This window comes from Sphingomonas ginkgonis (genome assembly GCF_003970925.1).
Lineage (GTDB): Bacteria > Pseudomonadota > Alphaproteobacteria > Sphingomonadales > Sphingomonadaceae > Sphingomicrobium > Sphingomicrobium ginkgonis.
Map to the genome: position 1 here is coordinate 3,083,420 of NZ_RWJF01000001.1, position 52,035 is coordinate 3,135,454.

The window sequence follows — 52,035 nt, forward strand, 5'->3', positions numbered from 1 at the left end:
CAGCTGACCATGAACAGGCTGATGCCCTGTTCGACGCACCAGCGGACGAAGCTCTTCTCCGGCGTCAGGTCGAGGATGTAGAAGCGGTTGATCCACGGCGGGAAGATGACGACCGGCGTGGTCAGCACCTTGTCGGTGGTCGGCGTGTACTGGATCAGCTGGTAGAGCGGCGTCTCCTTGACCACCTTGCCCGGGGTGGTCGCCAGGTTGCGGCCGACCTCATACTCGCCTTTGCGGGTCTGGGTCAGCTGCCCCGCCCGGATGTCGTCGAGCATGTGGCGGAGCCCGTTGAGCAGGTTCTCGCCGCGACTGTCGATCGTCTTCTTGAGCACCTGCGGGTTGGTCAGCGCGAAGTTGGACGGGCTCATCGCGTCGATGAAGCTCTTGGTCGCGAAGCGCAGCTTCTGCCGCGCCCCTTCGTCGATGCCCTCGACTTCCTCGACGCCACGCATCAGCTGGTCGGAGACCGCGAGATAGGACTGGCAAATGGTGTCAAACAGCGGGTTATCGCGCCACTCGGGCGCGGCGAAGCGGCGGTCCTTGGCCTCGGCCGCCTTCTCGGTTGCGCCGAGCATCTGCCCCCAAGCCTGCAGCCCCTTGCTCCACGCCTCCGCCCCCGCGCGCATCAGGTCGAAGGCCTCGGGCGGCTGGCTCGGCGACTTCAGCCCGGGAAAGGGTTCGCCCGCCTTCCAGCTCTCCGCCCAGGTCTCCATCATCATCTGCTGGGCCCGGCCCATCACCAGGGTCCAGTGCTGCCAGTCTTCGAGGGTCGGGAAATTCGGAGCGGTGGTGGTTTCGTCCATCTGCCTTCCTTAGCCGTCATTGCGAGCGGAGCGAAGCAATCCAGGCTCCAGTGGATTGCGTCGGCACTTTGTTCCTCGCAAGGACCGGGAACGATGGTCCTTCCCCACCTCCCTCCCGCGCTGGTGCTGCTCGATTATTTCGGGATCGCGGTGTTCGCCGTGTCGGGCGCGATCCTCGCCGCGGAGAAGCGGCAGACGCTGGTCACCTTCATCTTCTTCGCGACCGTCACCGGGGTCGGCGGGGGCACGCTCCGCGACCTGCTGATCGGGGCGCCGGTGTTCTGGGTGCATACCAACGCCACGCTGCTGATCTGCATCGCCGCCGCGCTGCTGGTCTGGGTGCTGAGCCACCGCCGCTTCACCCACCGCTCCTTGCTGTGGTTCGACGCCGCCGGGCTCGCCGCCTACTCGACCTACGGCGCGGCCAAAGCGCTGGCGTTCGGAGTCGCGCCGGTCCCGGCCGCCGCAATGGGCGTGCTCACCGCCTGCTTCGGCGGGATCGTCCGCGATCTGCTCGCCGGCGAGCCGTCGATCCTGATGAGGCCGGAGCTCTACGTCACCGCCGCGGCCCTCTCCTCCGGCCTCTTCGTGCTGCTCGCGCTGGCGGGGGTCGGGCCGGTCGCCGCGCTGGTCGCCGCGCTCGCCGCCTTCATCGTCCGCGGGCTCGCCATCGCGCGCGGCTGGAAGCTCCCCGCCTACCGCAACTGACCCCTTTCGCCCCGTGGCGAAACTCGTCATTGGGATCCCATGAACGAGGATTTCTACCGCATCCAGCGGCTCCCGCCCTACGTCTTCGCCGAGGTGAACGCGATGAAGGCGGCGGCGCGCGCGCGCGGCGAGGACATCATCGATCTTGGCATGGGCAACCCCGACGGCGCGCCGCCCAAGCATGTTCTCGACAAGCTGTGCGAAGTGGCCTCCAAGCCGACGGCGCACGGCTACAGCGCGTCCAAAGGCATCCCCGGGCTCCGCAAGGCGCAGGCGGCCTATTACCAGCGCCGGTTCGGGGTGGAGCTCGATCCCGACAGCGAGGTGATCGTCACGCTCGGGTCCAAGGAGGGGCTCGCCAACCTCGCCCAGGCGATCACCGCGCCGGGCGACGTGGTGCTGGCGCCCAACCCCAGCTACCCGATCCACACCTTCGGCTTCATCATCGCCGGAGCCGCGATCCGCTCGATCCCCGCCGCGCCGGGCGAGGACTTCTTCGAGCGGCTGCGCCTCGCCATGCGCTACACCGTGCCGCGCCCCAAGGTGCTGGTGGTGGGCTATCCGTCCAACCCGACCGCCTATGTCGCGGACATTCCCTTCTACACCCGCCTCGTCGAGTTCGCCCGCGAGCACGACCTCATCGTCATCTCCGACCTGGCCTACTCGGAGATCTACTTCGGCGACGAGCCGACGCCGTCGATCCTCCAGGTGCCGGGGGCCAAGGAAGTGGCGGTCGAGTTTACGTCGATGTCCAAGACCTACTCGATGGCCGGCTGGCGGATCGGCTTCGCGGTCGGCAATCGGACGCTGATCGGCGCCCTGACTCGGGTGAAGTCCTACCTCGACTATGGCGCCTTCACGCCCGTTCAGGCCGCTGCTGTCGCTGCGATCAACGGGCCGCAGGACATCGTCGAGCAGAACCGCCTGCTCTACCGCAAGCGCCGCGACGTGTTGGTCGACAGCTTCAAGCGCGCCGGCTGGGACATCCCCGTTCCGCAGGCCAGCATGTTCGCCTGGGCGCCCATCCCGCCCGCCTTCGCCCACCTTGGAAGCCTGGAGTTCTCCAAACGCCTGATGACCGAGGCCAAGGTGGCGGTCGCGCCCGGTGTCGGCTTCGGCGAGGAGGGCGAGGGCTTCGTCCGGATCGCGCTGGTCGAGAATGAGCAGCGCCTCCGCCAGGCGGCGCGCGGCGTCAAGAAGCTGCTGGCCAGCGGCTGATGCTGCCCTCCGCGCCCGAAGTTGCCCACGTCATCTCGCAGGCGGTCGCGCCGGTCTTCCTCCTCGCCGGCCTCGGCTCCTTCCTTAACGTCTGCACCAGCCGGCTGGCGCGGATCATCGATCGCTCGCGCAGCCTCGAGCCCGACATCCTCGCCAGCCGCGGCGCCAAGCACGACCGGCTGATCGTGGAGCTGCGGGTGCTCGACCGGCGGATGGCACTGGTCAGCCGGGCGATCTTCGCGACCGTCCTGTCGGCGGTCCTGACCTGCGCGGTCGTGGTCCTGCTGTTCGCCTCGGGGCTGACCGGTCTCAATTTCGGCACCGGGATCGCCCTCCTGTTCATCGGCGCGATGATCAGCCTGGCGACTGGGTTTGCGGTGTTCCTCGTCGAGACGCGCATCGGCGCCGCGGCGGTGCGGATCCGCTCCGACCTCCTCGACCATGAGGTCGAGGGCAGCTAGGCGGCGGTCAGCGCCTGCACGTCGGGCGGCGGCGCGAAGTCGCTCGCCGGGGTCTGCCAGCTGCGCCAGCGCCCGTTCTGCCGCATCCCCGCCTTCATTGCATGCTGGTGGTCGTCGATCAGCAGGTAGGCCCCGCTCGCCGGGCTCAGGGCGACCAGCAGCGGCCCTTCGCGCCGGAGCGGCTCGGCGCGCGCCATCGCCTTGCGATAGTCCCCTGCGCTCGGCCCGAGCATGGCGTTCAGGTCGGTGACGATCGGGCTGTTGACCATTAGGCCGCTTTCCGCCGGTTCGCGGCCGGCCATCAGCTGCAGCCCCGACCAGTCGCCCGGCGTCGCGCTCATCACGTTGAGCGGCGGCGCGGCCTTGGCGTCTTGCGCAACCGCGTCCTGGTTGTTGCAGCCGGGGAGCAGGAGGACGGACAGGAGGATCAAACGCTTCATCGCCGCAGCAACGCGCCTCGTCGCGCTTCGGGTGCAAGCGGGCCGGTCGCTTCCCGGTTGGCCTTTGCGAGTCCGGCGCTAGGATCGGCGGCACCATCAGACTTCGGGGGAATTCATGACCATCCTGCTTGCGGCCGCCGCGCTCGCCGCCACCTCGCCTGCCTTGCCGACATTGGTGATGCCCGCGCCGCCCGCGCTCCATGTCGCTCCAGGTCCGGCGGCGCCGGTCGACCCGGCGCGGCTAGCCCTTGCCCGCCAGACCGCGGCTGCCCTCTACCGCGACGGCAGCACCGCCCGCCTGCTGGACCATCTGCTGACCCCTCGCCCCGACGGGACCGCCTCGGCGCTGCTCGACATGACGCTGGGCGAGCTGATGGCGCCGCTGATGCCCAAGCTGCCGGCGAGCGACGCGGCCGCCGGCCAGACCAGCCTGCGCAGCATGATTGCGCAGAAAGATCCCTATTTCGAGCAGCGCCTCGGCGCGATCCATGACGCCGCGGTGGCGGAGGCGGTGCGGCTCGCCCCGCGCTTCGAGCCGCAGGTGCGGGAGGGGCTCGCCCAGTCGCTCGCGCACCGCTTCACTGCGCCCCAGCTGGCCGAGCTCGGCCGGTTTCTCGGCAGCGACACGGGCCAGGCGTTCAGCGACCAGCTCTACCTCATGTGGATGGACCCGGCGGTCATCAAGGCGATGCTCAGCACCTTCCCCGCGCTGTCGGCGGAGCTTCCCGCGGCGATGCAGCGGGTCAAGGCGGCGAGCGACCGCTTCCCCTATCCCGAGAAGCCGAAGCCGGGGCCGCCGAAGCCCGCCCCCAAGGGGAAGAAGTAGCCGCCTCGACAAGCCGGGCACCGCCCCCTATCGACCGCCATGCCGCGGGGAACAGAGGAGATTGCATGCCGTACGCCAGCCCGGAAACCAGCCACGTCCTTGACCGCGTGCTCGTGCTCGAGATGGTCCGGGTCACCGAGGCGGCGGCGGTCGCGGCGGCCAAGCTGATCGGGCGCGGTGACGAGAAGGCGGCCGACGCCGCCGCGGTCGAGGCAATGCGCGCCGCGCTCAACGAACTGCCGATGGACGGCACGGTGGTGATCGGCGAGGGCGAGCGCGACGAGGCGCCGATGCTCTACATTGGCGAAAAGGTCGGCTCGGCGCAGGACGGCGGCCCGGCCATCGACATCGCGCTCGACCCGCTGGAAGGCACCACCATCACCGCCAAGGCCGGCCCCAACGCGCTCGCCGTGCTGGCGATCGCCGAGGGCGGCTGCCTGCTGAACGCGCCCGACGTCTACATGGACAAGCTGGCGATCGGCCCGGGCTACCCCGAGGGCACGGTCAGCCTCGAGAAGAGCCCGGCGGACAATGTCCGCTCGATCGCTGCCGCCAAGGGCGTCGAGCCGCACGACATCATCGCCTGCGTCCTCGACCGGCCGCGCCATGCCAAGATCATCGAGGAGCTGCGCGCGATCGGCTGCGGGGTGCGGCTGATCCCCGACGGCGACGTCGCCGGCGTGATCGCCACCAGCGATCCGGAGACGGGTATCGACATCTACATGGGGTCGGGCGGCGCGCCCGAAGGCGTGCTCGCCGCGGCGGCGCTGCGCTGCGTCGGTGGCCAGATCCAGGGTCGGCTGCTGTTCCGCAACGACGACGAGCGCGGCCGCGCCCGCCGCTGGGGCATCGACGACCTCGACCGCATCTACACGCTCCAGGACATGGCCAAGGGCGACTGCATCTTCGCCGCGACGGGCGTGACCGACGGCTCGCTGCTCAAGGGCGTGCGCAAGCGCAAGGACGGCACCGTCACCACCGAGAGCATCGTCATGCGCGCAAGCTCGGGCACGGTGCGGCGCGTCTACACCGAAAGCCGCAATCGCGGCTGAGGACTCTTGCGGCCCGGTTCCGCGCCGGGCAAAGCGAAGTCCATGAGCCGGGAGGATTACGCCTGCAGCGTCGCGCGCTCAGTCACGGGCAAGCCGTGGCGCTGGCGCCGGCAGGGCGGCGACAGCCTGACTGAGAGCCTGCTCGACCAGCTGCTGCTGGCCCGGGGAATCGCCGCGGGTGACCTCGCCCGCCACCGCCAGCCGACCATTCGCGACTTCCTCCCGGATCCGTCCGCTTTCCGCGACATGGACAAGGCCGCCGCGCGGCTAGCCGACGCCGTCCAGACGCGCGAGACGATCGCCATCTTCGGCGACTATGACGTCGACGGGGCGACCAGCTCGGCGCTGCTGACCCTCCTGCTGCGCCAGCTCGGGGTCGAGCCGATCGTCTACATTCCCGACCGGCTGATGGAAGGCTACGGCCCGAGCGGCCCGGCGCTGGTCGGGCTCAAGGAACGCGGGGCGAGCCTCGTCGTCACCGTCGACTGCGGCGCCCAGGCGTTCGACGCGCTCGCCGCGGCGCGCGAGGCGGGGCTCGAGGTGATCGTCGTCGACCACCACCAGTGCGCCGCCGCGCTCCCGCTCGCCCATGCGGTGGTCAATCCCAACCGGCTCGACGAGGACGAGCTCGGCCGCGCCCATGGCCATGTCGCCGCGGTCGGCATGGCCTTCCTGCTCGGCGTCGCCCTGCTCCGCGAGCTGCGCCGCCGCGGCGCCTTCGCCGCAGCCGCCGAGCCCCGGATCATCGACCTCCTCGATCTCGTCGCGCTCGGCACCGTCGCCGACGTCGCCAAGCTTCAGAGCCTCAACCGGGCGTTCGTCACGCAAGGCCTCAAGATCATGGCGAGCGGCCGCAACATCGGTCTTGCCGCCCTCGCGGAGGCGGCCCGGCTGACCAAGGCGCCGAGCTGCCGCGACCTCGGTTTCGCGCTCGGCCCACGGATCAATGCCGGCGGCCGGGTCGGCAAGTCGGATCTCGGCGTCCGCCTTCTCACCACCGCCGACATGGGCGAGGCACGCGCGCTGGCCGCCGAACTCGACCGCTTGAACGAGGAACGCCGAGCGATCGAGCTGACCGTCTGCGAGGCGGCCGAGGCGCAGGCGGCCGAGCAGGCCGACGCGCCGCTGATCCTCGTCTCCGGCCGCGGCTGGCACCCGGGCGTGGTGGGCATCGTCGCCAGCCGCCTCAAAGAGAAGTTCGACCGTCCCGCGCTTGTCGTCGGCGAGGAGGAGGACGGCACCGGCAAGGGCAGCGGCCGGTCGATCAGCGGGGTCGACCTCGGCGCCGCGGTGCTCGCCGCCAAGGACAGCGGGCTGCTCCGCGCCGGCGGCGGCCACGCCATGGCCGCCGGTCTGACCGTTGCTCCGGGCGGGATCGAGCCGCTCCGCGCCTTCCTCCACGAGCGCATGGCCGCCGGTGTCGAGCGCGCGCGCCAGGGCCGTTCGCTGCTGGTCGATGCGACGCTCGCCCCCGGCGGCGTGGCCGGCGCGCTGTGCGACGAGCTGGAGGCGGGCGGTCCATATGGCGCCGGTTGGCCCAGCCCGCGCCTCGCCGCCGGCCCGGCGCGGCTGCTCCGGCCCGGGATCGTCGGCAACGGCCATGTCCGCGGCATCGCCTGCGGCGAGGACGGGCGCAGCTTCAAGTGGATCGCCTTCCGCGCCGCCGAGAACGCGCTCGGCCAGGCCCTGCTCGCCTCCCCTTCCGATGCCCGCTGGTGGCTCGCCGGCTCGATCAAGCGTGACGAGTGGAACGGCGGCAACGCGGCGGAAATGCACCTCGACGACGCCGCCCGGCTCTGACCGCCTTGACCGCGCAGCGCCCCTCGCCTAGGCGCCTCCCGTCTCCGCGCGGCCCCATCGTCTAGCGGTCTAGGACGTCGCCCTTTCACGGCGAAAACACGGGTTCGAGTCCCGTTGGGGTCACCATCGCGCGCGTTGAGCCTGCATCCAGCCGCGCCCCAACCTTTCGCCCGGCTTACAGCAGCCTGACTTCGTTCGGGTCCGGATCTCCTCGAGGACGTTGGGCTGCCCGACTCACAACCGCCGCGCGGCCTTTCGCGTGGCCGGACCGGGACGAGGCGATCATGGATGTGCTGACGGTGGAACGGGTCGCGGACCATGTCGCGCTGGTGACCATGCGCCGTCCGGAGACGCGCAACGCGGTCGATGTTGCCATGGCCGAGGCGATGGACCGTACGGTCAAGCGGATCGAGGCCGACCCCGACATCTGGATCGTGGTGCTGACCGGCGAGGGTACCCAGGCCTTCTCCGCCGGCGCCGACCTCAAGGAAGTCGCCGCGGGCCGCCTCGACGACCTCTACACCGTCGACGGCCAATTTGCCGGCTTCGTCAAGCATCCGCGCCAGAAGCTGTGGATCGCCGCGGTCGAGGGCTATGCACTGGCCGGCGGCTGCGAGATCGCGCTCGCCTGCGACATGATCGTTGCATCCGACAGCGCGATCTTCTCACTGCCGGAGGTGAAGCGGGGGCTGGTCGCCGGCGCGGGCGGCATCTATCGCCTCGCCCGCACCCTCCCGCGCAACATCGCCATCGAGATGGTCGCAACCGGCGGCCGCCTCCCCGCCGAGCGCGCCTGCCATCTCGGGATGGTGAATCGGTTGGTTCGGGATGGAGAGGCGGTTGCCGAGGCGGTCCTCCTGGCCGGGGAGATCACCGCCAACGCCCCGCTGGCGGTGCGCGAGAGCGTTGCCGTCACCCGCCAGGCGCTCGATCTCGACGACGACACGTTGTTCGAGCTCGGCCTGGAAGCGCAGCGACGGATGATGCGGACCGACGATTTCCAGGAAGGCCCGCGCGCCTTTCTCGAGAAGCGGCCGCCGAACTGGCAGGGCCGCTAGCCCGGCGGGGCGGAGAGCGCCCGGCCCGCCCCGCTTACGAGCCCGCGACCTTCCGCTGCGCCGAACGCTTGCGCTGCCAGCCCGGCTCGAGCCCCGGGAGAGCCTGCTTCCCGGTCGCCGGTCGGGCCGGCGGGTCGAGCTCAAGCGAGTCGCTGTCGGGCAGCCCGAGGAATGCCCCGATCTCGCGCAGCGCGATCCGCTGGCTGGTCAGCGACACCACCGGGTGGTCGAGCCCATGGACCGGGCGGACGATGACGCCCGAGATGTTGCGCACCCGGCGGCCGCCCGGCCCGAACTTGCTGAGGCTCTGCCACGACCGGTCGCCCTCGCCGGCGACGAGCCGAAAGTCGGTTCCCTGCCCCGCCGCGCGCTGCAGCTGGCGGAGCACGCCGCGCACCTCGGGCTCGGGCCAGAACTGCGCGCGCATCCGCGCGAACGCGACCTTGGCCTCGGAGATGAGGCGGTGGCGGATGGTCAGCGCGCGGCGGATCTTGACCGGGGTGCGCAGGTAGATGGAGCGCATCGATTCGGCATGCGCCGAGCGGTCGAGCGGGGTGCCGGGCTTCCAGGTGATCCAGGAATTGAAGGCGAGCACCCGCTTGATCGCGCCGTCGCCCTCGCAGGCGGCCTGGATCGCGTGATAGCCGCCGGTGCAGACGCCGACCGCCGAGATGTCCCCGAACCCCAGCTTCGCGAGCGCCGACGCCGCCTGGTTCACCTCCGCGGTGCGGACCGTGTTGTAGACATGGACCGTGCCCTCGCCGTGCGCGTCGCTCTCCCCCACCCCGAGGAAATCGACGCGGAGCGTGGCGACGCCGCGCCGGGCCAGCGCCCGCGCCGCCTTGACCGGGAAGTTGCCGTCTCCGGTCCGCGGGTTGGCGGAGGTGTTGACGATGATCACCGCTTGGCGGGCCCGGTCCTTGCCCGGTGGCTGGGTCAGCACGCCGCGCAGCCCGCCACCGACGTCGATCCGCTCCTCCATCCAGCCGTCACCCGCGAGAGAAGACGGCAGCCGCTGACCGGCCGCCACAGTCGCGGTCACCGGGAATTGCCGTTTTAGCCATCCCCGCGTCGCTTCGAACGTCTCGAGCGGCGGAGCGCTCAGGTGCGAATCCTTGAACAGCTGGTTGTAGCCGGCGAACGGGATGATCTCGGCCTTTTCGCCGAGGCTGTCGCGCAGCGGCTTGGGAATGGACGGACTGACCACCAGCGTCGGCGGCCACGGCCCGGCGCGCTTGCCGAGGTCGACCATGCGCACCGAGGCGATCGCCGCGGCGGAGAGCCACACGCCGTTGACCTCGAGCGTGCCCGCGACGTCGTTCGACTGGTCGCTCATCGCCAGCGCCCGCTCCAGCTCGCGGAGCCAGCCGGCCCCGGTCGCGATCGGGTCGAGCAGAATCAGTCCGTCCGGGTCGAGCGTCGTCGCCGCCTCGGCCGCCAGCGTGGCGCCGATCCGCAGGCCCGCCAGCACCAGCTTCGAAGCGCCGAACGAGCGGCGGGCGAAGCGACCGGCCGCGGCGACGCCGTCCAGCCAGTGCTGCCACTGGTCCTCGCCCGGGTGGACGTCGAGGGAGTCGCCATGGCCACGATGGTCGAAGCGCAGGACCCGGTAGCCCGCGCGGGCGAGCGCGTCCGCCCACTCGAACATGGCGCGATAGGTCCAGATGAAGTCGCGGCCGACCGGCGGGCAGATCACCACCGTCACGTCAGGGCTGCCACCGGTAGGCACGTGCAGCATGCCGGCGAGCCCGTCGAACGCTACCGGCTGAAGTTCCCGCTGTTGTGCCCCATGGTCATGCATAGCCGAGTTCAACACTCTCCCGGTCGCAACAATCGACCCGCCAACGCAACATTGCGGCAGCAAGAGCGGCCCCTGAGCGAAATTTTATAACTCTTTGATGAGAATTATACAACGAGTTAACGAAACCCGCCTAAGCCGCTATACTCCGCCAAGCCCGGCCTTCAGCAAGGGCCGGCTGCAAAATATAGGGGCGGTGTCCTCAAAGTAACAGTTCGCAGGGCAACCGGCCTGTCATGCCGATCGCCCCTCGCCCAACAGCGTATCCGATGGAAGGAACAAGGTGCAGCAGCAGGTCCGGGTCGCCCGCCAGGAGGACGTGCCGTTCCTCGCCTGGGTGATGTATGAATCGATGGTGCCGAGCACCGGCAAAGGCATCTTCGACGAGGCGCTTGAAGGCACCGGCACGACTCCGCTCGAGTTTCACCAAGCGCTGCTGCGCTCGGGCAGCAACAACTGGAGCTCGCTCGACAGCTTTCTCGTCCTTGACGACGACGAGGGCCGGCCGGCCGGGGCGATGGGAGCGTTCGACGGCACGATCGAAGACCTCCGGCCGCTGACCGCGGCAGGGCTCGAGAGGGTGGCGGCGGAACTGGGCTGGTCGAGCGACGTTACCCGCGCGTTTTGGCGGCGCTACATTTCCTTCTTCGGGCTGTTCGGGAAAAGCCCGCAGCTGCTCCACGCGGCGAGCTATGTGCTCGAATTCTCGGCGATCCGCTCGGACCTGCGCGGGAAGGGCATCTACGGGCGCTTCCTCGAAGGTCATCGCGAGCGCGCCCGGGCGCTCGGGCATGACGCGATGAGCGCGTCCGCCGTTTTCGGCAACGAGGCGGTGATCCGCGCGATCACCCGCTTCGGGTTCAAGGAAGCGCGGCGGATCGGCCCGGAAGCCTATCGTAACCGTTTTCCCGGTATGATCCGCTACCGCTACGAAATCGACTGACGTTCCGCCTTTCACCCCTGCCCAATTTCGAAACATGGAGACTGCCCGTGTCGTTGGACGCGAATTCCCTGAAGGACTTTCTGGCGAGCGAGCTCGGCATTTCCGAGTCCGAGGTCGACAATGACACGCTGCTGTTCAGCACCGGCGTGGTCGACAGCTTCGCGCTGGTCGCGATGATGACCTTCATCGAGAATGAGACCGGCTACCTCATCCCGCCAACCGACATCACGCTCGACAATTTCGACAGCATCGACCGGATCCTGGCCTATCTTCGCAACGCGTCCGCGATCGCCTGACGCCCCGGCACTTCAAGGACCCGCCTCCATGGCCATCAGCAACAGCAAGCTCGTCGAGATCGCGGCCGCGAACGGCACGCCCTTCTACATCTTCGACGCGGCGGCGATCCGCGACCGCTTCGCGCAGCTCGAGCAGACCTTCGGGGCGCTGTTCGGGGTCAGCTACGCGGTAAAGGCGAACCCCAATCTCGAGCTGCTGCGGCTGGTCGACCCGTTCGTCGCGACCTTCGACGTCTCCTCCTACAAGGAGATCGAGCGGGTGCTGGCGATCGGCTGCCCGCCCGAGCGCATCACCTTCTCCGGCCCGGCCAAGCGCGAGGCGGAGGTCCGCGGCGCGGTCGAGCAGCGGATCGGCGAGCTGGTGGTCGAATCGCTTCACGAGGCGGAGGTCGCCAGCGCCCATGCGGTCGAGCTGGGCGTCCGCCAGCCGATCCTACTGCGGATCAATCCGGCCTCGGGCCCGAAGCATTTCGGAGTGAGCTTCTCCGGGCGGGCCAGCCAGTTCGGGATCGACGAGGAAGAGGTCGGGCAGGCGCTGTCGCGGATCGCCCAGCTGCCCGGGCTCGAGCTGGTCGGCTTCCACATCTACTCGGGGACCAACAGCCTCAACCCGGAAGCCATCGCGGACAATATGACGGGCTTCGTCCGCATCTTCCGCGCGGCTTCGGAGCAGGCCGACATCCGCCCGCGCAAGCTGGTGTTCGGGGCCGGGTTCGGCCTGCCCTATGGCGCCGCCGACGAGCCGCTCGACATCCAGGCGGTCGCCGCCGGGGTCGAGGCGACCATCCGCGAGCTCAAGGCCGAGCCGCGCTTCCAGTCGGCCGAGTGCGTGCTCGAGATGGGCCGCTGGCTGGTCGGGCCGCCGGGGCTGCTGGTCACCGCCGTGGTCGGCGAGAAGGAGAGCCGCGGGGCGCACATGCGGCTGTGCGACGCGGGCTTCAACAACCATCTCGCCGCGTTCGGGATGATGGGGACGGTGATCAAGCGCAACTGGCGGATCCGCAACGTTTCCAACCCGAACGCCGCGACCGACAAATACACGCTGGTCGGGCCGCTCTGCACCAGCATCGACGTGCTCGCCACCAACATCGAGCTGCCCGCGGTGCGGCGCGGCGACCTGCTGGCAGTCGAGAATTCGGGCGCCTACGGCCTCACCGCCAGCCCGACTCGCTTCATCAGCCACCCCGAGCCGCGCGAATATCTGCTCGACGGCGAGACGCTGGTCGACGCGACCGAGAGCGAGCTCAACTACTGGGCCGAGATCGACCGCACCGGCCGGCTGAAGCGGAGCGCATGATCCTGACGGCGGCCTCGGGCGAGACGCTGTGGGCGCGGTTCGAGCGCGTCGCCGCCGCCCGTGCCGACCATCCCGCGCTGATCCAGGGCGACACGCGGACCAGCTTCGCCGAGCTCGCCGCCGCGGCGCTCCGCTACGGCCGCGCCTTTCGCGACGCCGGGGTCAGGCCGGGCGACCGCTGCCTCTTCTTCAGCACCAACCGGCCCGAGCTCGCCGCGGCGATGCTCGGGGCGTGGCGGGCGGGCGCGGTGGTCGCGCTGCTCAACGACGAGGCGCCGCTCGCCCACCTCGAGCATGCGATCCGGGTCGTCGCCCCGGCCGCGCTGGTGACCGCGGACAGCGATGCCGGGCGGGTCGCGGGGCTGTTCGACGGCCCGCTCGTGGCGCTCGGCGGCGGCGGTCTGCCCCCGGCCGACAACCGGCCCGCCGCGATCGTCGACCCGGCCGAGCCCGCCTCCATCTTCTTCACCTCGGGCTCGACCGGCATGCCAAAGGGCGTGACCCAGTCGCACCGGACCCTGGTCGAGGCCTGTATCAGCGTCGGCGGCCATCTCGGGCTCGGCGAGGCGGACCGGATCCTCTGCCCGATCCCCTGGTCGTTCGACTATGGCTACGGGCAGCTGCTCTCCACCCTGCTGCTCGGGGTCACCCAGCTGCTCCCGACCGAGCGCAATGCGCTGGCGATCTGCGCCGCGCTCGAGGCGCAGCGGCCGACCGTGTTCGCCGGCCTGCCCTCGATCTTCGCCCTGCTGCTGCGCGGCGTGTCGACGCTGCGGACCACCGACACCGGCTCGGTCCGGCTGGTCACCAATACCGGCGGGCCGATCCCCGACGCCATCTTCGCCGAGCTCCAGACCGCCTTCCCCGCAAGCGCCTTTTCGCTCAACTACGGGATGACCGAGACCTATCGCAGCGCGGGGCTGCCGCCGGCGCTCGCCGCCAGCCACCCCCACTCGGTCGGCCTTGCCTACCCGGGGGTCGACCTTCGCATCCTGCGCGAGGACGGCAGCGAGGCCGGGCCGGACGAGGTCGGCGAGCTGGTCCATCGCGGCACCGGCGTGTTCATGGGCTACTGGGGCGACCCGGAGGCCACCGCGCGCGTGCTCCGGCCCGATCCCTTTGCGCCGGCCGACGGGCAGACGCCGAAGGTCGTCTTCACCGGCGACCTCGCCGTCCGCGACCGCGAGGGGCTGCTCACCATCCGCGGCCGCCGCGACCGGCTGATCAAGTCGATGGGAGTGCGGGTTAGCCCCGACGAGATCGAGGCGCTGCTCCACGGCAGCGGGCTCGTCGCCGGCGCGGTCGTCGCCGGGCTGCCGCACGACATCTACGGGCAGATGGTGGTCGCCGCCGTCGTCGCCCGCCCCGGCATCGACGGGCTCGACCGCCAACTCAAGGCATTCGCCCGGACGGTCATGTCCCGTCACATGCAGCCGCGCCACTATCTGGTGGTCGAGCAGTTCCCCCTCACCCCCAACGGCAAGCCCGACCATGCGGCCATCCGGCGGCTGCTGGACGAGGCGACCGCCAACCCCCGTGCAAGGAGCGCCTGATGGACGACGTCGCGGACCCGGTGACCACCTGCGAATCGCTGCTGGCCAGCATCCGCGAGACCGCCCCGACTCTGTCCGACCGCGAGCTGTCCGACACCATCCTCGCCCGGCTGGCCGAGGCGCGGCTGCTGTGGCCGGCGGCGCCCGTCGCCGGCCAGCCGCTCGCCCCGACGCTGCGCAGCGCGGCTCGGATGACATACCGCATCGCCGAGCTCTCGGGGTCTGCCGCGCTCAGTTATGCCATGCACCTGTCGCAGGCGCTGACGCTCGAACGCCACGCGACCGACACGCCCTATCTCGCCGCCCAGCTCGAGCGGTTCCGCGCCGAGCAGAGCCTGATCGCCAGCGGCACCTCGGAAAAGGGGGTCGGCGGCGACATCTTCGGGACCCGCTGCACCATCGATCGCGGCGATCCTGACCGCTACACGCTGGTCAAGGAAAGCCCCAACATCTCCTACCTCGCGCAGGCGGCGGCGGCGGTGCTGGTCGATGCCGAGGAGCGGCGCTCGCAGGTGCTCATCCTCGCCCGGCAGGACGACGTCGAGGCGACCTCGGGCCGCGTCGCCGAGTTCATGGGCATGAAGGGCATCGACAACCGCCCCTTCGCGCTCCAGCTCCGGTTCCGCCCCGAGGCGATCCTCACCGAGAAATTCCCGGCGATCGCCCGCGCGACCATGACCCCGGTCATCCACATCCTGTGGGCGGCCCTCTGGAGCGGCTTGGCATCGCACGCGCTGTCGCTCTGCAAGCGGGTGGTCGGCGGCATGTCTGCCGACGAGAAGGCGATCCGCGCGGTGGTCAGCTTCCAGCTGAGCGCGCTGATCGACCGGCACTACACGCTCAATGCGCTGATCCGCGACGCCATCCGCGACGTGGACGAGCCGCACGACGCAATGGTCGCGGGGATGAACTGGTCGGCCAACGTCAAGCGGCTGAAGACCGTCGGCTCGGACACCGCCACCGACATCTGCCTCGGTGCGCTCGAGATCGTCGGCATGCCGGGCTATGCAGAGGCCGGGCCGCTGAGCCTGTCGACGGTGATCCGCGACGTGCTCAGCTCCAAGGTGATGATCTCCAACTATCGCCTGATCGACAGCAACGCGGCGACCGAGCGCTACCTCACCCAGGACATCTAGTTGCCCGCCCGGGCGCTCATCTGCTCGGCCATCGCCAGGTGCGACTGGATGAGCGGGACCGCCGATTGCGCCGCCTGCCGCACCGCCGGGGTGTCGCCGCTCGCCGCATATTGCTGCTGGGCAAGCAGCGCGGAGCGGTGGGCGAACGCCTGCTGGCGCCAGTAAGTCTTGTCGAAGTCGGGGCCGCGCGCGCTCTGCAGCGCGGCGAGGAACTGCGACTGCTGGCCGTCGACCTGCATGACCGGCTGCTTCAGCCCGGAGCTGGTCGCCGCCTGCTGCAGCCGCTGGCTGGTCTGGCCATGGTCGCGCAGCATCTGCTCGGCAAAGGACCGCACCTGCGGGTCGCGGCTTTCCGCCAGCGCGGAGTAGGACTCCACCATCTCGAACGTGTCGGACGCCGCCGCGGCCTGGACGAAGTCGCGGGTCTTCTGCGAACCCTTCTCGGGCGCGGCAAGGGCCGCCGAGGCACTCCCGAGCGCCGCCGCGAGCATGGTCGTTCTGGCGATTGCGATGATCATCCTGCTACCTCCAACCTTACGGCTGCCCCTGTCCACCGCCGGCGCCATAGATGTTGCCGGTGGTGTAGCTGCCGTCGTCCTCGGCGAGGCGGACGAAGATGCCCGCCAGCTCGCCCGGCTGCCCAGGCCGGCCGAGCGGCGAAGTCGCGCCGAAGGTCACGAGCTTGCCCTGGCTGGCCCCGCCCGAGACCTGGAGCGGGGTCCAGATCGGTCCCGGCGCGACCCCGTTGACGCGAATCCCGCGCGGCGCGAGCTGCTTCGCCAGCGACTTCACATAGTTCATCGTCGCCGCCTTGGTCTGGGCATAGGCGTAGAGGTCCGGGTCGGGGTTGTAGGCCTGCTCCGAAGTCGTCCCGATGATCGCCGAGCCCGGCTGGAGGTGCGGCACCGCCGCCCGGATGATCCAGAAGGGCGCGTAGATGTTGGTCTTCATCGTCCGGTCGAACTCGTCGTCGGTGAGATCGAGGATCGAGGGGATCGACTGCTGCCGGGCGGCATTGCAGACCAGGATGTCGAGCCCGCCGAGCCCGCTCACCGCGCGATCGACTAGCTGCCGGCAGAAGGCGGCAGAGCGGATGTCACCGGGGAACGCCACCGCGTTGCGGCCGGCCTGGCGGATCAGCGCGACCACCTCGCGGGCGTCGGGCTCCTCCTCGGGAAGATAGTTGATCGCGACGTCGGCGCCCTCGCGGGCGAAGGCGATCGCGGCGCCGCGGCCCATTCCGCTGTCGCCACCGGTGATCAGCGCCTTGCGTCCGGACAGCCGGCCCGATCCGACATAGCTCTGCTCGCCATGGTCGGGGCGCGGGTTCATCCGGCTCGCCAGCCCCGGCCAGGGCTGCGACTGGGAGGGGAAGGGCGGCTTGGGATATTTGTCGCGCGGGTTCTGCTTGCCGCCACGGGCGGTCGGCGCGGCGGCCTGCCCCTGCGCCACGCCCGGCGCCGCCACTGCTGCCACTGCGCCGATGGTGGCCATCGCCATCGCTTCACGTCGCGTCGTGTCACTCATGTCGGTTTCACCCTTGTACTGACCGGAACTCCGGTGTCGGCTCAACCGGCTGCCGCAAGGGAAGTTGCCGCGTCGCGCGGGATAATTTCCAACCCGTCCGCAGCGGCGCGGCGGGGCTCCTGCCCGATCGAACGGCGGCCATTCGGTCGGGGCGGCGGTCCGTAACGGCTCAAATACGCATGCGCGTCGACCGCGGGCATGCATTCGCCGCTGCCCTTTTGCCAACTCCCCGCTATGAGGCTCGCATGGCAGACAAGGCTTCGACCCTGATCCTGTTCGGCGCGACCGGCGATCTCGCCGCTCGAATGCTGCTTCCTTCGCTCTACGGGCTCGACCTCGACAGCCTGCTTCCCGACCGGTTGCGGATCATCGCCACCGCCCGGACCGAGCAGGACGACGCGGCGTTCCGCGAGCATGTGCTGAAGGCGCTCGGCGACCATGTCCCGGCCGACTATCTCGATCAGGACAAGGCGGCCGCCTTCGCCCAGCGGGTCCATTATGTCCCGCTCGACGCCACCCACCCTCAGGGGTTCAAGGCCCTTGCCGACGCGGTCGGGCCGGACGCGGGCGAGATCGCCATCTTCCTTTCGACCGCGCCTTCGCTGTTCAAGCCGACGATCGACGGGCTGGCCTCGGTCGGGCTTGCCGGCGACCATGTCCGGCTCGCGCTGGAGAAGCCGCTCGGCACCGACCTCGCCTCCTCGACCGAGATCAACGACGCGGTCGCCTCCGCCTTCCCGGAGAGCGCGACCTTCCGGATCGATCATTATCTCGGCAAGGAGACGGTCCAGAACCTGCTCGCGCTGCGCTTCGCCAACGTCATCTTCGAGCCGCTGTGGAACGCCCGCGCGATCGACCATGTCCAGATCACCGTTGCCGAGACGATCGGGCTGGAAGGGCGCGGCGGCTACTACGACCCGTCGGGCGCGATCCGCGACATGGTCCAGAACCACATGCTCCAGCTCCTCGCGCTGGTGGCGATGGAGCCGCCGGCGAGCTTCGACGCGACCGCCATCCGCGACGAGAAGGTGAAGGTCCTCCGCTCGCTCCGTCCGATCACCCGCGACAGCGTCGAGCAGAGCCTGGTGCTGGGCCAGTTCGGCTCGGGCGCGGTGGATGGCCAGCCGGTCCCCGCCTACGCCGAGGAGCTCGGCAAGCCGTCCGAGACCGAAACCTTCGTCGCGCTGAAGGCGCATCTCGAGAACTGGCGCTGGGCCGGCGTCCCGTTCTACCTGCGCACGGGCAAGCGGATGCCCGAGCGGCGGACCGAGATCGTCATCCAGTTCAAGGGCGTCCCCCATTCGATGTTCAGCGGCAAGGGCGCGCAGGCGCGGCCCAACCGGCTGCTCATCTCCATCCAGCCGGAGGAGAATATCGAATTGAAGCTGATGGCCAAGGTCCCCGGGCTCGACCGCCACGGCATCCGCCTGCGCGAAGTGGACATGGAGATCGGCCAGAAGGACGTGTTCAGCGACGTCCGCCGCCGGATCGCCTACGAGCGGCTGCTGCTCGATCTGATCGAGGGCGACCCGACCTTGTTCGTCCGCCGCGACGAGGTGGAAGCCCAGTGGGCGTGGGTCGATGGCGTCCGCCAGGCGTGGAAAGAGGCCGGCATGACCCCCAAATCCTATACCGCCGGAACCTGGGGCCCCTCGGCGGCGATTGCGTTGGCGGAGCGCAATGGAGTGAGCTGGAATGATTGAAGCGGAATGGTGGGAGTATGACAGCCCGGCCGAAATGGCCGAGGCGGTCGCCGGCGACGTCGGGTTCATTATCGAGAGCGCCCTCGATGCGCGCGGCGCGGCGCTGCTCGCGCTGCCCGGCGGCGGCACGCCGCGGCCGATCTACGCCAAGCTTTCGAAGGCGAAATTCAACTGGAAGAAGATCGTGGTCGTCCCCACCGACGACCGGCTGGTGCCGATCACCGACGACCTCAGCAACGCCAAGCTGCTCGCCCAGACCTTCCTGCCGCTGGGCGCGCGGGTGGTTCCGATCACCGGCGAGATCCAGGACGCCAAGCTTGCCGGCAACTCGGCTGACGCCCGGCTGCAGGACCTGCCCTGGCCGCCCGACCTCTGCTGGCTCGGCATGGGCGGTGACGGCCATACCGCCTCGATCTTCGCCGGGCCGGACCTCAAGGAAGCGCTCGACGCGCCCAAGGCCCGCCGCGCGATCGGGGTCACCCCCGACCCGCTGCCGCCCGAGGCGCCGGTCGCGCGCGTGACGCTGACCCGCGCCGCCATCCTCTCGGCGCGGACCATCCTCATCACCATCACCGGCCAGGCCAAGCGCGACCTTCTCGAGCAGGCGATCGCCGACGGCCAGTCCTCCAGGCTGCCGATCGGCCGCGTGCTGGCCGAGGCCGAGCAGCCGATCGACATTCACTGGTGCCCCTGATGACCCTCGACCCGCGCGTCGCCTCGATCACCGACCGCATCATCGAGCGGTCCCGTCCGGGCCGGCAGAAATATCTCGCGCTGATGGCCGATGAGGCCGAGCGCGGGATCAGCCGGCCGCGCCTGTCCTGCGGCAATTTCGCGCACGGCTTCGCCGCCTCGGGCGAGGACAAGGACGCGATCCGCACCATCCGCGGTCCCAACATCGGGATCGTCACCAGCTACAACGACATGCTCTCGGCGCATCAGCCTTACGGCCGCTACCCCGAGCAGATGAAGATCTTCGCCCGCGAGGTCGGCGCGACCGCGCAGGTCGCGGGCGGCGTGCCGGCGATGTGCGACGGGGTGACGCAGGGGCAGCCCGGGATGGACCTGTCGCTGTTCAGCCGCGACACAATCGCGCTGTCGACTGCGGTGGGCTTGAGCCACGGCATGTTCGAGGCGACCGCGCTGCTCGGCATTTGCGACAAGATCGTGCCGGGCATGCTGATCGGGGCGCTCCGCTTCGGTCACCTGCCGACCCTGTTCGTGCCCGGCGGACCCATGCCGTCCGGCCTCGCCAACAAGGAAAAGCAGCGGATCCGCCAGCTTTACGCCGAGGGCAAGGCCGGCCGCGACGAGCTGCTCGCCTCCGAATCGCAGAGCTATCACGCTGCCGGGACGTGCACCTTCTACGGCACCGCCAACTCCAACCAGATGATGATGGAGCTGATGGGGCTGCACGTCCCCGGCGCCGCCTTCGTCAACCCGGGCACCCCGCTGCGCCAGGCGCTGACCCGCGCCGCGATCCGCCGCCTCGCCGAGCTGGGCGCCGCGCGAACCCGCCCGCTCGCCCACTGCGTCGACGAGCGCGCGATTGTCAACGCGATGGTCGGCCTGCTCGCCACCGGCGGCTCGACCAACCATGTCATCCACCTCCCCGCGATCGCCCGCGCGGCCGGGATCCTGATCGACTGGCACGACTTCGACGAATTGTCGGCGATCGTCCCGCTGATCGCCCGCGTCTACCCCAACGGCTCGGGCGACGTGAACGACTTCCACTTCGCCGGCGGTATCGGCTACGTCACCAAGGAGTTGCTCGGCGCCGGGCTGATCCACGGCGACATCCTGACCGCCGGGGCAGACTCCTTCGACGACTATGCGCGCACCCCGACGCTCGCCGGCGACGAGCTCGCCTGGACCGAGATCGGCGCGAGCAACAACCCCGACATGCTCCGCCCGGTCGGCGAGGCCTTCCTTCCCGACGGCGGTATGCGGCTCGTCCAGGGCAATCTCGGCCGCGCCACCTTCAAGACCAGCGCGGTCGATCCGGCCCGCTGGACGGTGGAGGCGCCGGCGCGGGTCTTCGCGACGCAGGAAGCCGTGCTCGCCGCCTTCCAGGCCAAGGAACTCGACCGCGACGTCGTCGTCGTCGTCCGCTTCCAGGGTCCGCGTGCCAACGGCATGCCCGAGCTTCACAAGCTGACCCCCGCGCTCGGCGTGCTGCAGGACCGCGGGCACCGGGTCGCGCTGGTCACCGACGGGCGGATGTCGGGCGCCAGCGGCAAGGTTCCTGCCGCGATCCACTGCTCGCCCGAGGCGCTCGGCGGCGGCCCGCTCAGCCGGGTCCAGGACGGCGACCTGGTCCGGATCTGCGCCGAGCGCGGAACGCTCGACGTGATCGGGGTCGACCTCGCGACCCGCGAGCCCGCGCCGCCCACCCCGCCCCCGGTCGGTACCGGGCGCGAGCTGTTCGCCATGTTCCGCCATCGCGCCGACGAGGCGGAGCGTGGCGCCTCGGCGATGCTCGCCGCGATGGAGACCGAACTTTGAGGACGATTGCGACCGCCGACGTCGGGGGCACCCATGCCCGCTACGCGCTGGCCGGGCTCGACGGCGACCGGGTCGTGTCGCTGTCGGAGCCGGTCACGCTCAAGACCAACGAGCATGCCAGCTTCCAGCTCGCCTGGGAGGAGTTCGGCCGCCGCATCGACCAGCCGCTGCCCAAGGAAATGGCAATCGCCTTCGCCGGGCCGATCGGCGGCGAGGTGCTCAAGCTTACCAACAATCCGTGGGTGATCCGGCCCGCGCTGATGCAGGAAAAGCTCGGCGTCGACCGCTTCACCATCGTCAACGACTTCGGTGCGATCGGCCATGCCGTCGCCGCGCTCGACGGCAGCGCCTATCGCCACCTGTGCGGACCCGACCGTCCGCTCCCCGACCATGGCTCGGTCACCATCCTCGGCCCCGGCACCGGGCTCGGCGTCGCCAGCCTGCTCAAACTTGGGCGCGGCTACGAGGTCATCTCGACCGAGGGCGGGCACATCGACTGGGCGCCACTCGACAGCCTCGAGGACCGCATCCTCGGCGAGCTCCGGCGCAGCTTCCGCCGGGTCTCGATCGAGCGGCTGATCTCGGGCCGCGGCCTTATGAACATCTACGAGGCGCTCGCCACCATCGAGAAGCGCCCAACCGCGATCCACGACGAGAAGGAGCTGTGGGCCGCGGCGATGAACGGCAGCGACAGTCTCGCCGCCGCCGCGCTCGACCGCTTCTTCCTGACGCTCGGCGCTATCTCCGGCGACCTCGCGCTGGCGCAGGGCGCCTCGGCGGTGGTCATCGCCGGCGGGCTCGGGCTGCGGCTGGTCGACCATATCGGCCGCTCGGGGTTCCGCGACCGCTTCATCGCCAAGGGCCGGTTCGAGCGGCTGATGGACGACATGCCGGTCAAGCTCATCACTTATCCCCAGCCCGGCCTGTTCGGCGCCGCGGCCGCCTTCGCCAAGGAGCATGCATGACCGCCGACGAGCTGATGCGGGTGTCGCCCGTCATCCCGGTGCTGGTGATCGGCCCCGACGCCGACCCGGTGATGATCGCCGAGGCGCTGGTGGAAGGCGGGATCCGGGTCCTCGAGGTCACGCTCCGAACGCCTCAGGCGCTCGCCGCAATCAGCACGATGCGGCGGGTCAGCGGCGCGATCGTCGGCGCCGGCACGGTGCTCGATCCCAACCAGCTCCAGGCGTCGCGGGACGAGGGCGCCGAGTTCATCGTCTCGCCCGGACTGACCGAGCGGCTTGGCCGCGCCGCGATCGACAGCGGGCTGCCGTTCCTGCCGGGAGTCGCCAGCGCGGGCGACATCATGCGCGGGCTCGACATGGGGCTCGACCGGTTCAAGTTCTTCCCCGCCGAGAGCTCGGGCGGGCGATCGGCGGTCAAGGCGCTCGCCGCGCCCTTCGGTCAGGTGCGCTTCTGTCCGACGGGCGGGATCCGCCCGGACACGGCGGCCGAGTGGCTGGCGCTCGACGCGGTCAGCTGCATCGGCGGCAGCTGGCTGGTCCAGCCGGGCGACGACCATGCGACGATCCTCGGCCGGGCCAGGGCCGCCGCCGCGCTCCGCTAAGCGACCTCAGCCGCGCCGACGTCGGCGGGCCGGCGGAGCGGAACTCCGGACATCGAACTGGATGATGTGTGGCCGCATGTCGACGACGCGCGGCTTCCAGATCTGCCACCAGCGCCGTTCCACGGGAACTAGCAGCTGCATGGCCACGGGCGACGGACCCGTACGCAAATCCTGCATCAAAGCACCCCAACGCTACAGCCTCGCAACAGGCAAGTATGTTCACAGCGGGGATAGTTATATCCGAAATGGGTTAATTATTCCACCGGTTAATTGCTTGTTCCGACGAGCCGTTCGGCGTGCCAGCGCAGATGGTCGGCCATGAAGGTCGAAATGAAGTAGTAGCTGTGATCATATCCGGGCTGCCGCCGCAGCTCGAGCCTGATCCCCGCTTCCGCACAGGCGCGCTCCAGCAGCTCGGGCCGCAGCTCCCGCTCGAGGAACGGGTCCGCCTCGCCGACGTCGACCAGCAGTTCGGGCACCCGCGCGCCGTCCTCGATCAGCGCCACCGCGTCGTGCCGCCGCCAGGCCGAGCGCTCCGGCCCGAGATAGCGGCCGAGCGCCTTCTCGCCCCATGGCACCTGCGAGGGGGCGACGATCGGGGCGAAGGCCGAGACCGAGCGGAACCACTCCGGATGGTTGAGCGCGATCGTCAGCGCGCCGTGCCCGCCCATCGAGTGGCCGGTGATCCCCTGCCGCGCCGGATCGACCGGGAACTCGGCCTCGACCAGCGCCGCCAGCTCCGCGGTGACATAGCTCCACATCCGGTAATTGGCCGCCCACGGCACTTCGGTCGCGTCGACGTAGAAGCCGGCGCCCAGCCCGAAGTCCCACGCGCCCTCCGGATCGTCGGGGACGCCCTCCCCGCGCGGGCTGGTGTCCGGCGCGACGAGGACCAGCCCGTGCTCGGCGCAGGCGGCGCGATACTCGCCCTTCTCGGTGACGTTGGCGTGGGTGCAGGTCAGCCCTGACAGATACCACATCATCGGCAGCCGGCCGCCCTGCTCCGCCTGCGGGGGCAGGAAGACGGAGAAGACCATCTCCGTCTCCGTTGCCGTCGAGCGATGCTTGCAGACGAGCTGCCGCCCGCCGTGCGAGCGCACCTCGCTGACGATGTCCATGCCTATTGCGCCGGCCGGTGCAGCGCGCAGAGCTTGTTGCCGTCGGGGTCGCGCAGATAGGCGAGGTAGAGCTTGCCGAACGCGTTCTCGCGATAGCCGGGCGGATCCTCGATCGCCGTGCCCCCGGCTTCAACGCCTGCCTGGTGCCAGGCGTCGACCTGCTCCGGGCTGTCGCAGGTGAAGCCGATCGTCATCCCGTTGCCGTTGGTGGCCGGCTGGCCGTCGATCGGCGGCGAGACCATGAACACGCTGCCGTTGTGGCGCCACGCGCCGCGCCCCTTGTCGTCGACCCGGCCCGGCTTGCCGCCGATCGAGCCGAGCAGCCGGTCGTAGAACTGCCTCGACCGCTCGACGTCATTGCTGCCCACCATCACATGACTGAACATGCTTGCCCTCCTTTTAATAGACCACCACGCTGCGGATACTCTCGCCCGCATGCATCAGGTCGAAACCCTTGTTGATGTCCTCGAGGCTGAGCACGTGCGTGATCATCGGGTCGATCGCGATCTTGCCGTCCATGTACCAGTCGACGATCTTGGGCACGTCGGTCCGCCCCTTGGCGCCGCCGAACGCCGTCCCGCGCCAGTTGCGCCCTGTGACAAGCTGAAAGGGCCGGGTCGCAATTTCCTTGCCCGCTTCGGCCACCCCGATGATGATGCTCGTTCCCCAGCCGCGGTGGCAGCACTCGAGCGCGGTGCGCATCACCTCGGTGTTGCCGGTCGCGTCGAAGCTGTAGTCGGCGCCGCCGTCGGTCAGCTCGACCACCTTGGCGACCACCTCCTCGCGGCTCATGCCCCTTGTGTTAAGGAAGTGGGTCATGCCGAACTGCCGGCCCCATTCCTCGCGGTCGGGGTTGATGTCGATGCCGACGATCCGGGCGGCACCGGCGAGGCGCGCACCCTGAATCACGTTGAGCCCGATCCCGCCGAGCCCGAACACCACCACCGTCTCGCCGACCTGCACCTTGGCGGTGTTGACCACCGCGCCGACCCCGGTCGTCACCCCGCAGCCGATGTAGCAGCTGGTCTTGAACGGCGCGTCGTCGCGGATCTTCGCCACCGCGATCTCCGGCAGCACGGTGAAGTTGGAGAAGGTCGAGCAGCCCATGTAGTGGTAGATGGTCTGGCCGCGGTAGCTGAAGCGGCTGGTCCCATCGGGCATCAGCCCCTTGCCCTGCGTGGCGCGGATCGCGGTGCAGAGGTTCGTCTTGCCGCTGAGGCACGACTTACACTGGCGGCATTCGGGCGTGTAGAGCGGGATGACATGGTCGCCCGGCGTGACGCTGGTCACCCCGGCGCCCACTTCGCGGACGATCCCCGCGCCCTCGTGGCCAAGCACCGAGGGGAACAGGCCCTCGCTGTCCAGACCGTCGAGCGTATAGGCGTCGGTGTGGCAGATGCCGGTCGCCATGATCTCGACCAGCACCTCGCCGGCCTTCGGACCCTCGAGGTCCAGCTCGACGATCTCGAGCGGCTTCTTCGCCTCGAAGGCGACGGCGGCGCGGGTCTTCATCTCTCTCTCTCCCGGGTCAGCGGCTTGGCCCCGAGCGCATAGCCTCGGCGGGGCGGATGGCAAGCGCCTCAGCGCGGCTCGACCCGAACCTCGGTGCGGACGCTGCTGGCGATGAAGCAGGCTTCGTGCGCGCGATGGTGCAGGTCGGTGATCTGATCGACCGAGGGCTCGTCGCCGCTCCATTCAAGGCGCGGGCGGAGCGTGACGAGGGTCATCGCCATCCGACCCTGATCGTCCTCTGCCAGCGTGCCCTCCGCCTCGTCGACATAGCTTTCGACGACAAATCCGGCGCGGCGGGCGAAGTCGAGGAAGAACAGCATGTGGCAGGAGGAAAGGGCGGCGACGAACGCCTCTTCCGGATCGACGGCGGCCGGGTCGGCAGTGCCCGGCGGGACATTGTCGGCGCTGGCGGACGCGGGCACGACCGCCCCGCCATCGAAGGCCCAGGAATGGCCGCGGGAATAGCGGCCATCGGTGAAAGCGGTGCCGGAGCGGGACCAGCGGATCGTTGCGGTGTAGTGGCCCATCTCTATCCCCTCCGCGTCATGCTGAACTTGTTTCAGCACCCATCTTCCAACATGATCCGCCTGCTCGGCCATGGGTCCCGAAACAAGTTCGGGATGACGTGAGGTTCTATGATCGAGCCCTGCACCTACATCCTTGCCAGCAAGCCCTACGGGACGATCTACATCGGCGTGACCGCCAACCTCGTCGCCCGGGTCTATCAGCACCGCATCAATCAGGTCCGCGGCTTCACGGCGAGGTACCGCGTCCATCATCTCGTCCGTTACGAGCAGTTCGAAACCATGCCCGAGGCGATTGCCCGAGAGAAGCAGCTGAAAAACTGGCACCGGCAATGGAAGATCAACCTGGTCGAGAGCGACAATCCGCAATGGTTGGACCTGGCGACGGGGCTCGGCCTGCCGCCGCTGTGACGGGCAGCGCCGATTCGCCACATCCCGTCATGCTGAACTTGTTTCAGCACCCATTCGGCAACCGCTGCGACCTTTTCGCAAATGGGTCCTTAAACAAGTTCAGGATGACGGCCGTCAGGGTGTCGACGCTCAAGCCGTCACAGCGGAATGTTGTCGTGTTTCTTCCACGGGTTCTCGAGCTGCTTGTCGCGCAGCTTGCGGAGCCCAAGCGCGACGCGGCGGCGGGTCGAGTGGGGCATGATCACCTCGTCGATGAAGCCCTTGCTTGCCGCCACGAACGGGTTGGCGAAGCGCTCCTCATATTCGCGGGTGCGCTCGGCGATCTCTTCCGTCGTTTTGCCGCGGAAGATGATTTCGACCGCGCCCTTGGCGCCCATCACCGCGATCTCGGCGGTCGGCCAGGCATAGTTCAAGTCGCCGCGCAGGTGCTTCGACGCCATGACGTCATAGGCCCCGCCATAGGCCTTGCGGGTGATCACCGTGATCTTGGGCACCGTCGCCTCGGCATAGGCGAACAGCAGCTTGGCGCCGTGCTTGATGATCCCGTTATGCTCTTGGCCGACGCCGGGGAGGAAACCCGGCACGTCGACGAAGGTCAGCAGTGGGATGTCGAAGGCGTCGCAGAAGCGGACGAAGCGGCCGGCCTTCTTCGCGCTGTTGATGTCGAGCACGCCGGCGAGCACCAGCGGCTGATTGGCGACGACTCCGACCGTGTGCCCCTCGATCCGGCAGAAGCCGGTGATGATGTTGGCGGCGTGGGTCGGCTGCACCTCGAAGAACTCGCCCTCGTCGGCGACCTTCCGGATGAGCTCGTGCATGTCGTAGGGCGTGGTCGCCGAGGGCGGGATCAGCGTGTCGAGGCTGTCGTCGCGGCGGTCCCACGGGTCGGTGGTCGGCCGCACCGGCACCGGGTGGCGGTTGGACAGCGGCAGATAGTCGAAGAACTCGCGCGCCATCAGCAGCGCCTCGATGTCGTTCTCGAAGGCGAGGTCGGCGACGCCCGACTTGGTGGTGTGGGTGACCGCGCCGCCCAGCTCTTCCTGGGTCACCACTTCGTTGGTCACCGTCTTCACCACGTCCGGACCGGTGACGAACATGTAGCTCGAGTCCTTCACCATGAAGATGAAGTCGGTCATCGCCAGCGAATAGACCGCGCCGCCCGCGCACGGACCCATGATCAGCGAGAGCTGGGGGACGACGCCGCTGGCGAGCACGTTGCGCTGGAACACCTCGGCATAGCCGGCGAGGCTCGCGACGCCCTCCTGGATGCGCGCGCCGCCGCTGTCGTTGAGGCCGATCACCGGCGCGCCCACCTTCATCGCCGCGTCCATGATCTTGCAGATCTTCTGAGCGTGGCGTTCCGACAGCGAGCCGCCGAACACGGTGAAATCCTGCGCGAAGACGAACACCAGCCGCCCGTTGATCGTGCCCGAACCGGTCACCACCCCGTCACCGGGATATTTCTGGTCCTGCATGCCGAAATCGGCGCAGTTGTGCTCGACGAACATGTCGACCTCCTCGAAGCTGCCCTCGTCGAGCAGCACCGAGAGCCGTTCACGCGCGGTCAGCCGCCCCTTGGCGTGCTGCGCGTCGATCCGCCGCTGGCCGCCCCCGAGCCGAGCGGCCTCGCGCCGGCTGTCGAGCTCTTCGATGGTGGTGGCCATGCGCTTTGTCTCCGTTTTTGAACTGAGCAGCGCTGTTCCATGCACGCAAAGGCGCGTCAACCGCGCTGCATTGCAACGCTCCTCTTGAAAGATGAACCTTGCACAACCACCTAAGACTCTCAGAAGTTTGAATGATTTAGCAGCGCCAGCTTGTTGTGCGCTGCAGCGAAATTCTCACTTATCTAAGTTGCTGCACGGAACCCGAATCGGACATCTGCCGTTCAGCTTCCGACATCGTTTCAGGAGGGTATCGAGCAATGTATAATGGCGTCCCGGTTCCTGCCGGCAGCCTTGGCGGGGATCGAGCCCCGCCGCCCGGCAATCGTCCGTCCCTCATCTGCTTCTCGCATCTGCGCTGGGATTTCGTCTTCCAGCGGCCGCAGCACCTGATGAGCCGCTTCGCCAAGACCCAGCCCGTCTTCTTCTGGGAAGAGCCGCTCCCCGCTTCCGCCGGTGAATCGCCCACGCTGGAGATCCGCCAGGCCAACAACGCGCCCGGTCTCACCATCGTCACCCCGCGCCTTCCCGACGGTCTCGACGAGACCGCGCGCAACACGGTGCTGAAGGGTCTGCTCGACGAGTTCGTCGCCTCGACCGTCAAGAACGAGATCATCCGCTGGTACTACACCCCGATGATGCTGCCCTTCTCGCGGCATCTCGACGCGGTCGCCACCGTCTATGACGCGATGGACGAGCTCAGCGCGTTCCGCTTCGCGCCGAAGGAACTGCTCGACCTCGAGAAGGAGCTGCTGGCCAGCTCCGACGTCGTCTTCACCGGCGGCTACTCGCTCTACGAGAGCAAGAAGCAGCGCCACGGCAATGTCCACCCCTTCCCCTCGTCGGTCGACCGCGCGCATTTCGCGCAGGCTCGCGGCTCGATCGCGGAGCCGGCCGACCAGCAGGCCTTCAAGGGCCCCAAGGCGGGCTTCTACGGCGTGCTTGACGAGCGGTTCGACACCGAGCTGCTCGGCCAGATCGCCGCGATGCGACCGGACCTCCAGTTCATCATGATCGGTCCGGTCGTGAAGATCAGCGACGAAGACCTGCCCAAGGCCGACAACATCCACTATCTCGGCGGCAAGAGCTACGACGAGCTTCCGGCCTATCTGTCGGGCTGGGACGTCGCCCTGATGCCGTTCGCGATCAACGAGGCGACCCGCTTCATCTCGCCGACCAAGACTCCGGAATATCTGGCCGCCGGCCGCCCGGTCGTCTCGACCCCGATCCGCGACGTCAAGCGCCACTATGAGCGCGTCAACGGCGTCCGCATCGCGGGGACTGCCGAGCAGTTCGTCGACGGCATCGACAAGGCGCTCGAGCTGTCGCGCTCGGGCCCCGACTGGCTCGCCGAGGTCGACCTCCACCTCGCCGACATGAGCTGGGACACGACCCAGGCCCGCATGGCGGCGCTGGTCAGCCAGGCCATCGAAAAGGAACCGGCCCCGGAGCGTCCGGCGCTGGTCTCGGTCGCCACTCACATGCCGACCGCGCGCAAGTACGACTATCTGGTCGTCGGCTGCGGCTTCGCCGGCTCGGTCCTCGCCGAGCGGCTGGCCTCGCAGCATGGCGCCCGCGTGCTGATGCTCGACAAGCGCGATCACATCGCCGGCAACGCCTATGACGAGAAGGATGCGGCGGGCATCCTCTACCACAAGTACGGCCCGCACATCTTCCACGCCAACAGCGACGAGATCGTCTCCTACCTGTCGCAGTTCACCGAGTGGCGGCCCTACGAGCACAAGGTGCTCGCCAGCGTCCGCGACCAGTTGGTGCCAATTCCGATCAACCGCACCACGCTCAACATGCTGTTCAACGCCGGGCTCAAGAACGACGAGGAGGCCGCGGCCTTTCTCGCCTCGCGCGCCGAACCGGTGAAGGACATTCGCACCTCGGAGGACGTGGTCATCAACGCCGTCGGGCGCGAGCTCTACGAGCTGTTCTTCCGCGGCTACACCCGCAAGCAGTGGGGCCTTGATCCGTCGGAGCTCGACAAGCAGGTGACCAGCCGGATCCCAACCCGGACCAACACCGACGACCGCTACTTCAACGACGTGCACCAGATCATGCCGCTGGAGGGCTACACCCGGATGTTCGAGCGGATGCTCGACCACCCGCTGATCGACAAGTCGCTCGGCACCGACTTCCGCGACGTGCGGGACGAGGTGAACGCCGCGCACATCATCTACACCGGCCCGATCGACGAATATTTCGACTGGAAGTTCGGCAAGCTGCCCTACCGGTCGCTGCGGTTCGTCCATTCGACGATCGACAAGGAGGAGTTCCAGCCGGTCGCGGTGGTCAACTACCCGAGCCCGGACATCCCCTACACCCGGATCAGCGAGTACAAGCATCTGACCGGTCAGGTGCACCCGCAGACCAGCATCACGCTGGAATATCCGGCGGCCGAGGGCGATCCCTACTACCCCATCCCGCGCGAGGAGAACCAGCGTCTCTTCAAGCAGTATGAGGCACTGGCGGATGCGACCCCGGGGGTGACCTTCGTCGGCCGCCTGGCGACCTACCGCTACTACAACATGGACCAGATCGTCGGGCAGGCGCTCAGCACCTTCCGCAAGATGGATGCGGCCCGCGCCTCGACCAAGGGCAGCAGCCGCGAACTTCGAATGGCGATGTAACGGGGATCGATCCCCCGCGGCCGTCCTCCGGGCCGCCAGTCAAAGGACCGTTCCGGTCCACCGTACCCGAAGCCCCGCCGGTTGCCCCCGGCGGGGCTTCTTCTTGGGACCCCTTCGCTTGCCCGTGCGTCTGTTGGTCGGAAGGAGGGCGGATGAACGCCGAGCAACAAATCTTCTGGCCGGAGCGGCTGTGGCTGGTCCGGCATGGGCAGAGCCAGGGCAACGTCGCGCGCGACCTCGCCACCGAGCAGGGGCTGGCGACGATCGGGATCGAGATCCGCGACGTCGACGTGCCGCTGTCCGACCTCGGGCACGAGCAGGCCGCCGCCGCCGGCCGCTGGTTCGCCGCGCTGCCCGACGAGCAGAAGCCGCAGGTCATCCTATCCTCGCCCTACCTCCGCGCGCGCCAGACCGCGCAGGCGATCTGCGAGGCGGGCGGGCGGAGCGGCGGCAAGGCGCGCACCGTCATCGACGAGCGACTGCGCGAGCGCGAGTTCGGCGTGTTCGACGGGCTGACCACGCTTGGGATTCGCCAGCAATATCCGGAGGAGGCGGCGCACCGCACCCGGCTCGGCAAGTTCTATCATCGCCCCCCGGGCGGCGAGAGCTGGGCCGACGTCATTCTCCGCTTGCGCAGCGCGCTCAACAGCATCAACCTCCAATACAGCGGCAAGCGGGTGCTGATCGTCTGCCACCAGGTGGTGGTGCTGTGCATGCGCTACATCCTCGAGGAACTGAGCGAGCAGGACATCCTCTCGATCGACAAGCAGGCCGAGATCCTCAACTGCGGCATCTGCGCCTTCGACTTCGAGACGGAGGAACTGGCCTGCGCGCCCAAGCTGGCGTTGTGGAACCACGCCGCGCCGCTCGAGCAGGAGAATGCGCCGGTCACCTCCGAGCCCGACAAGATGGTCGCCAGCCGGTGAGCGGCCAGCCGCGGTTGCTCGACCGCGACGCGCTCCGCGCCCATCCCCTTCCGGTCCACCAAGCCGGCGACAAGTCGGCTCACGGCAATCTCCTGATCATCGCCGGCGACCGCTCGCTCGGCGGCGCCGCGCTGCTCGCCGCGCGGGGCGCGATGCGAGCCGGCGCGGGCAAGCTGCAGGTCGCGACCGCCGCCAGCCATGCCCCCGCGCTCGGCATCGCCATGCCCGAATCGATGTGCGTCGCGATCGAGGAGTCGGCCGACGGCGGGTTCGCGCCCGGCGAGCTCGACCGCCTCGCCGAGCTCGCCGGCAAGGCCGACGCGGTGGTCGCCGGTCCCGGCATGCTGGCCAGCGACGCCTGCGAGAAGCTCGCCGCCGCGCTGCTGACCTGCGGCGCCGAGGTGGCGCTCGATGCCGGCCTGCTGCGCTCGCTCCCCGCCCGGGCAGCGGATTCACGGCGGTCCGACAAGCAGCCGATCCTCCTGCCCCATGCCGGCGAGATGGCGGCGCTGCTCGGCTGCGACGCCAGCGATGTCGAGGCCGACCCGCTCGGCTGCGGCCGCCGCTGCGCCGGGCGCTACGACGCGGTGACCCTGGTCAAGGGCGCCAGCAGCCATGTCGTCGCCCCCGACGGTGGCGCCTGGCTCTACGAGGGCGGCGCACCCGGCCTCGGGGTCTCCGGCAGCGGCGACACGCTGGCGGGTATCGTCGCCGGGCTGCTCGCGCGCGGCGCCGAGCCGCTCACCGCGCTGCTCTGGTCGGTCTGGCTGCACGGCAAGGCGGGCCGCCGGCTCAGCGACCGCGTCGGCCCAGTCGGCTTTCTCGCCCGCGAGATCGTCGACGAGGTCCCGTCGCTGCTGCGCGAGGCCGCCGTCTAGTTCTGGTAGTCGTCCAGCTCCTCGCCGGTCAGCCGAACGATGTGGAGCACGTTGGTCGAGCCCGAGCGCCCGAACGGCACGCCGGCGGTAATCAGGATCCGCTCGCTTGCGCCGGCCAGCTTGTGGCGCAGCGCCATCCGCTTGGCCTTGGCGACCATCTCCTCGAAGCTCGCCACGTCGCGGGTGTGGACCGCGTGGCTACCCCACAGCAGCCCCAACCGCCGTGCTACCTTCATGCTGGCGGTCATCACCAGCAGCGGCACCGTCGCCCGCTCGCGTGCCATCCGCCGCGCGGTCGACCCGGATGAGGTGAAGCAGGCCATCGCCGCGATCTTGATCGTGTCGACGATTCGCGCCGCCGAGTCCGAGAGCGCGTCCGCCGCGGTCGCCTCGGCCGGCGTTTCGGTGAAATGGATCCGGCCCTTGTAGATCGGGTCCTGCTCGACCGAGCGGGCGATGCGGTCCATCATCTCGACCGACTGCAGCGGGAAGCTCCCCGCCGCGCTTTCCGCCGACAGCATGATCGCGTCGGCGCCGTCGTAGATGGCGTTGGCGACGTCGCTCACCTCGGCCCGGGTCGGGGTCGGCGAGCTGATCATCGATTCGAGCATCTGGGTCGCGACCACCACCGGCTTGCCGAGCCGGCGCGCGCTGCCGATGATTCGGTTCTGCTGCGGCGGCACGCCCTCGGGCGGAAGCTCGACCCCGAGGTCGCCGCGGGCGACCATCACCGCGTCGGTCAGCTCGAGGATCTCGTCGAGCCGGTCGAGCGCCGCGGGCTTCTCGATCTTGGCCATCAGCCCGGCCTTGTCGCCGATCAGCTCGCGCGCCTCGGCGACGTCCTCGGGGCGCTGGACGAACGACAGCGCGATCCAGTCCGCACCTTGCTCGAGCGCGAACTGAAGGTCCGACCGGTCCTTCTCGGTGAGCGCCGGGATCGGCACCAGAACGTCGGGGACGTTGACGCCCTTGGAGTTGCTGACCTGCCCGCCGACCTCGACGATCGTCTCGATATAGTCGGGTTCGGCGGTGGCAACCCGGAGGCGGATCTTGCCGTCGTCGATCAGCAGCCGGTCGCCCTCGTGGACCGCGGCGAACAGCTCGGGATGCGGCAGCTGGACGCGCTGCTCGTTGCCCGGCTCGGCCGAGGTGTCGAAGCAGAAGCGCTGTCCCGGCTCGAGCATCACCGATCCGTCGGCGAAGCGGCCGACCCGAAGCTTGGGTCCCTGCAGATCGAACAGGATGGTGGTCGGCCGGCTGAACTTCTTCTCCAGCGCTCGGATCGCCTCCACCAGCTTGGCCTTGGCCGACTGGTCGCCATGGCTCATGTTGATTCGGAACGCATCCGCGCCGGCCCGGAACAACGCCTCGATCATCTCGGGCGTGTCGCTGGCCGGGCCGAGAGTCGCGAGAACCCTCACCTTGCGCCCGCGCGGGCCCATCGAAGCCGCCACCTGTCACTCCTGTGTTGCGAGACTGCCCCATAGCCGCTTGTGCCCGTGGTTCAACCGGCTTGAGCGTGGCGAAACGCTCGCCTAAGTCGCCGCCTCGCATTTTGGAACGAGCGAAGGGGACAACATGGCGGAAGACAATGTCGCGGCCGAACAGCTGCGGCTGTTCATCGAGCGGATCGAGCGGCTCGAGGAAGAGAAGAAGGGCATCGCGGATGACGTGAAGGACGTTTACGCCGAGGCCAAGTCGAACGGATACGATGTCAAGACGATGCGCAAGATCGTCGCGCTCCGCAAGCTGGAGGCGCACGCCCGCCAGGAGGCCGACGCGCTGATGGAAACCTACCGCACCGCGCTGGGCCTCCACTAGGCTCCGCTCCGTGCACGTCTACGGCAGCCTCGCTTCGCCTTTCGTCCAGCGGGTCATGATGACCGCCCGGCTGAAGGGCGTCGAGCTGGACGTGCAGCCCGCGCCGGGGGGAACCGGGAGCGAGTCGTTCAAGGCGATCAGCCCGGCCGGGCGGATCCCGCTGCTGGTCACCGACGAGGGCGAGCACATCTGCGAATCGGCGGCGATCGCGGCCTATCTCGACGAGATCCTGCCCGGGCCGTCGCTGATGCCGGCGACGCCGCTAGCACGGGCCCGGGTCCAGGAGCTCGCCGCCATCGCCTATGGCGAGATCGCCGCGGGCGTCCGGCCGATGCTGGTGCATCTCATCTTCGTGCCGGGAGGCCCGGAGGCGGTCGTGGCCGCTGGCCGGGCCCAGGCGGCGCTCGGGTTCGCCGCGCTCGACCGGCTGCTCGCCGCACACCAGCGCTACGCCGTCGGCGACCGGATCGGCGCGGCGGACTGCGCGCTGGTTCCCGTCCTCCACCTCGCCCGGCTGGTCGGCCCGGCAGTCGGCACCGCCGACCTGCTCGATCAGGCCGGGAACGTCTCGCGCTATCTCGCGACTATCGGCGACGAGCCTCAAGCGGCGCGGGTGATGCGCGAGATGGACGAGCATTTCGCCGCGGTGATCGAACGGGTCCGCGCGATCGCGGCGGCGAGCCCCGCGGCCGAACGCCCGGCCTGAGCTAGCGCCGGCGCGGCCGGCGACCCCAGGTATAGCTGGTCCCGACCTGGCTGCTGACCGGCTCGCCGTCGGCATTCAGCGCCGGGTTGAACCGCAGCCGGTCCTCGACCAACTGGCAGGTCAGCGAGTCGAGCCCGCGATCCCCGCTGCCCTCGGTCGGGCGGCAATTGCTCACCCGCCCGTTGGGCTGCACCGTGAACAACACCCGCACCGTGCCGGCGTAGCGCCCGCGCGGATTGTCGCTGTCGACGAGGCCGCCGCCGGCGTAGCGAGCGGCGCGGCTGCGATCGACCCGCGCCGGGGGCGGAGGCGGCGGCTCGGCGGCGGGCGCGGGTGCAGGCGAAGGCGACTCGGCGGCGGGAGCGTTGTCCGACGCCACCTGCTGATCCCGCCCGCGATCCGGCGCGGCTTGGCTGGTCGGCGGCGGCGGCCGAAGCGCGGGGATGCTCGCCTCGGCGGTCCGCTGCGGTTCGCGCGCGCGACCTTCCGCGGTGCGGTTTGCGGCGTCGGTCGTCGTGTCGCGCGGTGGGGTAACCTCGCTGGGCGGAGCGGCGACGATGCTGCCCTCGCCGCCGCCCTGCTGCGACGCGATCTCCGGCGCACTTGCGTTGGCTGCCGGCGCACTGCCCGGCGGGGCGCTCGCGACCGGCCCGGGCAGCGCCGGCTGTCCGGTGGCCGGGGCGGAACGGGCGCGGTCGTTGGCGGCGACCTGCCGGCCCCGCTGGTCCGACCGCGGCAACAGGATATAGGCGGCGAGCAGCGAGGCGAGCAGCACCAGCACCGCCGCGATCGCGACCGGCACCCACGGCCGCCGTCCGTCCGTTTCGACCGGCTCCTCCACGACGGGAGCGGTCGCAGCCGTTGCCGGGGTCGCAGCAGCCGCCGCCGCGGCCTCGCGCCGCTCGGCCCGCAATGGCCGCTCGGCCGGCGCTTCCCGGGCGAGCGGTTGGGCGGTCGGAGTCGCCATCATGTCCTGCCGCTCGCCCGGCATCACGTCGGCGGGGATGGCGGCCCCCGGCGCCGCCGCGGCGAGCGCGCCGAGGCCGATCGACTCGTCGTAGGCGCGGCGCCGCACCGGATCGCCGAGCGTCGCATAGGCGATGTTGATCCGGCGCGCGCGGCCGACCCGTTCGGGATCGCTGAACCCCGGGCGGTCGCGGTGACGCTGGAAGAGGTGGAGGAAAGCGCTCCGAATCTCCTCCGTCGTCGCGCCCGGACTCACGCCTAGCGTCTGGTAATGATTCTCGCTGTCGTTCGGTCCGGTCACGGTCGGGCGCTCCGAAACAATCCCATGTCTGCCGGCTTCAACGCGTCATCGGCCAACAGGTTGTCGCCGCTCGCTGGCGGCGCTCAGCTTCGGCCGTAAACGTCGCTGACCCGCACGATGTCGTCCTCGCCGAGATAGGCCCCGCACTGCACCTCGACCAGTTCGAGCGGGATCTTGCCCGGATTGGCGAGCCGGTGGGTGCAGCCGACCGGGATGTAGGTCGACTGGTTCTCGTGGAGCAGCCGGACCTCGTCGCCGATCGTCACCTCCGCCGTCCCGCGCACCACGATCCAGTGCTCCGAGCGATGATGATGCATCTGCAGCGACAGCCGGCCGCCCGGGTCGACGACGATCCGCTTGACCTGGAAGCGCGGGCCCCGCTCGACCGTCTCGTAGCTGCCCCACGGACGCACCATCCGCGACGGCTCGACGGCGATCGAGTTGCGTTCGCGCTCCAACCGCTCGACCACCTGCTTGACCTCCACCGCCCGCTCCAGCGGAGCGACGAACACCGCGTCGCGGACCGCGATCACGGCGAGGTTCTCGACCCCGACGGTGGCGATCGCCGGCGCGCCGGGATGGCTCTCGAGCAGCGAGGAGGACGTATCGATCGCGACGACCTCGCCCTTGATCGCATTGTCCGCGCCGTCCTTGGCGGAGATCCGCCACAGCGCCTCCCACGAGCCGACGTCGGACCAGCCGATGTCGATCGGGACGACGAAGCCATGGTCGGTCCGCTCCATGATCCCATAGTCGAGCGAGATCTTCTCGGTGCCGGCGAAGGCGGTCGCCTCGGGGCGGACAAAACTTCCGTCCTGCTGGCTCGCCTCGAGCGCGCGCCGAATTGCCTCCAGCGTCTCCGGCATCCACCGCTCGACCTCGGCGAGGAAGCTGTCGGCGCGGAACAGGAAGATACCCGCATTCCACAGGTAGTTGCCCTGCTCGAGATAGGCGGCGGCGGTGTCCCGGTCGGGCTTCTCGACGAAGCGGCGGATCGGCTTGGCCGCGGCGCCATCGCCGTTGCCGGCCTCATACTCGATATAGCCATATTGCGTGTTGGCGTCGCTCGGCCGTGCCCCGAAGGTGACGATCCCGCCGTCGCGGGCATAGGGGATCGCCGCCTCGACCGCCGCTCGGAAGCCGTCGGCGTCCTCGATCACATGGTCGGACGGAAGCAGCAGGAGCAGCTCGGCCGGGTCGTCGCGCCCGGCAAAGGCGGCGGCAAGGGTCGCCGCCGGCGCGGTGTTGCGGCCCTCGGGCTCGAGCAGGATGGCGGCGACCGCGACGCCCGCCTTCTCGAGCTGCTTGCGGACGAAGAAACGATGCTCCTCGCTCGCCACCACGATCGGGTCGGCGAAGCCGCTGCCGCGCACCCGCTCGGCGGTCGCGCACAGCATCGACGTCTCCGACCCGATCGGCAGCAGCTGCTTGGGGAAGCTGGCGCGCGATACCGGCCAGAGCCGTGTGCCCGATCCCCCCGAGAGGATGACCGGGCGCACCTGGTTGCTGGTCATGTCGGGTCCCGACGCTAGATCGGGAAACGGACGAAATTGCCGAGCAGCGGGACCGACCCAAGGTCGCGCAGGAAGCGCCGGGTGGCGTTCTCGCCGACCACGACGATGTCGTTGCCGTAGACCAGCGGGTCCGGCATCTGCCCGGCGCGGATCCGCTTGAGGCTGAACAGCGCCGCCATCTTCTGGTTGTTGACGTTGCGGAACACGACCACATTGTCGAGGTTGGCGAGGTCGGACGAGCCCTTGGCCGCCGCGATCGCCTGCTGCAGCGTCATCCGCCCGAGCACCGGATAGGTGCCGGGCTCGCGCACCGCGCCGTCGACGGTGATGCTCTGCCCCACCGCCTTGGTGATGTTGACCGTGACCTGCGGGTCCTTGATGTAGCGGCCGCGCAGCTGGGTGGTGACGATGTCGCGCACCTCGCCGGGGGTCTTGCCGCCGACCGCGACGGTGCCGACCAGCGGCAGCGACAGGTTGCCGGCCGCGTCGACCTCGCCCTCGCGCTTGAGCTCGGGCGCGCCGAACACCTCGACGCTGAGCTGGTCGCGCGGGCCGATCCGGTAATTGGAGAAATCGACCGTGCTGATGGTCGCGTCCGGCGCGGGGAGCGCCTGGGAAACGGTCACGGCACTGCTGCCGCTCCCGAGCGTGGGGCTCCCGGCGCAGCCCGACAGGAGGACAGCTGCGGCGACAAGCGGCAGCGCTGCGGAATGATGTTTCATGGCGACCCGCCCTATTGATCTGGAGGCCTTGAAGGCCGGTTTAACGAACGTCCCTCGCCTGACAGCGTTCCATGTCCGCAACGGTGTCCGCCCCGTCACGGGACAGTCAGGCGGAGGGCGGAGTCGACAGACCCGGCTTGCGGAACCGTCGCAACATGTTGCCCACGGCCGTGAAGATCTCCCGTAGAAATTCACGTCCGGCATGATTGATCATCAGGATAGGAATGGTGACCAGATAAAGTAGAATGCCTGTCGTCACCGTGAACAACAGCGGGCTTGTTTCGTCCAGTTGCGTCAGCAGCAGCCCGCGCGTCAGGACGAAACAGACGATCGCCGCCAGGACGAAGGGCAGCGTCGTTGCCGTGGCGTCCTTGAACCGGATCGGACCTTCGCTGGTCGCGTACCAGACCATCAGCGGCGTGCGGATGCCCTCGCTGATCGCGTAGGCCATCGCTACCCCGACCGCGCCCCAGCGGATCCCGATCAGGAAGGCGACCACCGTGTAGATGCTCGACACCACGCTCGAGACCAGCGCCGCGCGCGGGCGGTTCTGGCTGACGAACATCATCGCGATCGGCCCGGTGACGAGCTGGAACAGCCCGGTCAGCGCCAGCCAGGCGAAGATCGGCGCGCCGGTGATCCACTTGGGTCCCATCACCAGCCCGACGACGATGGTGGTCGCCGACGCGAGCAGGGTCAGCCCGGGAACGGTCAGCAGCAGCGACAGCTGATAGGAGAGCAAATACTGGCGGCGGTAGCGCTCCGGCTCGTCGCGGGTGCGGCTGAGAATCGGCACCATCAGCCGGAACAGCGGCATGTGGACGAACAGCACCGGCATCAGCACGACCTTGTAGGCCCGCTCGTAGAAGCCGAGCGCGGTCGCGCCCCACACCCGCCCGATCAGGATATTGTCGAGGTTGCGCGAGAAGTAGCCGGCGATGTTCGACAGGGTCATGTGGCCGCCGAAGCGGACCAGGTCCATCACCTTGTGGAGCGGCGCGCGGACGGTCGGCCGCCATCCGGCGAGCGCCCAGGCGAAGACGCACTCGGTCGCCGAGGCGCCGAAGCTCAGCAGGAAGATCGACCAGTAGGAACCGGTCAGCCATGCCACCCCGCACGCCAGCAGCGTCCCGACCAGCAGCGACAGCGCGTCGCTGATCGCCAGCGTGGTGAAGCGGAGATTGCGGTTGAGGATGGTGCGCGGCTGGACCGCCAGCGCGGCGAGCAGCAGCAGCGTGCCGGAAGCCGCGGTCAGCGCCTGGACCCGAGGCTCGTGGTAGAAGTCGGCGACGAACGGCGACACCGCCAGGAACAGGAGCGCGAGCACGATCCCGACCGCGGCGTTGAGCCAGAACATGGTCGCCAGCTCGGGCTCGCTGATCTCGCTGCGCTGCAGCACCGCCGAACCCAGCCCGGCATCCTGCAGCACCTGCGCGAAGGCGATGATCGGGAAGACCATCGCCATGATCCCGAAGTCCGCCGGCGTCAGCAGCCGGGCGAGGACGATGATCGCGGCGACTTGGAGCGACGCCTTGGTCAGCGTCCCAAGTCCCGTCACCGCGGCGCCGCCGAGCGCGGCCCGGCGATAGTTGACCGGCGCCGCCGGTGTCCCTCCGTCGCTCACCGGCTCAGCGCCCGGCTGCGGGGAAGAGCCGGGCGACCTTCTCGTCCCAGCTGAGGATCCCGTCCTGGTCGATCCGCGCGCGGTCGAAGCGAGTCGCCCGCTCGAAGGCGGCGACGATGCTCTCCGGGTTGCCCGGCGTATAGGCGCAGACATGGTCGCGCCCGGCGGCGGCGAAGGCGGGCGCCACGATCGGCAATTGCATATAGCTGTACTGGATCATCTTCATGCTGGACTGGCTGATGTAGTCGGCGTCGCGCTCGTCGAGATAGGGCGCGAGCCCGATGTCGGCGTGGCGGATGTAGCCGGCGATCTCGTCGAACGGCCGCTCGCCATGGGCGACGACGTTGGGCAGCGCCGACCCGGTCCTCGCCTTGCGCCCGAAGAGGTGGAAGGTCCAGTCGGGGAAGGCGCGGGCCATCGTCTCGACCGCGTCCGCGTCGAACAGCATGTCGCCGACGCAGACGGCGTTGCGGGAGCCGGCGAACGGCGACGGCGCGTCCACCGCGGCGAAGGCCTCCTTGGACAGGCCGTGGGGAAGGTAGACGACCTGCTGGTGCGGCACCTCGCTGCGCAGCGCCTCGGCGACGACATGGACGAGGTCGATGTCGCCGGCATGGTCGCGCAAAATCCCGCCGAGCCGCGGGTGCGCGCCGATCGTCTCCAGCCGGTCGGCAGCGTGGTAGATGATCCGTGCCTGCGGGGCGAGCCGGCGCAGCCTGGGCAGCAGGAACAGCGCCGCCCCGCTCTCGACCAGGATGTCGCTGTAGCCGGTCAGCCGGGCACGCACCGCCGGCGGGATCGCGGCGCCCTGCTCGATCCCCGCCGACCAGCGGTTGAGCATCGGCGAGCGGGTCCGCGCGGCATGGACCAGCCGGAACCAGATATATTCCTCCTGAAGCGGCCCGATCCGGTTCCAGCGATTCCACCGGCGCGTCCGCGCGAACCCCCACCGATCGTCCCTTGCCAGCTTGCTGAGGAGGCTGAGCCGAACCGAGAGGAAGTCGACAGGAACGCCGCGGCGGACCAGCGCGTCGGCCATGAAGTGGAGGTCGACTCGCCGCGGCTGGGTCGCGAAATGCTGCCCAGTGACAATCAGCAAGCGCGGCGGCGGAGTCGAGCGGAGGCTGGTGGCCGCCGCTCCGGCGTTCGTCTCCCTCACCCGCGGACGCCCGTCGGGGCAGCCGGAAACCCCGGCTCGCGCGCGTTCAAAACGTCCCACCGATCATGCGCCGGCAACTGCCTTCTCCCCGCGAGAGCGCAACCGCTCCGAACGCACTGTCCCGAAATTGTGCACTGCAGAATAAATCGATCAACGTCCCGAAACCGTTTCGGTTTCGAAGCGTATTGTTCAGGTTAGGGGCATCAAGCACAACTTATCTGGCCGCGATGACGCAGGAACCCGCGCTCACAATCGTTCACGTCGTTCGCCAGTTCCACCCGGGTGTCGGGGGACTGGAGAACTTCGTCGAGCAGCTCGCCACTCGGCAGGTCGTCCGCGGCCACCGGGTGCGCGTGGTCACGCTCGATCGCATCTTCGATTCGGGCGAGAATGGCCCGCTTCCGCCGCGCGGCATGCTGCGTGGGGTAGAGATCGTGCGTGTCCCCTTTCGCGGGTCGCGCCGCTATCCGCTCGCACCGGGCGTGCTCCCGCATGTCCGCGACGCCGACGTGATCCATGTCCATGCGGTGGACTTCCTTTCCGACTATCTCGCCGCCACGGCGCCGATCCATCGCCGACCGATGGTGCTTACCACCCATGGCGGCTTCTTCCACACCCGCTTCGCGCAGAAGCTCAAGCGCGCCTGGTTCCACACCATCACCCGCGCTTCGCTGTGCCAATATGGCGCGGTGACCGCGTGCAGCGCCGAGGATGAACAAACGTTCAGGGGCATCACCGACGAGCGCCTGAAGCTGATCCCCAATGCGGTCGACGTCGACAAGTTCGCCGGCGCGGCGAAGCGCGGCAGCCGCACCTTCATCTATTTCGGCCGGCTCGCTCCCAACAAGGAGCTGGAACGGGTGGTCGACTGGTTCGCCGGCTATGCCGGCGACCGCGCCGAGGCGCGCCTGCTGATCGCCGGCAAGCCCATGGGGGTCGACCCTGACGCGCTGCGCGAGCGGGCCCGTGCCGCCGGGATCGGCGAGCGGGTCGAGCTTCACCCCAGCCCGAGCGACGAGGAGCTTCGCGCGCTGATCGGCTGCAGCGGCCTCTATGTCTGCGCCTCCTCCTACGAGGGGTTCGGGCTGGCCGCGGTCGAGGGCGCCAGCGCGGGCCTGTTCCCGCTGCTCAGCGACATTCCGCCCTTCGCCGACACCATCGACCGGCTCGGCTACGGCCTGCTGGTCGACTTCGCCGACCCGACGAGCTGGGCGGCCAGCCATTCGGCGCTCGATTCCGCCTATGCGCGCTTCACCGCCGACCATGACGCCGCGGCGGTCGAGGCGGCGGTGGCGCCCTTCGCCTGGCCCGACGTGGTCGACCAGTTCGACGACGTCTATGACCGGGTGATCGGGCGGACCCGGCGCCGCATCGGCGCGGTGACGGTCGACGTCACCGACCGCCACTCGGCGGCGGCGCAGATCCTCTCCGCCGCGGCGCGCCGCCAGCCGCTGCTGGTCGGCTTCTGCAACGCGCACACCGCCAACCTCGCGCAGCGCGACCCCGCCCTCCGCGATGCGCTCGACGGCGCGCTGGTGCTCAACGACGGCTTTGGCGTCGACATCGCCAGCCGAGCGCTGTTCCGCCAGCCGTTCAAGGAGAACCTGAACGGCACCGACTTCACCCCCTTTCTGCTCGGCGAGACCGACCAGCCGCTCCGGCTGTTCCTGGTCGGCAGCAAGCCGGGGATTGCCGAGGAGGCCGCCGCGGTGCTCGAGAAGGGCTTCCGCAACGTCCGCGTGGTCGGTGTCCAGCACGGCTTCTTCCGCGACCAGGACAGCGCCGACTTGGTTCGCCGGATCCGCGCCTCGGGCGCCAACCTCGTTCTTCTCGGGATGGGCCAGCCGCGCCAGGAGATCTGGGGCAAGCGCCATGTCGCCGAGATCGGGGTCCCGGTCCTGTGCATCGGCGCGCTGCTGGACTTTTGCTCGGGACGGATTCCGCGCGCGCCGATGTCGGTCCGCAAGCTTCGCCTCGAATGGGCCTATCGCCTCGCGCACGAGCCGCGCCGGCTGTTCGGCCGCTACGTGGTCGGCAACCTCACCTTCCTGGCTCGGGCGATGCGCCAGAAGGTCGCGGGGAGCCGCATATGATCATTTTGGGACAGGTCGGCGGACGATCCGCTCGCCTCGTCGCCGGAACTGCGCAAAAGCTGCATCGTTTCGGGAACTCGGATCGTCGAAGGGCAAGGTATGCCCGCCGCCGCGTTGGTCGCTTCTCTTCCGCGGTGCGTTGGCGCCGCCCGGTCGGGGGCACCGGGGCGTCGGCGTGGAACCAGGCACCGGCTGACGGACAACGGCGGCGGGGGGCAACGAACTTATGAAATGGTATTCAACGGTGACCCAGTTCGCAGCCGAACGTTTCAACAATGCCGGTGATCCGGACAGCAACGTGGAGACTCCACCCTTGGCCGCCGCTCCTGTCGCAGAAGACATCCTGCCGATGGCGCGACCCGCAGAGCCGGGCACCGCGCTGGCGTCGCTCGCACGGATGGGCGAAAGCCGTCTCGACCGCATCTACACCGCGTTCGACGTCTCGCAGCCGGTCGGCGAGCCGGGCGACCTGCGCGGCCGCGAGGACGAGGTCGAAGCCCTGCTCAGCGGCGTTCTCTACCGCCGCAACCACGGCATCGTCTCGGGCCCGCGCGGCTCGGGCAAGACCTCACTGGTCCGGGTGTTCGGCATGTACGCCGACCAGCAGGGCATCGTCGTCCTCTACTCGGCATGCGACGACGGGACGACTTTCGGCCAGCTGATGCGCTCCTACCTCGAGCAGATCCCCTTCTCGTCGGTCGACGCCGACGCGGTGAAGGCGTTCGAGCAGCGCGTGCTCGAGTTCGACACCGACAGCACGCCGCATCAGGCGGTGACGATCATGTCGATGGTCCGCTACAGCCAGGTCATCGTCGTTCTCGACGAGTTCGACCGGATCAGCGACCCCGACCTCCACTGGAAGCTGAGTTCGCTGTTCAAGCTGATCTCCGACGCGCGCCTGCCGGTACGCTTCGTGCTCGTCGGCGGCCGCTCGGTGTTCGCCGACGTCGTTCAGGGCCACCCTTCGCTGATCCGCCACGTCACCCGCGTCTCGACCTCGCCGCTCACCGCGGAGTCGATCGACGCGCTGCTCGACCAGTGCTCGAGCCGGTGCGGGATGAGCTTCGACCAGGACGCCCGGACCATGCTCGAGCGCGTCTCGTGCGGCTCGCCCTATCACGCCCGCCTGTTCGGGATGCACAGCGCGATCTGTGCCGACCAGCAGGGCGACACGGTGATCACCGAGGTGCACGTCATCTCCGGCCTTCGCCAGGCGTTCGTCGAGTGGGCCTCGTTCAACGAGGAAGACGCCGCGATCTTCCGAGCGCTCGCTGCCGGTCGCTCCGGCAACCCCGGCCCGTACGTCAAGGTCGCCCGCCGACTGGCGTTCGGCGGCGAGGCGGACCATGTCGACGGCCGCGACCACACCCTCCCGACCATCGAGCCGGGCCTCGTCGAAGGGTTCGGCAAGGCACTGGTGATCGACGGCGAAAGCGTCTCCTTCCGCGATTCCACCGCCCCCGAATTCTTCATCGCGCTGGTCGAACTCGTCCACCGCGACACGCTCAAGGAGCGGCCCGCCCGCAAGGACCGTCAGAATGTATAGCTTTCTCGATTGGATCGACGCGGTCCGCTACCGTTGGAAGCTCGTGGCGCTGGTAACCGGCGTTATCGGCCTGCTGGCGATCCTCTACATCGGCACCGCGCCGCGCAAATATACCGCGTCGGCCAGCCTGCTGCTCGACAGCCGCGCGCCCGACCCGATCAAGGCCGAGGACAACCCGCTGTCGCCGGACCAGACGCGCAACGCGATGGCAACCCAGGCCGACCTCATCCGCTCGCCCAACGTCGCCACCCAGGCGGCGGTGATTGCCGGCTATGACAAGAACCCGGGCTATGTGCAGGCCTGGCAGAAGCAGACCTCCGGCCGCCAGCCCTACGGCGACTGGCTGGCGCAGGTCATGCTCGGCCAGCTCTCGGTCACGCCGGGCAAGGACACCGACATCCTCGAGATCCGCGGCACCGCCAAGAACGCCAAGGACGCGGCGCAGATCGCCAACGCCTTCGCGCAGGCGTCAGTCGACTCGCAGTACAGGCTCCGCACCCAGCCCGCGCGCGCCTATTCCAACTGGCTCGCCGGGCAGCTGACTCAGGCCAAGGGCCGGGTCATCGAGGCGCAGAACACGCTCAGCGACTTCGTCAAGCAGACCGGGATCACCAACGACAACGCGATGTCGACCGAGGGCACGCAGATGGCCGAGATGGTCACTCAGCTCGCCTCAGCCGAAGCCAAGTCGGCAGCCGCCCGCCAGTCCAACTTCTCCGGCGCCCAGGCGCGCGGCGACGCCGAGCGCAGCCAGGTCGTGCAGGGCATCCGCCAGCAGATCTCGGAGACGAGCGGCAAGCTGGCCGATCTACAGGCGATGTTCGGTCCCGACTATCCGGACGTGAAGCGGACCCAGGCCCAGCTCTCGACGCTTCAGTCCAAGCTCAACTCGGAACTGTCCAACGCGTCGGGCACCTTCAGCGGTTCGCGCAACGCCGAGGCAGCGGCCGAGCGCGCGGCGGCGGCGGCGAGCGAGAACCGGCTCCGCTCGCTGACCTCGCAGCAGAATGCGCGGATGATGAAGATGGGCACCAACTTCGCCCAGTATAACCGGCTTAAGAACGAGTTCGACACCGCGCAGCGCAACTACAACGACCTCGACCAGCGGCTCACCCGCATGCGGCTGCAGGGCAATGTCCCGCTGACCGACGTGCAGGTGCTCGACCATGCCTCGCCGCCGCTGTTCCCGAGCTCGCCCAAGGTCGGCATGACGATGCTGCTCGCGCTGCTGCTCGGCGCCATCCTCGGCACCATCGCAGCGATCGTGCTCGAGTTTATCAACCCGCGGGTCCGCAGCTGGGGCGGCATCGAGCGCCGCCTCGGGGTTCAGGTCGTCGGCCGCATCGCGCTGCCGCGGCCCGGCCCGGTGGCGATCTCCGGCCCGGCCGGCCCGCGCCTCCTCGAAGGAGCATCCAGCTGATGCGTCTCCAGACCAGCAAGCTGGTTCCGGCACAGCGGGGCAGCGATCGCGCCCTCTTCCCCGAACGCTCGCTCGACGCCCGCGGCGTGGCCGCGCAGGCCAACGAGGAAGCCGAGGGTCTCGCCCGGCCGCTCACCCCCGAGTTCGTCGGCGAGCTCCGCAACCTCCTGACCACGCTCGCCAAGGGCCATGCGGTCCAGCGCACCCCGCACCGGATCGCGGTCAGCGGCGCCCAGGCGGAAGCCGACGCGCCGTTCATCACCGCGAGCCTCGCCATCACCTGCGCCGGCAGCGGCTATCGCGTGCTGCTGGTCGACGCCGGGCTCGACCGCCCGCGGCTTCACGACAGTTTCGCGCTGTCGCCCAGCCCCGGCGTTACCGAGCTGTTATCGAGCCTCGAGCCGCCGCACCTGTTCGTCCAGCCGACCTCGGTTCCCAACCTGTCGCTGATCGGCGCCGGTGCGCCCGTCGCCAACTATTCGAGCCTGCTCTCGCGCGAGCGGCTGTTCCACCGGATCGAACCGCTGGCCAACCGCTTCGAATATATCATCGTCGCCTGCGGCAGCCTGCCGCCCTCGCTGGTCGGCCGCGTTGCCGGCGGCGCGGACAGCGTCATCCTCGCGGTGAAGGAGAATGTCTCCTCGCTGCGCGACCTGTCGAGCGTGGTCGAGGTGCTCGACCGCGAGGGGATCGCAAACCCCGCGGTGCTGATGGTCAGCTGACCGGTCGGGGTCCGGCCGAGCGCCGGGTTCCGCCCAGTCTTTTCCCCTGCCGCCCCGCCGCTGCTCGGCGAGCGCTCCAACCTTCCCGCCGTGCTCTCGCCGTCGAACAGGGCCGAACTCCCGCAGAACTTCCTGCCAACCGCCCCCCCCCCCACCTTCGCTGTCGCTCGACGGCTGCCAGCATGCCCTCGGCACGCAGCCGCAGGAACCGCGTTCCGCTCGCCGCGCCTGCTAAGGGATGCCGGCGCCCTCCCGCCCGCGCGACGCACAAAAAAAGGGGCCGTCGGACGGCCCCTTCCAGTTCGTCCCGGACGTCCCGCCCGGCCTCAATAGGCCTCGGAGTGAACGACCACGCGCAGGGTGCGCACCAGGATCGAGATGTCCCGCCAGATCGACCAGCCGGACAGATATTCGAGATCGGCCTGCAGCCGCGAGGTCAGGTGCTCGCGGGTGTGGGTAGCGCCGCGGAAGCCGCGGACCTGGGCCAGCCCGGTGATCCCCGGCTTGATCGCGTGGCGCTGCCAATAGCGCTCGTCGACGTGCCAGAAGAGGCGGTCGCCGGCGAGCGAGCCCAACGCGTGCGGGCGCGGCCCGACGATGCTCATCGAGCCGAGCACCACGTTGAGCAGCTGCGGCAGCTCGTCGAGGCTGGTGCGGCGCAGGATCCGCCCGACGCGGGTGACCCGGTCGTCGTCGCGGCTGGCCGACCGGTTGCCGTGGATGTCGGTCCGCTCGTTCCGCATGCTGCGGAACTTGAGGATGTTGAACATGGTGTTGCCCTGGCCGACGCGCGGCTGCTTGAACAACACCGGGCCGCGGCTCTCGAGTTTGATCGCCAGCGCGATGCCGAGCAGCACCGGGGCGATGAACAGCAGCAGCGGCAGGCTGATCGCAAGATCGAGCGCGCGCTTGGCCAGCCGCTGGCGGGCGTTGAGCGGGCCCGACGAGACCACCAGGGTGGTGTGACCGTCTACCTTGGACACGCCCAGCGGCGCGAGATGGTCGAAGTCGCTCGACAGGACCTCGCCCTGGATGCCGGTGCACTTGAGCATCTGCGACCACTGCGGGGCGGTGTCCGCCGGGCAGGCGACGACCACGCGGTCGGCGCCCTGAAGCATTTCGGCGAAATGGATCTGCGCCGCGGCGTCGCTCGGAGTCGGGGTCAGCCGCTCGGTCGCCGCATCGACGACCAGAAAGCCGTCGCGCTCGCGAATTCCGCTACGATCGCTGAGCAGGATCTCGGTGGTGAACTGGCCATGGTGGCGGCGGCGGAGCGCATCGCCGACCAGCTGGCGGACGATGGTCACCGCGCCGGTCGCGAGCAGCAGCGAAGTGCCGGTCATGATGCGCGACAGGCGCTGGTCGACCTTTAGGAAGAAGAACAGCAGGAACAGCATCGCGAAGGCGAGCAGCACCGAGCCGACCGCGCGGGCGACGCCGCGGCTCGGGTGGCGGAGCACGTCCAGCGAATAGGCACCAGTGGAAACGGCGGACAGAAGGAACAATGCGGTGACCGATGCGGTCACCCCCGCCCAGCCGTCGACGAACACCGATCCGAAGCGAACCCCGCCGGCGATGGCGAAGGAAGCCAGGATGCACGCGCAGTCGAGCGCCATCAGCAGCGCGTAGAGCCGCAATCGTAGCGGCCGCTTCGCGACACGAGCGAAGGGAGCCGCCCGCTGAGGGGCACTCCAACGATTCATTTGCACTTCCACGCCGTACATAACGCCTGACCCCTAGATGGGTCCCACTTGGTAAAAAAATTATTAACCCGTTATATATTCACGAATCGTTCACGAATGGGACAACAAGGTTTTGGCGGAAAGGCGGCCTGTCGCACGGCCGGGCAGCCGGTCAGCAACAACCGCTTGCGGTTTGATTCAACGAACGGGAACACCGGCCCGCGCAGGGCGCGCCGGTTCGAACGGCTGCCTGGGCCGCCCCTTCGCGGGGAGCCTAGCGGATCGTGAGAAGAAGCGCTGCCCAGATCACCAGGCTGGCCAGCATGCAGGCGCCCAGCCCGCGGACATAGCTCGCCGAAACGAGATCGGGAACGACTTCGATTTTCTCGTGCTTCATGGCACCCTCCCGTGGTCTCGTCTGGTCTCTTTGTGGACCGGTACGAACCACCTCCCAAAGGAGATGACTATTCCCGCAGACGAGCAGTTACAAGGGGCAATGAAGAGATATGGTTGACGAAGGGTTAAGCTCGTCGACGCACCGGAACGGCACAGCGGATTTCCGGCGCGCCGGCGCCGCAACCTTTCCGCCCCGCGGGACTTACGTCGGCAGATGATCGGGCTTCACGACAAGCATATCCGTCGCCGCGCGGCGGCTCCCGCCGGAGGATCGGTCGCGTTCCCGACGGGGCGCCTCTCCACCTTCCGGCGCAACGCGCCGCTGGCGCCGAGCGAGCTCGCGGCCGACACCGCCGCGCCCCCGGCGCTGAGGGAGCTTGGCTGGCCCGCGCTGGTCCTGGTCTTCCTCGGCTCCTGCTACAATGCGCTGCTGGCAATCGTGAACGCGCACGCGGTCAGCGTCAGCACGCCGATGGTCGTCGCCTCCGAGATGCTGATCCTGGCCGCCGCCATGTTCTTCATCGTCTCGGCCCGGCCGCGCCCCGGCGACACCGCGCCGATCGCCTTCCTCGCCTTCTTCGTGCTGAACGCAGTCGCCCTCTCGCTGATCAACGGCGGCTTCTACGTCGACATGGCGCGCAACGTCGCGATCATGGCAGTGTTCATGCTGCTGGGCGTTCGAACCAGCCGCAAGACGCTCGACCGGGTGTTTCTGCTGGTAGCCGTGCTCGTCTTTGCGGCGCTAGCGCTGGAAATCATCTCCACCCCCGCCTACGCCGCCTTCTTCAAACCCGCGCTCTATTATGCGAACACGCGCGGGATCGAGCAGTTCGAGCTCGACGAGATCGGCCTGTTCCGCAACACGCTGAGCTTCGAGGGCCGCTTCGCGCTCGCCAACCTCGTCGACCACCGCACCGCCTCGCTGTTCCTCGAGCAGGTTTCGCTGGCCAACTTCTCGACCGTGATCTGCATGTTCCTGCTGATCGAGTGGCACCGCCTCAACAAGCGCTGGCGCGGCTTCCTGATCCTGCTGGTCGGGCTGATCCTGATCACCAACAATACCCGGACCGGGCTCTTCCTCGCGCTCGCCACGCCGGTGGTCTACTTCCTCGCGCCCAAGCTCAGCCGGCCGGTCAACCTGCTCTTTATCCCGGTCGGCTTCGTCGCCGCGGCGATCATGGCGCACATCGCGCCCGACGAGCAGGGCGACAATCTGGTCGGCCGCCTCTCGCTCACCTACCGGACGCTCACCTCGATGGACATGAGCGGGCTGCTCGGCGGCGAGGTGTTCGACGCGAACGGCTTTCACGACAGCGGATACACCTATGTCATCTACGCCTGCTCGATCTTCGGCATGCTGGTGCTGTGGCTGTTCCTCGCCTTCGCCACCGCCGCCGAGCGCCCCGAGCAGAAGCGGCTGCTGCTCATCACCAATCTCTACTTCGCGCTCAACCTGCTGACAGGCAGTTCGGCCATCTTCTCGATGAAGGTGGCGAGCCTCCTGTGGCTGCTGGTCGGAGTGGTCGCCCGCGGCGCCGAGCCGGTCGTGGCCGAGCCCGCCGCCGGCGACGAGCAGGCGGATGCCGACGCCGCGCCGCCGCCGGCGCGCTACAATGTGCTGGGCGCCAACGTCTCGCGCTACCGCGCCGCCGCGCCCTTCAAGTAGCGCTTGAGCACGCCCATCTGCGGCTTGTCGCGGCCGCCCTCGGGCTGGATGCTGAGCGGGTAGGAACCCCACCAGTCGCCGCCCGCCCAGTAGGTCCAGCCGAGCCAGGCGTCGCCGTTCGACTGCATATACTGGAGCATGTCGCCCAGCGCGGCGAGGCAGGTCGGCTCGCTCGAGGCGCCGAACTCGCCGAGCCAGCCGACCGCATGTTCGCGCCGCATCCAGGCGGTCACCGCGGCCAGCCGCTCGCGCCCGACCTTCGCCCCGGCGCACTCCTTCTTGGTCCCGGAGGAATCCGCGTCGAGATACTGGTGGATGTCGAAGGCGAAGCGGTTGCCCGGATCGCGGAAGCCGGCGAAGGCGGCGGCGTTGCTGCCCTCGTTGCCGATTGTCCAGCTGTGCCCGCCGCTCCAGCTGGTGCCGGGGACCAGCACAAGGTTGCGCGCGCCGGCCGAGCGGATCGCCGCGACGCTCCGCTCCGCGATCGCCCGCCAGTCCAGCGCGGAAATGTCGTGCGGCTCGTTCATCAGCCCGAAGGCGACCCGGTCGTTGCCGCGGTAATGCTCGGCAAGCCGATGCCACAGGTCGGTAAGCGAGCGGTCGTCTGCCGCGAGCAGCTTGCCGCGGTAGCGTGCGTAATTGTGGATATCGATGACGAACAGCTGGAAGGCGCCGAGCTCGCGCACCGCCGTGTCGAGCCGGCCCAGCTCGGCGGGATCGAGCGGTCCCATCGGCTGCGGCTGCAGCCGCTCCCACAGCACCGGGACCCGCACCGCGTTCATTCCCGCCGCGAGAAAGGGTGCGGCGGTGCCGGTGCCCGGGTAGACATAGTCCTTGCCCGCCTCGCCCGGCAGCTTGTCGGCATTATATTCGGCCGAGGAGAGGTTGACCCCGGTGTAGCGCAGCGGCGCCCCGGCCGCGCCCTGCGCCCCGGCACTCCCGCCGACCGCGCCGAGCGCAAGCGCCGCGGTCATTGCCAGCAGCGACCGGGCCAGCGTTCGAGCGAGCATCGTCATTCCTTCCTTCTTTCTAGGCGAATCGCGCCAGCATAGATCGGCCGACATTACGTTCGCGCAACAAGCCGTTCATCGCCGCATCGTAGTAATACTGGCGAGTTAACTCAGAAATTAACAGCAGTGTTGCCCACGATCAGTAAAGCAGCCAGTTTCGTTAAATCCGCGCACACAGGTTCCGCAGTTTGTCGCCGCATTTCATCGATCTGGCGAGAACGAAGCATTGGAGCGTTATTCTAGGACTTGCTTAACCAATTGCCCGCATGGTCGATCCTGCACCGGGAAAAACGAACCGGTTTCAAGGTTCTAAGGGTGGGGAAATAC

At 69.1% G+C, this 52,035-nt stretch carries 47 protein-coding genes and 1 tRNA gene (1 of these 48 running past the window's edge); 29 read left to right on the forward strand and 19 right to left on the reverse strand.

Annotated features, from left to right (window positions below; all coding sequences use genetic code 11):
- Nucleotides 1-803, reverse strand: partial view of a PHA/PHB synthase family protein gene (locus HMF7854_RS14905; protein WP_126719923.1) — the beginning only. 931 nt of this gene lie to the left of the window's left edge; 803 of the gene's 1,734 nt are visible here — the first part of the coding sequence; it begins with the start codon at nucleotides 801-803; its stop codon lies off the left edge, out of view.
- A gap of 93 nt (nucleotides 804-896) precedes the next feature.
- Here HMF7854_RS14905 and HMF7854_RS14910 point away from each other — a divergent pair, with 93 nt between their 5' ends.
- From HMF7854_RS14910 to HMF7854_RS14920, 3 genes are read left to right on the forward strand one after another with little or no spacing between them, the layout of a single operon-like run.
- Entirely contained in the window at nucleotides 897-1,511 is a 615-nt protein-coding gene (locus HMF7854_RS14910; RefSeq protein ID WP_126719924.1) for a trimeric intracellular cation channel family protein, read from the forward strand.
- A gap of 39 nt (nucleotides 1,512-1,550) precedes the next feature.
- A complete protein-coding gene (locus tag HMF7854_RS14915) occupies nucleotides 1,551-2,729 on the forward strand; it encodes an LL-diaminopimelate aminotransferase (protein WP_126719925.1) in 1,179 nt (392 codons plus the stop codon).
- Nucleotides 2,729-3,190 (forward strand): DUF2721 domain-containing protein, encoded by a 462-nt coding sequence (locus HMF7854_RS14920; RefSeq protein WP_126719926.1) that lies wholly within the window; start codon nucleotides 2,729-2,731, stop codon nucleotides 3,188-3,190. The genes HMF7854_RS14915 and HMF7854_RS14920 overlap by 1 nt, the downstream gene beginning before the upstream one ends.
- Here the strand turns inward: HMF7854_RS14920 and HMF7854_RS14925 are convergent.
- The gene (locus HMF7854_RS14925; protein WP_126719927.1) at nucleotides 3,187-3,630 is read right to left on the reverse strand and encodes a hypothetical protein; all 444 of its coding nucleotides are present in this window, start codon (nucleotides 3,628-3,630) and stop codon (nucleotides 3,187-3,189) included. The genes HMF7854_RS14920 and HMF7854_RS14925 overlap by 4 nt on opposite strands.
- A gap of 115 nt (nucleotides 3,631-3,745) precedes the next feature.
- Between HMF7854_RS14925 and HMF7854_RS14930 the strand changes: the two genes are divergently transcribed.
- From HMF7854_RS14930 to HMF7854_RS14950, 5 genes are all read left to right on the forward strand, one after another.
- Nucleotides 3,746-4,456, forward strand: coding sequence for a DUF2059 domain-containing protein (locus HMF7854_RS14930; RefSeq protein WP_126719928.1), 711 nt, complete (start codon nucleotides 3,746-3,748; stop codon nucleotides 4,454-4,456).
- A 65-nt stretch (nucleotides 4,457-4,521) separates the two neighbouring features.
- Nucleotides 4,522-5,508 carry a class II fructose-bisphosphatase gene (glpX, locus tag HMF7854_RS14935; RefSeq protein WP_126719929.1) on the forward strand — a complete coding sequence of 329 codons (987 nt, stop codon included), beginning with the start codon at nucleotides 4,522-4,524 and terminating at the stop codon, nucleotides 5,506-5,508.
- Between the two features lie 42 nt (nucleotides 5,509-5,550).
- A complete protein-coding gene (recJ, locus tag HMF7854_RS14940; RefSeq protein ID WP_126719930.1) occupies nucleotides 5,551-7,308 on the forward strand; it encodes a single-stranded-DNA-specific exonuclease RecJ in 1,758 nt (585 codons plus the stop codon).
- Between the two features lie 50 nt (nucleotides 7,309-7,358).
- Nucleotides 7,359-7,434: transfer RNA gene (locus HMF7854_RS14945), tRNA-Glu, on the forward strand.
- A 158-nt stretch (nucleotides 7,435-7,592) separates the two neighbouring features.
- Nucleotides 7,593-8,366 carry an enoyl-CoA hydratase-related protein gene (locus tag HMF7854_RS14950; protein ID WP_126719931.1) on the forward strand — a complete coding sequence of 258 codons (774 nt, stop codon included), beginning with the start codon at nucleotides 7,593-7,595 and terminating at the stop codon, nucleotides 8,364-8,366.
- Between the two features lie 34 nt (nucleotides 8,367-8,400).
- Here HMF7854_RS14950 and HMF7854_RS14955 read toward each other — a convergent pair whose 3' ends face one another.
- Complete coding sequence (locus HMF7854_RS14955) at nucleotides 8,401-10,104, reverse strand: alpha/beta fold hydrolase (RefSeq protein ID WP_185829311.1); 1,704 nt, start codon at nucleotides 10,102-10,104, stop codon at nucleotides 8,401-8,403.
- A gap of 343 nt (nucleotides 10,105-10,447) precedes the next feature.
- Here HMF7854_RS14955 and HMF7854_RS14960 point away from each other — a divergent pair, with 343 nt between their 5' ends.
- From HMF7854_RS14960 to HMF7854_RS14980, 5 genes are read left to right on the forward strand one after another with little or no spacing between them, the layout of a single operon-like run.
- Entirely contained in the window at nucleotides 10,448-11,107 is a 660-nt protein-coding gene (locus HMF7854_RS14960) for a GNAT family N-acetyltransferase (RefSeq protein ID WP_126719933.1), read from the forward strand.
- A 53-nt stretch (nucleotides 11,108-11,160) separates the two neighbouring features.
- Complete coding sequence (locus HMF7854_RS14965) at nucleotides 11,161-11,403, forward strand: acyl carrier protein (protein WP_185829312.1); 243 nt, start codon at nucleotides 11,161-11,163, stop codon at nucleotides 11,401-11,403.
- A 28-nt stretch (nucleotides 11,404-11,431) separates the two neighbouring features.
- The gene (locus tag HMF7854_RS14970; RefSeq protein WP_126719935.1) at nucleotides 11,432-12,700 is read left to right on the forward strand and encodes an alanine racemase; all 1,269 of its coding nucleotides are present in this window, start codon (nucleotides 11,432-11,434) and stop codon (nucleotides 12,698-12,700) included.
- On the forward strand, nucleotides 12,697-14,253 hold the full coding sequence (locus HMF7854_RS14975; protein ID WP_126719936.1) for a class I adenylate-forming enzyme family protein: 1,557 nt from the start codon (nucleotides 12,697-12,699) through the stop codon (nucleotides 14,251-14,253). The genes HMF7854_RS14970 and HMF7854_RS14975 overlap by 4 nt, the downstream gene beginning before the upstream one ends.
- Nucleotides 14,253-15,389 carry an acyl-CoA/acyl-ACP dehydrogenase gene (locus tag HMF7854_RS14980; protein WP_126719937.1) on the forward strand — a complete coding sequence of 379 codons (1,137 nt, stop codon included), beginning with the start codon at nucleotides 14,253-14,255 and terminating at the stop codon, nucleotides 15,387-15,389. The genes HMF7854_RS14975 and HMF7854_RS14980 overlap by 1 nt, the downstream gene beginning before the upstream one ends.
- Here the strand turns inward: HMF7854_RS14980 and HMF7854_RS14985 are convergent.
- Entirely contained in the window at nucleotides 15,386-15,907 is a 522-nt protein-coding gene (locus HMF7854_RS14985) for a DUF4142 domain-containing protein (RefSeq protein ID WP_185829313.1), read from the reverse strand. The two genes, HMF7854_RS14980 and HMF7854_RS14985, sit on opposite strands and share 4 nt — an antisense overlap.
- 16 nt (nucleotides 15,908-15,923) lie before the next feature.
- A complete protein-coding gene (locus HMF7854_RS14990; RefSeq protein WP_126719939.1) occupies nucleotides 15,924-16,916 on the reverse strand; it encodes an SDR family oxidoreductase in 993 nt (330 codons plus the stop codon).
- Nucleotides 16,917-17,161: 245 nt separating this feature from the next.
- Here HMF7854_RS14990 and zwf point away from each other — a divergent pair, with 245 nt between their 5' ends.
- The 5 genes from zwf to eda are packed head-to-tail and all read left to right on the forward strand — an operon-like array spanning nucleotide 17,162 to nucleotide 22,691.
- The gene (zwf, locus tag HMF7854_RS14995; RefSeq protein WP_126719940.1) at nucleotides 17,162-18,619 is read left to right on the forward strand and encodes a glucose-6-phosphate dehydrogenase; all 1,458 of its coding nucleotides are present in this window, start codon (nucleotides 17,162-17,164) and stop codon (nucleotides 18,617-18,619) included.
- Nucleotides 18,612-19,313 carry a 6-phosphogluconolactonase gene (pgl, locus tag HMF7854_RS15000; protein ID WP_126719941.1) on the forward strand — a complete coding sequence of 234 codons (702 nt, stop codon included), beginning with the start codon at nucleotides 18,612-18,614 and terminating at the stop codon, nucleotides 19,311-19,313. The genes zwf and pgl overlap by 8 nt, the downstream gene beginning before the upstream one ends.
- Entirely contained in the window at nucleotides 19,313-21,124 is a 1,812-nt protein-coding gene (gene edd / locus HMF7854_RS15005) for a phosphogluconate dehydratase (protein ID WP_221766476.1), read from the forward strand. The genes pgl and edd overlap by 1 nt, the downstream gene beginning before the upstream one ends.
- Nucleotides 21,121-22,089, forward strand: a complete 969-nt coding sequence (locus tag HMF7854_RS15010; RefSeq protein ID WP_126719942.1) for a glucokinase — start codon at nucleotides 21,121-21,123, stop codon at nucleotides 22,087-22,089. The genes edd and HMF7854_RS15010 overlap by 4 nt, the downstream gene beginning before the upstream one ends.
- Nucleotides 22,086-22,691, forward strand: coding sequence for a bifunctional 4-hydroxy-2-oxoglutarate aldolase/2-dehydro-3-deoxy-phosphogluconate aldolase (gene eda, locus HMF7854_RS15015; RefSeq protein WP_126719943.1), 606 nt, complete (start codon nucleotides 22,086-22,088; stop codon nucleotides 22,689-22,691). The genes HMF7854_RS15010 and eda overlap by 4 nt, the downstream gene beginning before the upstream one ends.
- 266 nt (nucleotides 22,692-22,957) lie before the next feature.
- Here the strand turns inward: eda and fghA are convergent, their stop codons facing one another.
- From fghA to HMF7854_RS15035, 4 genes are all read right to left on the reverse strand, one after another.
- Nucleotides 22,958-23,809 (reverse strand): S-formylglutathione hydrolase, encoded by an 852-nt coding sequence (fghA, locus tag HMF7854_RS15020; protein WP_185829314.1) that lies wholly within the window; start codon nucleotides 23,807-23,809, stop codon nucleotides 22,958-22,960.
- 2 nt (nucleotides 23,810-23,811) lie between these two features.
- Nucleotides 23,812-24,195, reverse strand: coding sequence for a VOC family protein (locus HMF7854_RS15025; protein WP_126719945.1), 384 nt, complete (start codon nucleotides 24,193-24,195; stop codon nucleotides 23,812-23,814).
- Nucleotides 24,196-24,208: 13 nt separating this feature from the next.
- Complete coding sequence (locus tag HMF7854_RS15030; protein WP_126719946.1) at nucleotides 24,209-25,321, reverse strand: S-(hydroxymethyl)glutathione dehydrogenase/class III alcohol dehydrogenase; 1,113 nt, start codon at nucleotides 25,319-25,321, stop codon at nucleotides 24,209-24,211.
- Nucleotides 25,322-25,389: 68 nt separating this feature from the next.
- Complete coding sequence (locus tag HMF7854_RS15035) at nucleotides 25,390-25,848, reverse strand: OsmC family protein (RefSeq protein WP_126719947.1); 459 nt, start codon at nucleotides 25,846-25,848, stop codon at nucleotides 25,390-25,392.
- Between the two features lie 108 nt (nucleotides 25,849-25,956).
- On the opposite strand from HMF7854_RS15035, the gene HMF7854_RS15040 reads away from it, so the two are divergent.
- Nucleotides 25,957-26,256 (forward strand): GIY-YIG nuclease family protein, encoded by a 300-nt coding sequence (locus tag HMF7854_RS15040; RefSeq protein ID WP_126719948.1) that lies wholly within the window; start codon nucleotides 25,957-25,959, stop codon nucleotides 26,254-26,256.
- Between the two features lie 137 nt (nucleotides 26,257-26,393).
- Here HMF7854_RS15040 and HMF7854_RS15045 read toward each other — a convergent pair whose 3' ends face one another.
- Nucleotides 26,394-27,920 (reverse strand): acyl-CoA carboxylase subunit beta, encoded by a 1,527-nt coding sequence (locus tag HMF7854_RS15045; RefSeq protein WP_126719949.1) that lies wholly within the window; start codon nucleotides 27,918-27,920, stop codon nucleotides 26,394-26,396.
- 257 nt (nucleotides 27,921-28,177) lie between these two features.
- Between HMF7854_RS15045 and glf the strand changes: the two genes are divergently transcribed.
- The 3 genes from glf (at nucleotide 28,178) to HMF7854_RS15060 (ending at nucleotide 32,360) form a co-directional block, all read left to right on the forward strand.
- Nucleotides 28,178-30,556 carry a UDP-galactopyranose mutase gene (gene glf, locus HMF7854_RS15050; RefSeq protein ID WP_239017010.1) on the forward strand — a complete coding sequence of 793 codons (2,379 nt, stop codon included), beginning with the start codon at nucleotides 28,178-28,180 and terminating at the stop codon, nucleotides 30,554-30,556.
- Between the two features lie 152 nt (nucleotides 30,557-30,708).
- The gene (locus HMF7854_RS15055; protein ID WP_126719950.1) at nucleotides 30,709-31,482 is read left to right on the forward strand and encodes a histidine phosphatase family protein; all 774 of its coding nucleotides are present in this window, start codon (nucleotides 30,709-30,711) and stop codon (nucleotides 31,480-31,482) included.
- A complete protein-coding gene (locus HMF7854_RS15060; protein ID WP_221766457.1) occupies nucleotides 31,479-32,360 on the forward strand; it encodes an NAD(P)H-hydrate dehydratase in 882 nt (293 codons plus the stop codon). Before HMF7854_RS15055 ends, HMF7854_RS15060 begins: the two co-directional genes overlap by 4 nt.
- Here the strand turns inward: HMF7854_RS15060 and pyk are convergent.
- On the reverse strand, nucleotides 32,357-33,814 hold the full coding sequence (pyk, locus tag HMF7854_RS15065) for a pyruvate kinase (protein ID WP_126719951.1): 1,458 nt from the start codon (nucleotides 33,812-33,814) through the stop codon (nucleotides 32,357-32,359). The genes HMF7854_RS15060 and pyk overlap by 4 nt on opposite strands.
- 124 nt (nucleotides 33,815-33,938) lie before the next feature.
- On the opposite strand from pyk, the gene HMF7854_RS15070 reads away from it, so the two are divergent.
- Nucleotides 33,939-34,181, forward strand: coding sequence for a DUF2312 domain-containing protein (locus HMF7854_RS15070; RefSeq protein ID WP_126719952.1), 243 nt, complete (start codon nucleotides 33,939-33,941; stop codon nucleotides 34,179-34,181).
- A 10-nt stretch (nucleotides 34,182-34,191) separates the two neighbouring features.
- Nucleotides 34,192-34,887, forward strand: a complete 696-nt coding sequence (locus tag HMF7854_RS15075; RefSeq protein ID WP_126719953.1) for a glutathione S-transferase family protein — start codon at nucleotides 34,192-34,194, stop codon at nucleotides 34,885-34,887.
- Between the two features lies 1 nt (nucleotide 34,888).
- On the opposite strand, the gene HMF7854_RS15080 is transcribed toward HMF7854_RS15075, so the two are convergent.
- The 5 genes from HMF7854_RS15080 to HMF7854_RS15100 all read right to left on the reverse strand — a co-directional run bounded on the left by HMF7854_RS15080 (nucleotide 34,889) and on the right by HMF7854_RS15100 (nucleotide 41,173).
- Nucleotides 34,889-36,154: a TonB family protein gene (locus tag HMF7854_RS15080; RefSeq protein ID WP_126719954.1), complete on the reverse strand. Its 1,266-nt coding sequence runs from the start codon at nucleotides 36,152-36,154 to the stop codon at nucleotides 34,889-34,891.
- Nucleotides 36,155-36,237: 83 nt separating this feature from the next.
- The gene (locus tag HMF7854_RS15085) at nucleotides 36,238-37,668 is read right to left on the reverse strand and encodes a mannose-1-phosphate guanylyltransferase/mannose-6-phosphate isomerase (protein WP_126719955.1); all 1,431 of its coding nucleotides are present in this window, start codon (nucleotides 37,666-37,668) and stop codon (nucleotides 36,238-36,240) included.
- Between the two features lie 14 nt (nucleotides 37,669-37,682).
- Nucleotides 37,683-38,390: a polysaccharide biosynthesis/export family protein gene (locus HMF7854_RS15090; RefSeq protein ID WP_126719956.1), complete on the reverse strand. Its 708-nt coding sequence runs from the start codon at nucleotides 38,388-38,390 to the stop codon at nucleotides 37,683-37,685.
- 106 nt (nucleotides 38,391-38,496) lie between these two features.
- On the reverse strand, nucleotides 38,497-40,014 hold the full coding sequence (locus tag HMF7854_RS15095; protein ID WP_185829315.1) for a lipopolysaccharide biosynthesis protein: 1,518 nt from the start codon (nucleotides 40,012-40,014) through the stop codon (nucleotides 38,497-38,499).
- 4 nt (nucleotides 40,015-40,018) lie between these two features.
- Nucleotides 40,019-41,173, reverse strand: coding sequence for a GumK N-terminal domain-containing glycosyltransferase (locus HMF7854_RS15100; protein ID WP_126719958.1), 1,155 nt, complete (start codon nucleotides 41,171-41,173; stop codon nucleotides 40,019-40,021).
- 227 nt (nucleotides 41,174-41,400) lie between these two features.
- Between HMF7854_RS15100 and HMF7854_RS15105 the strand changes: the two genes are divergently transcribed.
- The 4 genes from HMF7854_RS15105 to HMF7854_RS15120 all read left to right on the forward strand — a co-directional run bounded on the left by HMF7854_RS15105 (nucleotide 41,401) and on the right by HMF7854_RS15120 (nucleotide 46,954).
- Nucleotides 41,401-43,266 carry a WecB/TagA/CpsF family glycosyltransferase gene (locus HMF7854_RS15105; RefSeq protein ID WP_185829316.1) on the forward strand — a complete coding sequence of 622 codons (1,866 nt, stop codon included), beginning with the start codon at nucleotides 41,401-41,403 and terminating at the stop codon, nucleotides 43,264-43,266.
- A 244-nt stretch (nucleotides 43,267-43,510) separates the two neighbouring features.
- Entirely contained in the window at nucleotides 43,511-44,812 is a 1,302-nt protein-coding gene (locus HMF7854_RS15110; protein WP_221766458.1) for an ATP-binding protein, read from the forward strand.
- Complete coding sequence (locus HMF7854_RS15115; RefSeq protein WP_126719961.1) at nucleotides 44,805-46,232, forward strand: GNVR domain-containing protein; 1,428 nt, start codon at nucleotides 44,805-44,807, stop codon at nucleotides 46,230-46,232. Before HMF7854_RS15110 ends, HMF7854_RS15115 begins: the two co-directional genes overlap by 8 nt.
- Nucleotides 46,232-46,954, forward strand: coding sequence for a CpsD/CapB family tyrosine-protein kinase (locus tag HMF7854_RS15120; RefSeq protein WP_126719962.1), 723 nt, complete (start codon nucleotides 46,232-46,234; stop codon nucleotides 46,952-46,954). The genes HMF7854_RS15115 and HMF7854_RS15120 overlap by 1 nt, the downstream gene beginning before the upstream one ends.
- Nucleotides 46,955-47,280: 326 nt before the next feature.
- On the opposite strand, the gene HMF7854_RS15125 is transcribed toward HMF7854_RS15120, so the two are convergent.
- Nucleotides 47,281-48,591, reverse strand: coding sequence for an exopolysaccharide biosynthesis polyprenyl glycosylphosphotransferase (locus HMF7854_RS15125; protein WP_185829318.1), 1,311 nt, complete (start codon nucleotides 48,589-48,591; stop codon nucleotides 47,281-47,283).
- A 319-nt stretch (nucleotides 48,592-48,910) separates the two neighbouring features.
- Nucleotides 48,911-49,033, reverse strand: coding sequence for a hypothetical protein (locus HMF7854_RS16205; RefSeq protein WP_275402015.1), 123 nt, complete (start codon nucleotides 49,031-49,033; stop codon nucleotides 48,911-48,913).
- A gap of 213 nt (nucleotides 49,034-49,246) precedes the next feature.
- On the opposite strand from HMF7854_RS16205, the gene HMF7854_RS15130 reads away from it, so the two are divergent.
- Nucleotides 49,247-50,698: a hypothetical protein gene (locus HMF7854_RS15130; RefSeq protein WP_126719964.1), complete on the forward strand. Its 1,452-nt coding sequence runs from the start codon at nucleotides 49,247-49,249 to the stop codon at nucleotides 50,696-50,698.
- Here the strand turns inward: HMF7854_RS15130 and HMF7854_RS15135 are convergent.
- Nucleotides 50,671-51,714 carry a glycoside hydrolase family 5 protein gene (locus tag HMF7854_RS15135; RefSeq protein WP_239017011.1) on the reverse strand — a complete coding sequence of 348 codons (1,044 nt, stop codon included), beginning with the start codon at nucleotides 51,712-51,714 and terminating at the stop codon, nucleotides 50,671-50,673. The genes HMF7854_RS15130 and HMF7854_RS15135 overlap by 28 nt on opposite strands.
- Nucleotides 51,715-52,035 lie beyond the last annotated feature (321 nt).

Bases quoted from the DNA above. Each gene is read 5' to 3' on its own strand.
- HMF7854_RS14910 (WP_126719924.1), top strand. From the start codon at position 897: ATGGTCCTTCCCCACCTCCCTCCCGCGCTGGTGCTGCTCGATTATTTC.
- HMF7854_RS14915 (WP_126719925.1), top strand. From the start codon at position 1,551: ATGAACGAGGATTTCTACCGCATCCAGCGGCTCCCGCCCTACGTCTTC.
- HMF7854_RS14920 (WP_126719926.1), top strand. From the start codon at position 2,729: ATGCTGCCCTCCGCGCCCGAAGTTGCCCACGTCATCTCGCAGGCGGTC.
- HMF7854_RS14925 (WP_126719927.1), bottom strand. From the start codon at position 3,630: ATGAAGCGTTTGATCCTCCTGTCCGTCCTCCTGCTCCCCGGCTGCAAC.
- HMF7854_RS14930 (WP_126719928.1), top strand. From the start codon at position 3,746: ATGACCATCCTGCTTGCGGCCGCCGCGCTCGCCGCCACCTCGCCTGCC.
- glpX (WP_126719929.1), top strand. From the start codon at position 4,522: ATGCCGTACGCCAGCCCGGAAACCAGCCACGTCCTTGACCGCGTGCTC.
- recJ (WP_126719930.1), top strand. From the start codon at position 5,551: ATGAGCCGGGAGGATTACGCCTGCAGCGTCGCGCGCTCAGTCACGGGC.
- HMF7854_RS14950 (WP_126719931.1), top strand. From the start codon at position 7,593: ATGGATGTGCTGACGGTGGAACGGGTCGCGGACCATGTCGCGCTGGTG.
- HMF7854_RS14955 (WP_185829311.1), bottom strand. From the start codon at position 10,104: ATGCTGCACGTGCCTACCGGTGGCAGCCCTGACGTGACGGTGGTGATC.
- HMF7854_RS14970 (WP_126719935.1), top strand. From the start codon at position 11,432: ATGGCCATCAGCAACAGCAAGCTCGTCGAGATCGCGGCCGCGAACGGC.
- HMF7854_RS14975 (WP_126719936.1), top strand. From the start codon at position 12,697: ATGATCCTGACGGCGGCCTCGGGCGAGACGCTGTGGGCGCGGTTCGAG.
- HMF7854_RS14980 (WP_126719937.1), top strand. From the start codon at position 14,253: ATGGACGACGTCGCGGACCCGGTGACCACCTGCGAATCGCTGCTGGCC.
- HMF7854_RS14985 (WP_185829313.1), bottom strand. From the start codon at position 15,907: ATGATCATCGCAATCGCCAGAACGACCATGCTCGCGGCGGCGCTCGGG.
- HMF7854_RS14990 (WP_126719939.1), bottom strand. From the start codon at position 16,916: ATGAGTGACACGACGCGACGTGAAGCGATGGCGATGGCCACCATCGGC.
- zwf (WP_126719940.1), top strand. From the start codon at position 17,162: ATGGCAGACAAGGCTTCGACCCTGATCCTGTTCGGCGCGACCGGCGAT.
- pgl (WP_126719941.1), top strand. From the start codon at position 18,612: ATGATTGAAGCGGAATGGTGGGAGTATGACAGCCCGGCCGAAATGGCC.
- edd (WP_221766476.1), top strand. From the start codon at position 19,313: ATGACCCTCGACCCGCGCGTCGCCTCGATCACCGACCGCATCATCGAG.
- eda (WP_126719943.1), top strand. From the start codon at position 22,086: ATGACCGCCGACGAGCTGATGCGGGTGTCGCCCGTCATCCCGGTGCTG.
- fghA (WP_185829314.1), bottom strand. From the start codon at position 23,809: ATGGACATCGTCAGCGAGGTGCGCTCGCACGGCGGGCGGCAGCTCGTC.
- HMF7854_RS15025 (WP_126719945.1), bottom strand. From the start codon at position 24,195: ATGTTCAGTCATGTGATGGTGGGCAGCAATGACGTCGAGCGGTCGAGG.
- HMF7854_RS15030 (WP_126719946.1), bottom strand. From the start codon at position 25,321: ATGAAGACCCGCGCCGCCGTCGCCTTCGAGGCGAAGAAGCCGCTCGAG.
- HMF7854_RS15035 (WP_126719947.1), bottom strand. From the start codon at position 25,848: ATGGGCCACTACACCGCAACGATCCGCTGGTCCCGCTCCGGCACCGCT.
- HMF7854_RS15040 (WP_126719948.1), top strand. From the start codon at position 25,957: ATGATCGAGCCCTGCACCTACATCCTTGCCAGCAAGCCCTACGGGACG.
- HMF7854_RS15045 (WP_126719949.1), bottom strand. From the start codon at position 27,920: ATGGCCACCACCATCGAAGAGCTCGACAGCCGGCGCGAGGCCGCTCGG.
- glf (WP_239017010.1), top strand. From the start codon at position 28,178: ATGTATAATGGCGTCCCGGTTCCTGCCGGCAGCCTTGGCGGGGATCGA.
- HMF7854_RS15055 (WP_126719950.1), top strand. From the start codon at position 30,709: ATGAACGCCGAGCAACAAATCTTCTGGCCGGAGCGGCTGTGGCTGGTC.
- HMF7854_RS15070 (WP_126719952.1), top strand. From the start codon at position 33,939: ATGGCGGAAGACAATGTCGCGGCCGAACAGCTGCGGCTGTTCATCGAG.
- HMF7854_RS15085 (WP_126719955.1), bottom strand. From the start codon at position 37,668: ATGACCAGCAACCAGGTGCGCCCGGTCATCCTCTCGGGGGGATCGGGC.
- HMF7854_RS15090 (WP_126719956.1), bottom strand. From the start codon at position 38,390: ATGAAACATCATTCCGCAGCGCTGCCGCTTGTCGCCGCAGCTGTCCTC.
- HMF7854_RS15105 (WP_185829316.1), top strand. From the start codon at position 41,401: ATGACGCAGGAACCCGCGCTCACAATCGTTCACGTCGTTCGCCAGTTC.
- HMF7854_RS15115 (WP_126719961.1), top strand. From the start codon at position 44,805: ATGTATAGCTTTCTCGATTGGATCGACGCGGTCCGCTACCGTTGGAAG.
- HMF7854_RS15120 (WP_126719962.1), top strand. From the start codon at position 46,232: ATGCGTCTCCAGACCAGCAAGCTGGTTCCGGCACAGCGGGGCAGCGAT.
- HMF7854_RS16205 (WP_275402015.1), bottom strand. From the start codon at position 49,033: ATGAAGCACGAGAAAATCGAAGTCGTTCCCGATCTCGTTTCGGCGAGC.
- HMF7854_RS15130 (WP_126719964.1), top strand. From the start codon at position 49,247: ATGATCGGGCTTCACGACAAGCATATCCGTCGCCGCGCGGCGGCTCCC.
- HMF7854_RS15135 (WP_239017011.1), bottom strand. From the start codon at position 51,714: ATGACGATGCTCGCTCGAACGCTGGCCCGGTCGCTGCTGGCAATGACC.